This window comes from Halomonas sp. PR-M31 (assembly GCF_001039575.1).
Lineage (GTDB): Bacteria > Pseudomonadota > Gammaproteobacteria > Pseudomonadales > Halomonadaceae > Modicisalibacter.
The window spans coordinates 1-56,948 of the sequence record NZ_JIBT01000035.1; the positions used below are offsets into that span (position 1 = coordinate 1).

A 56,948-nucleotide genomic window follows, 5' to 3' on the forward strand; every position below is an offset into this window, starting at 1 on the left:
GCCTTTACGCTGGCTGCACGGCGAGAACACAGAGCGTCGTTGACACAGCCTGTCTCGTTACAGCAAACCGCTGACCGTCAGGACCATGAACTGGCTTGATAATTAACATTTGATAAACCACGCGGCCCGGGTAATTGCTCGGGCCGTTGACGTTTATAAAGAGAGCGATGAAGTGGCATTCCCTCCAAATCTTGATTCAAGCGTTTCAGATTGAGAGCCGATAGTACATTCAAGCGCCGCCTATTCAGAGGTGGCGTTTTCGACTTTCAACAACATAAACGATCGAGTGAACGCCATGCTGTCCTCCTTGAAACGCCGCATACAAGTCGCCTGTGTGACGATTATCGCTTTGGCCATGGTATTGGTGGCCGGCGTAAGTTATTTCACCGTCAAGACTCATTACGAAAACACCATTGAAAAAAATCTGCAAGCCGTCGCCGAGGGCAGTGCCTCGACCATCGAGGAGTGGGTTGCAGGACGCAGAAGTATCATTGAGGCAACGAGTGACTCTTTGGATGCAGACACTCCAGACAACGCACTGAAGCAGCTGGCGAATACGGGGGACTTTCTCACCTCGTTCCTAGGGCGGGCTGATGGCAGCTTCATTTCTTCCGACGGTTGGCAGGCCCCGGCCGATTATGATCCACGCAAGCGTGGCTGGTACCAAGAGGCGGTGCAACGCAATGAAACCATCGTATCGATGCCCTACGTGGAGGCCAATCAAGGTTTGACCGTAGTGACCTTTGCGACCCCTATCAAGCGTAATGGAAATCTGGTCGGTGTGATCGGCACTGATGTTGCCATTGATAATATCGTCGCTGACGTCGCTGCAATTCAGCCTACTCCGTCGAGTTTTGCCTTTTTGAGCACCGGAGGAAAAACATTGATCGCTCATCCCAACCCTGATCTAAGCTTAGAGCCGCTAACGCGCCTGGATGGCGGTTTGACCTCTGAGGTTGTGAATACGTTGATGAGCAATGGTGGCTGGCAGGCTTTCAATATTGACGGCGACAAATGGATCACTGTAGTCCCTATTGCCAGTAACGGTTGGGAACTAGGCGTAGCGCTCGACGAACAAGAAGCTACAGCTGGGTTAAATGCCATCATCAAGTCGTCGCTAATCACCATGCTTATGGTGGCAGTCGTAGCAGCTGCGTTGCTGGGATTGTGGCTCAAGCGCGCCTTGGGCGGATTGGTGCATGTGAGCGATGCGCTTGAGAACATTGCCAGTGGCGATGGCGATCTTTCCCGGCGCCTGCCGGTTGCGGGTCGTGACGAGGTAGCGAAGATCGCCGATGCTTTCAATCGCTTCGCCGATAAGATCAACGACGTATTGCTGGACGTGCGGGACAGTAGCGAATCCGTACGCACTGCCGCGTCTGAAATCGCCATGGGTGGGCAGGATCTGTCCAGCCGCACCGAGACCGCGGCCTCGAATATTCAGGAAACTTCCGCCTCCATGGAGCAGCTGACCAGCACCGTTGAGCACACCGCCCAGTCGTCCCGTCAGGCCAACAAGCTCTCCGAGTCCGCCTCGGAAGTGGCGACTCGCGGCGGCCAAGTGTTTCCGATGTCGTGAAGACCATGGACGACATTGACGCATCCTCAAAACAGATCGCGGAGATCGTCACGGTGATGGACGGTATTGCCTTCCAGACCAATCTGCTGGCGCTCAATGCCTCGGTGGAAGCCGCCCGGGCCGGTGAGCAGGGCCGAGGATTTGCGGTGGTGGCGTCTGAAGTACGCCAGCTGGCAGGACGCAGCGCCGATGCCGCCCAACAGATCAAGGAGCTGATCGACAACTCCTCGAACAAGACCCGAGTTGGCACGGAGCTGGTGCGTAACGCTGGCGCCACTATGGACGAGATCGTGGCAAGCGTTGCCCGAGTGACGGACGTGCTGGGCGAGATCAGTGCCGCCACCAACGAGCAGAGCCAGGGTATCGGCCAAGTCAACCAGGCGGTTGCTGAGCTTGATCGCATGACCCAGGAGAACGCCGCCATGGTGGAGGAATCCACCACCGCTGCGGGTCATCTGCAGGAACAGTCCCAGCGGCTGGCTCAGATCGTGGGGGCGTTTACGCTGGCTGCACGGCGAGAACACAGAGCGTCGTTGACACAGCCTGTCTCGTTACAGCAAACCGCTGACCGTCAGGACCATGAACTGGCTTGGTAATTAACATTTGATAAACCACGCGGCCCGGGTAATTGCTCGGGCCGTTGACGTTTAGAGAAGGGCACACGCTCAATATTGTTATTACTTTGCCGATAACTAATACAAGACCTTGCCACGGCTAATTACCTCGACTAGTGCGTCCCGCTAAGATAACGCCGGTTTCACTACCCTCATCGCGGTAACTCCGTACCAGGTCATCTCTTTATTTAAATTTTCATTTCGAGGCATCACTCCATGCACTTCAAATCTCTACGCTCGTTCGTAGTTATGCTTGTCGGCGCTTGTATCCTGACCGCTGTTGCAGCACTGGTCATCTATTCGGTTGTCTCGACCTCTCGCTCCCAGGCAACGGTGGAATCTCAGACTCGGGAGTTGATCAAGGGCAATGTCAAGGAGCGCCTGATGGTGCTGGCATCGTCTCAGGCCGAGACCGTGCAGCGCCAACTGGAAAAAGCCATGACCTTGGGACGCAATCTAGCGGATACCAACGCCCTGATGGGCAAGCGCGATGTCAATGGCGAGCCCTTGCTGGAGCTCAGCCGCGAGGAGCTGTCGAATCTTGCTCGGAACACCGTCATTGAAAACCCCTTGTTACTGGATGCCTTCATCGGCTGGGAACCCAATGCGTTCGGCGATGATTCGAATTTCCTCGACAGAACCGCCGAAGGGTTCGACGAAACCGGGCGCTTCATGCCCTGGTGGTACCGGGACGGGGACGGCAATATGCAGGTCTTTGCATTGGGCAAGGATCTTGAAAACGAGGCGCTCGATTCTCTCGGTTTTCGCAAGGGCGAGTACTATCTTTGCGTGAAGGAAAACAAGCGCGCTTGCATTACCGACCCACATTTTTACGATTACAACGGCGAAACATTGATGATCATGTCATTCAATGCGCCGATTTTGGTGGATGGTCAATTCCGCGGAATCGGCGGTGTCGACCTGTCCGTCGATTTCACTCAAGAACTACTCGGCGAAGCGAATCAGTCGCTCTACGAAGGTGCTGGAGAAATGCGCCTGATATCATCCAATGGCGTTATCGGCGCTGATACTGCCAGTGTGAAAAACCTCAGCACATTAGCCAAGAAGTCGCTGTCCGAAAAAGCATTAGCGGGGTTTACCAAAGCTCAAAGCGGTAAGCCGATTTACGGCTTGAACGAGGCCGATGGCCAGTTCGAACTCTACTGGCCCTTCACCGTAGGTGAAAACCCCAAGCCCTGGGTACTGTCGATTCGCTTGCCTGAAAGCGCCGTTCTGGCGGATCTGCACGTTCTTCAAGCAGACATGAAAGCGCAGCGCAGTGCCGATATTATAGGCATGAGCTTGATGGGATTGCTGATTGCCGCCCTGGGTCTGGGAGCCAGCTGGTTCATGGGCTCCAGCATCGCCCGGCCACTGCGCCGATTGGCGGATCGCATGCGCGATATTGCCTCTGGAAACGGTGACCTGACCCAGCGTTTGCCGGTGAAAGGGCGCAACGAGACCGCGGAGCTTGCCACGCAGTTCAATGCCTTCGCCGACAAGATCAACAACGTATTGCTGGACGTGCGGGAAAGCAGCGAATCCGTGCGGGTCGCTGCCACGGAAATCGCCATGGGCGGACAAGATCTCTCGAGTCGCTCCGAGACAGCAGCGTCGAATATTCAGGAAACCTCCGCCTCCATGGAGCAGTTGACCAGCACCGTCGAGCACACCGCCCAGTCGTCCCGCCAGGCCAACAAGCTCTCCGAGTCCGCCTCGGAAGTGGCGACTCGCGGCGGCCAGGTAGTCTCCGACGTAGTACAGACCATGGACGAGATCGATGCTTCCTCGAAACAGATTGCAGAGATCGTCACGGTGATGGACGGTATTGCCTTCCAGACCAACCTGCTGGCGCTTAACGCTTCCGTAGAGGCTGCTCGAGCCGGTGAGCAGGGCCGAGGGTTTGCGGTGGTGGCGTCTGAAGTACGCCAGCTGGCAGGCCGCAGTGCCGACGCTGCCCAGCAGATCAAAGGGCTGATCGACAATTCCTCGAACAAGACCCGGGCCGGTGCGGAACAAGTGCGTCTTGCAGGCGCCACCATGGACGAGATCGTGGCAAGCGTTGCCCGAGTGACAGACGTGCTGGGCGAGATCAGCGCCGCCACCAACGAGCAGAGCCAGGGTATCGGCCAGGTCAACCAGGCGGTTGCTGAGCTTGATCGCATGACCCAGGAGAACGCCGCCATGGTGGAAGAATCCACCACTGCTGCGGGTCATTTGCAGGAGCAGTCCCAGCGGCTGGCTCAGATCGTTGGGGCCTTTACCCTGGCATCAAGAAACGGTGACAAGGCGCTATTGACGCCGCCCCCGGCAGTACGGAAAACGACTGAACATCCGGAGAGCGAACTGGCCTGACATTGCATGTAGAAACTAAACCGGCCCGAGCTACTGCTCGGGCCGGTTTTTTATAGGACGCGAGGCAGCTCGATCTCATCGATACGCTGGATATCCTCGGTCATCTGCTGGCAAAGACGTAGAAATTCACGAATGCCGGTGGTGAGGTATTTATGACGATGCCAGATAAAGGTGAACTGGCGACGTAGGTCGAGCTCCGGCGTTGCTATGGGCACCAGGCTGCCTCGGCGAAAGGCGTCGCGCAGGGCCAGGCGCGAGACGCAGCCGATACCAAGCCCGGATTCCACCGCACGTTTGATGCCCTCGGTGTGCTCGAGCTCCAGCAGGATATCGAAGCGCCCGCGCCGATGGCGTGCGGCCTGCTCCAGCGTCAGGCGCGTGCCCGAGCCCTGTTCTCGCATGATCCAGGTCTCTCGCAGCAGTCTGTCCAGGCTTGCCTTTTTCACCTTGGCCAGCGGATGGCTGGGGGCGCAGAAAACCGTCAGGGCATCTTCCACCCAGGGCTGCATGACGACGTCCTGATGCTGACAATCCCCTTCGATCAGGCCCAGATCCAGCTCATGATGCGCGATCTGCTCGATGATCGTCGTGGTATTGCGTACCTGCAGGCGTACCCGGCTGCCCGGGTGGCGCTTCAAGAAGTCACTGATGAGCAGGGTTGCGAGGTAGTTGCCGATGGTCAGGGTGGCACCGATATCCAGCAGGCCAATGCCGCGCTGACCACTGAGCAATTCTTCGATCTCCTCGGCTCGATCGAGCAGTGCCACCGCCTTGGGCAATACTTGGAAGCCTAGTGCGTTGAGCTTCAAGCGCTTGCCGATACGGTCAAGCAACTGGCAGTCGAACTGCCGCTCGAATTCCGCCAAGGCCGTGCTGGCGGCGGATTGGGAAAGCGCCAGGGTTTGAGCCGCTTGGGAAACGCTTTCATGCTGGGCGATAGCAACGAAGACTTCGAGTTGGCGCAAGGTATAGCGCATAGGAGGCGTCCTGGGTGCGGCGTTATCTACATTGTAGATAATCGTTATTCAAATAAACCATTTAACAGATATTCTATCGCAGCATATAATTGCAAAATAACATCGAGGCCCTTTATAGAATTAAAGGTTATATATACTGGAGATATTATGAGCAAGTTCGCTCTGGAAGACGTGCTTAGTGTTCATCACTGGAATGACTCATTGTTCAGCTTTCGCACCACTCGGGAACGCAGTCTGCGTTTCAAGAACGGCCAGTTCGTGATGATCGGTCTGGAAGTCCAGGGCAAGCCGCTGATGCGGGCCTATTCGATCGCTAGCCCCAACTATGAGGATCACCTCGAATTCTTCAGTATCAAGGTGCAGGATGGCCCGCTGACCTCGCGGCTGCAGCACTTGAAGGTCGGCGATCAGATCATGGTTAGCCGCAAGCCTACCGGCACCCTGGTGACCGATGATCTACTGCCCGGGCGCAATCTTTATATGCTCTCCACCGGTACCGGCCTGGCCCCGTTCCTGAGCCTGATTCAGGACCCGGAAGTGTATGAGCGATTCGAGAAGGTCGTGCTGGTGCACGGCGTGCGCCATGTCAATGAGCTGGCCTATGCGGACTTCATCAGCAAGACCCTGCCGGCCCATGAGTATCTGGGCGACGAGATTCGCGACAAGCTGATCTATTACCCCACCGTGACCCGGGAAGCGTTTCATACCACGGGGCGCCTTACCCACCATATCGAAAGCGGCAAGCTGTTCGAGGACACGGGTATCCCCGCCCTCGATCCGCGTCAGGATCGCGCCATGATCTGCGGCAGCCCGGCCATGCTGGTGGATACCAGTGCGCTGCTTGACAGCTTGGGCTTCAAGATTTCGCCCCGCATGGGCGAACCCGGTGATTATGTCATCGAACGTGCGTTCGTGGAGAAGTAAAGCAGCACGGTAAGAATACCTATTGAACAAACCACAAAGGGCCAAACCGCTATCGGATCGGCCCTTTCTTCATGCGAATATGGCAAGACGCCAATTACTGCTCGTGACGTACCCGAGCAACATCGTCCGGGGTGGTATCCGCTTCCAGCTGATTGCCAAAACTGGTACGTAAATAGCCCACCACATCGGCGATCTGCTCGTTGGAAAGCATATCGCCGAAGCCCGGCATGCCACGCAGGCCGTTGACGATCACGTCAATGGGGTAGTAAGGCGAGCGCAGGCGCTCGTTGCCGACAAAGGAGGGATAGATGCCGGCACCCTCAGCACCCTGCCCGTTTGGCATGTGACAGGCCTGACAAAGAGAATGGTAAAGCTCTTTGCCGCTAGTGGTAGAAAAACTATTTGAGTCTTGGAAATACTTTTTCCACTCGTCTTTTATTATGAAGTCTTTTTGACTGTAGGGCTTGGCTTGGTCCTTGTTTGGCGACGTACGCGGCTGCTTCAAGTTGACGTTGGCGCTATCATTAGTCCAGGGCGGTGTGCCGCGCTCACCGGCGTCTCTAGCACGATTGGAGTTGGCCTGTTCATCGCTCTTGCCTGCCTCGTTATCTTTGACAGATGGCGCCGTTTTGGCCGAGCCGTTGCTCTGCGCCGATTCATCCGTCATCGACTTGAGTTCTTCTGGAGTCACGCGATGCTGCGTTGCAGTCTGATCATCCTGGGCGCCGGCCATGGTGCTAAGACCCGCAACGCCCAGCAGCAAAAGCGTAAATAGTGTGTTTTTCATGATGACCTCAAGCGCTAGCCATGGTGGTGGCTTTCTCGTGCAGGCGTTTGCTGGCATCCATGCCAGAGAGAATCGCCCCTTCTTGCCAACCAGGAATATAGGAGCAATGTTCGCCGGCTAATACCAAACGGTTGTCGATCTCGCATAAGGTGTCATAGTAGGCGGCACGCAGTTCTTCCGTCCAAGCGCCGTAGCAGCCCAAGGTCCAAGGACACTGATGCCAAGACCAAGACACGCCGGAAAGAAATTCCTCTTCATACTGCGGATGAATTTTCTTGCCATAGGCCACGGCGGCGGCAACCCGTTCTCGGGCGCTCATCGCCGCCATAGTATAGGTCGTTGAATTCCTGACCGTATAATCAATGGTATAAGCTCCAAGTAACACCCCCGGTCTGTCGCTAAAATAGTCGTAGGCCGGGTAGGAAATAACGCTGTTAGGTAAATCCGTGTAGGTGACGCCGCCAAAGATATTCTCATCCTGTTCCCAGAAGCGGCGCTTGAACTCAAGCCCGGTCTTGACGGAATTGGCATAGGGCACTGCGGCAATCGCCTGATGCAAGGCAGGGGAGACGTCCATCGGAATTTGGCTGAGGATGGACAGCGGGATGTTGCACACACACCAGTCCGCAGTGCGGGTCATGACATTATCCGGGTGATCCGGATCAATGTAGTGCACCTTGACCCCTTGATCGGACTGCTCGATGCGAGTCACCTTGCGACGATACTCGATCATGTCGCCGACTTCCTTGGCAAAGCCTCGGGCGATTTCTTCCATGCCGCCCACGGGCTCGAAGATGGTGTGCTGGAACTCACTGTTGAAATTAGTAAGTAACTGTCCCCAGATCCCGGAGTGCAGCAGTTCCTTAAAATCCATAGGCATGCTGGGAGCGGGCTTAGGCATCAGGCCGCCGGCGGGCCAGTCATCATAACCCCGAAAGCGGCTAGCCTTGAGGCTCCTCTGGTACTGATGGTTGCCGGTCAGGCGGCCCCAACTGTCGAGCTGATCTAGCAGCGCCTCCTTGTCTTCCTGGGTCAGCAGCTCATCAAGCGCCCCTTGATCCGTGACCTTGGCCAGCAGCTCAGAGGTGTAGCCGTGCACATCCGTAAGCGCTTCTCGCACCCGCTTGGGCTTGCCGTCGAAGGCGTTTTGAGCGTGCACGTAGGCGTTGAAGTTGAGCTGAATAAAGGGTTCGAGCTTGACACCGAACTTCTTGCAGTAGTGCAGCACCCCGTAATGATGATAGGGAATACGCCAAGGACCCGGGTTAATGTAGTTGCCTTCGGCAAAGGTGCAATGCTGAGTCTCGCCGGAAAGCTCCGTGACGGTATCGCCGCTGTGAATGGTGAAACAGCGCCCGCCGGGACGCTCGTTATACTCGAGGATGCTGACGTCGTAGCCGGCCTTGCGCAGCTCATAGGCGGCGGTCATACCGCCGAGACCTGCGCCCAGCACCAGTACGCTAGCGCCCTTGGGCGCATTGGACAGATCAAGTTCGCCGGTAAAGGTCGAAGGCTTGGCAAAGCCCAGGGACGTCATGGCGGAATACATGGCCCCGGCGCCTGCGGTCTTGCCGATCAGGGCCAGCAGATCGCGCCGGGTCAGAAAAGGACTTGCATTCATGAAACGGGCCTCATCCATTAGTGCGAGCTTCATTGCGGTTGGCATCATTACTGCGAGTGTCGTTGTCGTGATGCGCGTCGCGATCGTTTCGATTGCGTCGACGCCACCACCACCAGACACCGCCCGCGATCAGTAGCACCAGGACAGCGATCCCTAGCCAGGCCAGCAGCGGCGCGTAGCGAATCAGCGTCGGCACGGGCTGCTTGCCGGAAGCGATATGATCGACCTGGTCCGCATCGAGGGCGCTGTCCGCGTGTCCGCCGAACTCCGTACGCACGTAGTTGGCCACTGACGCAATCTGGCCGTTGTCGAGCTTGCCTTCAAAGCCAGGCATCAAGGCACCGGGCGTTGCCCCGTGATAGGCCACGCCGTTCAAAAGTACACCAACCAGATTGCGTGGATCGGCGCTGCGCAGGGTGGTGTTACCTACAAGACTGGCATAGTGAGATACCGGCTGGCCGTAGCCTTCCTGACCGTGGCAAGAGGCACAGTGCTGGACATAAAGCCCGGACGGAGAGTCCGGATCCTCGATGGCACTTGTCTTGAGCCCGCGCTCTTCGAGCTCATCTTGGGAGTAGTTCGTCGCCGGCGTGATGCGTGGTTCGAGGTTCAGAAGTCGCTGATTGATCTCGGGATCGAACACCGGCTGCTGCTGATCTTCATTGGCTAAGGCCGGCACGGTCTTGAGATAGGCCGCTATCGCCAGGCGATCGTCCTTGCTCATGTATTGCAGGCTGTCGTGCACCGCTTCGCCCATGGGACCGGCGGCCTGGGCGGCATAGCTCATTTGGCCGTTCTGAAAGTACTCGGCAAGTTGCTCATTGCTCCACAGGCCGATACCCGAGGTCTCGTTGCTGGTGATATTCGGGGCCTGCCAGGGCCCTAAAGGGCCGCCTCCCAGATACTGATCGTAATCGCTACCCATCAAGTCGTTGCGTGGGGTATGGCAGGTGCCGCAGTGACCCAGGTGATCGACGAAATACTGTCCCCGAGCCGCCTGGTCATCAAGACCCTTGGGAGGCTCATAGCGATCCAGGTTCTGAGCGTTCCAGAAGCTCATCAGCAGGCGGATATTGAAAGGAAAGTCGAGATCGGTCTCTGCCTTTGGTTTGCGATCCACCGCCGGCACCGTCTGCAAATAGGCATACAGCGCCTTGATGTCCTCGTCGGTCATGCCGCGATAAGACGGATAGGGCATGGCGGGATACAGATGGGTGCCGGAAGGCGTCTTGCCGTTGCGTAGCACGCCGGTAAGATCCTCGAGGGAATAATTACCGATGCCATACTCTCCCGAGGAAGAGATGTTTGGCGCGATGATATCTCCCATCGGCGTAGAGATCGGCTTGCCGCCAGCGAATTCGGTGCCATCCGGGCCGACGTGACAGGCCATGCAATCGGTGGCTCGAGCAATGTACTGGCCCTGCTCGATCAGCGACGAATCCTTGTCAGCGGCTGAGGCGGTGGCGACACTCGCAAGGCCGCCGGCGAGCAGTAGACCGCTCGCGAGCAACAGGTGATGCCTCATAATAACGTCCAGTTATGTAAGCGATTACGACCGTTATAATCTAAAATCTATGTGTGCTAATGGCAAGCCGTTTACTTATTTGCCAGAGAAGAATTCTCAATGACGCTATTAGCATCTAATAGATTAGTCGACCCTTGAAGAGTCGGGATGGAAAGAAAATAAAAATTACAAAATTCAATATTAATTTTCACTCAAACGACAGGGCCCTACCGGATGGCAGGGCCCTGTCGTTGACTCGACGCGATGCTGAAATGACTACACCGCATCCTTGCCGGTTTCGCCGGTGCGGATGCGAATGACCTGATCCAGGGTCGAGATGAAAATCTTGCCGTCGCCGATTTTGCCTGTGTTAGCTACATGAGTAATGGCATCGATAACCTGTTCCGCCATACTGTCATCCACGGCGACTTCCAGCTTGACCTTGGGCAGAAAGTCGACGACATATTCCGCCCCCCGATACAGCTCCGTGTGGCCCTTTTGTCGGCCAAACCCCTTGACTTCCGTCACGGTGATGCCTTGAACGCCGATCTCGGAAAGCGATTCGCGCACGTCGTCGAGTTTGAAGGGCTTGATGATAGCGGTCACCAGTTTCATGAAAGATAGTCCTTGCGGCCAGGGATCGAGTTTGCAGTCGTAATGGGCCTAAAGCATACACCGCCAACCCTGCGAATAAAAAAGACCCTCCGAAGAGGGCCAGTAGGAGCACGCCAGCTCACCGGTTGGGTCGGGGCTTACCGATTGCCGCCGACCATGAATTCGGGATAGGCCTCCAGGCCACATTCGACCAGATCGACCCCTTCGTACTCTTCCTCTTCGCTGACGCGAATGCCCATGACTACCTTGAGAATCAGCCACACCACCAGACTGGCGATGAACACCCAGGCAAAGATGGCAACGGTACCGATCAGCTGAGCGATAAAGCCTGCGCCATCGTTGGTCAAGGGCACCACCATCACGCCCCAGATTCCGGCGATGCCGTGGGCCGAGATGGCGCCCACCGGATCATCGATTCTGAGCTTGTCCAGTGCCACGATACCTGCCAGCACGATGGCACCGCCCGCCGCACCGATGAAGGTTGCCCCAAGCCCCGAAGGAGAAAGAGGGTCCGCGGTGATCGAGACCAGACCGCCGATGGCGCCATTGAGGATCATGGTCAGGTCCGCCTTGCGAAACCACAGCTTGGCCAGAATCAAGGCGCCGATCACGCCCCCGGCGGCAGCCGCGTTGGTATTGAGCAGTACCTGGGCAACGTTATTGGCAGAGCTGACATCGGACACCTTGAGCTCCGAGCCGCCGTTGAAGCCGAACCAGCCCATCCACAAGATGAAAGTGCCCAGGGTAGCCAAAGGCATGTTGGCGCCGGGGATGGCGTAGATGGCACCATTCTTGCCATATTTTCCTCGACGCGGACCCAGCACCAGCACCCCGGCAAGGGCGGCGGAGGCGCCGGCCAGATGCACGATGCCGGAGCCGGCATAATCCGAATAACCAAGCTCTGAAAGCCAGCCCCCGCCCCAGGTCCAAAAGCCGGACACCGGATAGATGAAGGCGGTCATGACCACGGCAAAGGCCAGAAACGCCCAGAGCTTCATGCGCTCCGCCACGGCACCTGACACGATGGACATGGCGGTGGCGACAAAGACCACCTGAAAGAAGAAATCCGCCCTGGCGGAGTAGTAGGGCGCATCGTCGCCGCCGGCGAGCACCGCATCGACGCTGTTTTCATCACCGATCAGAAAACCCAGGCTGGGGAGAATGCCACCAGCGCTACTGGCGTACATTAGGGTGTAGCCGATCAGCAGATACATGGTGCAGGCGATGGCGAACAAGACGATGTTCTTGGTCAGGATTTCTGCGGTGTTCTTCGAGCGCACCAGGCCCGCTTCCAGCATGGAGAAACCGGCGGCCATCCACATGACCAGCACGCCACACATGAGAAAGTAAAAGGTATCGAGCGCATAATTGAGTTCTGGCATTGTTGTTGTCTCCTAGACTGCGTCTGATCCGCGTTCGCCGGTGCGAATGCGGATGACATCTTCCAAGGGGGTGACGAAAAGCTTGCCGTCACCAATGCGTCCGCTGTTGGCGGATTGCACGATGGCGTCGAGTACGCTTTCGACCCGGTCATCATCCACGGCGATTTCGATCTTTACCTTGGGTAGAAAATCCACGACATATTCTGCCCCGCGGTAAAGCTCGGTATGACCCTTCTGACGACCGAACCCCTTGACCTCGGTGACGGTGATGCCTTGCACGCCGCTGCCGGCTAGCGCTTCGCGAACATCATCGAGCTTGAAGGGCTTGATGATGGCGGTGATGAGTTTCATTGTTGGTGACTCCTGGTGGCGTTCCAGGTGTTGTAGTGCGCGCGGCGTGCCGACTTTGAACCCTTTCTTTAAGATCAAGGACTAAAATGTATTTATGGAAGGGCTAAGATAGCCGAGCACCTGAATGGAAGGTGATTGATGCACTGCAAGGCGTCAGGTCTTTTGCAGGCTGCACCAATTTGGCGCATGCGCGTCAGATCATCCTTGCGTATGCTTTTAGATAGAGTGGGTATAGTTCATCGATCAAAGGAGCGTCACATGACAGGCAACGATCCGTTCAGCCGACTGGCACAGCAGTTTGGTGAGCGTTTACAAGATGCATCCCGTGCCCCGGAAGAACTTCAACGCACCGTGCAAGGCGCCATGCGCAGTGCCTTCGAGCGTATGGAGCTGGTGACCCGAGAGGATTTCGACATTCTCATGGACGTGCTTCAGCGTACCCGTAGCCGGGTCGAGGCCCTTGAAAAGCAGGTAGGTGCGCTTGAAGCTGCCTTGGACGACAAGAACGCCATGGCAGCATCGCCGGCGCTCGTAGCCGCCGATAGCGTTGCACCCCCGGCGCCGGACTCGGAAACGCATAGCAGCACATTCAAGAAAGAAGACCCTAGTGCTTCGATCACGAATACTTCCGACAAGGGGTCTTCAAACAAGAGCTCTTCAAACAAAGGTGCGTCAACAAAAGGCGCCACGAAAAAAGAGGGTGCGAGTACGACGACAACCCCAAAAGGTACTAGCGGTCCTGACGCTGATTCCAGCGGTTCTATTCCACCTAAAAAGTAACCACTCTTAGCGAGGCGATACCGATACTGTCACGACATTTGACATTCTTTCTTCTCTAGTTCCTTCGACGCTTTTCTAGCGTCGAAGGGCCATAACCTGAATTAATAATATTAAAGCTTCAGGCCCAGCCGCCGATTTATGTGACACTCGGACAAAAAGATTCTCTGCCAATTATCCTTAGTAGTCAGTGTTGTCCAGGGTGTTATTTAGCCTTTTATCGTCGAGTCGAATGCTTGCCGGTTTTCTTAGTGACTGCGACGTTGGCCGTAATCGATGGGTATCACCAATATGAATAAATTTAAAGTCGTATGGAAAGTACTCCTTTTGCTTATGGTTGTTCCTGCTTCTCAAGCAGCGGCAACAACCCAGCTAGTGTTCTTCACCTGGCCGGATTACATAGACCCAGAAATCCTAATGGAATTCGAACAGCGCACCGGCATCAAAGTGAAACAGAGCTATTTCGATTCCGATACGGCTCGGGATGAGTTGCTGCTCGAGACCGAGGGCAAGGGATTCGATGTGGCGCTCATCAATGGAGCCTCGATTCGAATTCTGGCCAAACGCGGCTGGCTCGAGCCTTTGGATGAAACGGCGATTCCCAACCTGAAGCATGTCGACCCGCGCTGGCGTACCGAGCATGAAAAAGCAGAAGACTTTGGCGTGCCTTATTTCTGGGGCACGGTGGGGATCATTTATCGCAAGGATCTCGTTCCTTTCACCGTTTCAAGCTGGATGGACCTGCTGCGACCCATTGAGGCGCTAAAGGGCAAGATCAGCATGATCGGCGACAGCGCAGACATGATCGGTGCAGCATTGAAGGCGCTGGGATACTCCCTGAACAGTACTGACCCAGAAGAGCTCGAGGAGGCGGAAGCCCTGCTTCATGCCCAGGCGCCTGCGGTCAAAACCTATCGCTATCTCTCCTTGAACGAAGATTCCGCCCTGGTAACCGGTGAGGTGGCCATGGGCATGATGTATAACGGCGATACCCTGATGCTGCAGGAGTACAACGACGATATTGCCTTCGTGCTTCCCGAGGAGGGCGGCAACATTTGGACCGATTATCTGAGCGTGCTCAGCGCCTCTACCAAAAAGGATGCCGCCAAGGCGTTCATCAATTTCCTCAACGAGCCTGAGATCGCTGCACGACTCGCGCAATACGTCTATTATGCAACGCCCAATTTGGCCGCAGAAAAACTCCTGCCTGAAGATTTCAAGCGCGATCCTGTCGTCTATCCAAGTAAAAAGGCATTGGATAGATCGGAAACCTATCGCCGCCTGCCGCCCCGAGCGCAAAAAAATCGCTCGGCGATCTTTTCCCGCATTGTTTACTAAGTACTGAAAATCGCCAGCCCATAACGCGAAAGGCAACCTTCGATCGCCGAAGGTTGCCGTTTTCCCTTATCGATGCCATTCAAGCTTTATTCTTGTTCGCCGATCTATTTGATATTCGCGCAAACAACTGCGTGCTTCATGACCATGCATAAGTACAAAACCGGTACGAACATGAATAAAGCTTCATGGGTGGCGCTTTCTCTGCTGATTGCTGGATCGCCTGTACAGGCGAATTCAACGGAGCTGTTGTTTTTCAACTGGCCGGATTACATGGACCCGGCAATCCTAACCGAATTCGAACAGCGCACCGGCATCAGGGTGAAACCAAGCTATTTCGATTCCGATAGCGCCCGCAATGAACTCCTGCTCGAGACCAAGGGCAAGGGCTTCGATGTGGTACTCATCAGCGGCGCCTCGATTCGTGTTATGGCCAAGCGCGGCTGGCTCGAGCCGCTGGATGCAACCGATGTTCCCAACCTGAAGCATATCGCTCCAAGCTGGCGCACGGCCTATGAAGAAGCCAATACCTATGGCGTGCCTTATTCCTGGGGCTCAGTGGGGATCATTTATCGTAAGGATCTCGTTCCCTTCACCGTCACCAGTTGGATGGACCTGATGCGACCCATTGAGGCGCTCAAAGGCAAGATAACCATGATTGGCGATAGCTCGGAGCTCATCGGCGCGGCGCTCAAGGCGCTTGGGTACTCGCTCAACAGTACCGACGTGCAAGAACTCAATGAAGCTGAGGCGCTGCTCCAGGCTCAGGCACCCGCAGTCAAGACCTACCGCTATCTATCCATAGGCGACGACTCCGCGCTAGTGTCCGGTGAAGTGGCCATGAGCATGATGTACAGCGGCGATACCCGGATGTTGCAACAGTACAACGACAATATTGTCTTCGCGCTTCCCAAGGAGGGGGGAAATGTCTGGGCTGACTATTTGGGCGTTCTCAATGCCTCGACGGAAAAAGCCGCCGCCAAACGGTTCATCAATTTTCTCAATGAGCCGGAAATTGCGGCACGAAACGCGCAATATATTTATTACGCGACGCCCAATCGAGCCGCGGAAGAACTCTTGTCGACAGAGTTCAAGCAGGATCCGATCATCTACCCAAGCGCTGAGGCATTGGAAAATTCAGAGACCTATCATCGCCTGCCCGCCAGAACACAGAAACGGCGCTCTGCGATCTTCTCCCGCATCGTCTACTAAGCTGGGAATCAAGCGTTCTAGTGTTCTTCGACTGAACGCCGGATCTGAAAAAACAGCGAACTTGCTCATCGGTGCCACTAAAGCTTTATCCCGATAGGCCGATTCATCTGATATTCCGACAAATAAACGAGTATTAGATCTCAGAGGCATTCGCTATCGTTTCAGGGCTTGTTCGACTCAACTGATCAGCACCGGTTTCTTGATGAGCTTCATGCTAAAAAGACTGAATAGATTCTAGCGCCGAGGGACGAGCTAGAGCATGCGACTTTCGCGGATGAGCGACAGGTGCTAACACGATGAACAAATACAACATCACATGGATGGCGCCTTCTCTGTTTGCGGTCGCGCTTTCCGCCCAGGCGTCGGAGCCAACGGAGCTGGTATTCCTCAACTGGGGGGATTACATGGATCCGGAGATTCTCGAGGAGTTCGAACGGCGTACCGGCATCAGGGTGAAGCAAACCCATTTTGTGTCCGATGCCGCTCGGGACGAGATTTTAATCGAGACCGAGGGTAGAGGCTTCGATATAACGACTGTCGACGGCACGTCAATTCAGATTCTGGCCAAACGCGGCTGGCTCGAGCCCATTGATGAAACGACGATTCCCAACCTGAAGCATATCGCTCCACGCTGGCGTACAACCCATGAGGAAGCCGAGACGTATAGCGTGCCTTATTTCTGGGGCACCCTCGGTATCGCCTACCGTCAGGATCTGGTTCCCTTCACCGTTTCGAGCTGGATGGATCTGTTACAACCCTCGGAGGCGCTGTACGGCAAGGTGAGCATGATCAATGATCCCAGAGATCTGATCGGGGCGGCACTCAAGGCGCTGGGGTACTCCCTCAACAGCACCGAGCCGAAAGAGCTTGCAGAGGCGGAGGCATTGCTGCAAGCCCAGACGCCCGCAGTCACCACTTACCAATACGTTTCCTTCAATGAAAACTCTGCCTTGGTGAACGGTCAGGTGGTCATGAGCATGATGTACAACGGTGATGCCATGGCGGTGCAGGAGTACAACGACAACATCGCCTTCGTGCTCCCCAAAGAGGGCAGCAACATCTGGGTCGACTATTTGAGTATTCTCAGTGCTTCCACGGAGAAGGCTGCCGCCAAGGAGTTCATCAATTTTCTCAACGAGCCTGAGATCGCCGCACGCCTTGCGCAGTATCTCTATTACGCCACGCCCAACCGGGCCGCTGAAGAACTGTTGCCGGCAGCGTTCAAAAATGATCCGGTCATCTATCCGAGCGAAAAGGCGTTGGAAAAGTCGGAAACCTATCGACATCTGCCTGCTCGAACGCAAAAAAACCGAGCAGCGATTTTTTCGCGGCTCGTTTACTGAGTCTGGACTCAATTCATGCGCTTACATGCCAAGGTCCTGATGGTCGTCGTCCCGCTAGCCGTCATCCCGCTGCTGGTGCTGGGATGGCTTGCCTATGATCAACTGCGCTCCTCGGGGATCGAGCGCAGTTCGAGCCAGATGACGACGGTGATGGATCAGCTGGCACGCAGCTTCCAGATGCATCAGGACGTTGCCGAGGCCAACATCCAGCTGTTTGCCGATGCTTCTCTGATGCGCTCCTATGCCCTGACGAAGGACGAGGAGGAGCGTTATGTATTGATGCTTCCCTCACTGTTGAAGCTTTTTACCAGCTATCTACGAGCGTACCCGGATTACACGGAAATTCGTTTTTTGCTGCCAGACGGGTACGAGGATGCCCGCGCCACCCTGAAGCCAATACCCAACGCCATGGAGGAGGAGGGTGAGACACCTTTCTTCAAGGCCCTTTCTCGATTTGAAGGCACGACGATGAGCCGCGTTTCCATTCGGCCTGATGTCGATGGGGCGTCAATGCAGGTTGCACGGCCGATCAGGCTGATCAACCTAGCGATGGAAGATCCTCTGAGTGCCAGACCTACGCTTCGTGGTTATCTAATCGTCACCATGACCCTGGACTTCATGACGGAACAGATGACGGCCAGTCGGATCGGTGAAAACGGTCATACGCTCATCGTCAACAAGCAAGGCGAGATCCTGTTCCATCAAGATCCTTCTCAGATAGGCAAGCAGCTTGCGGCGCAACTGTTGGAGAAAGCCTGGAGCGCGGATGGCAGTAAGCGGCTGTTGAATGCCGCCTATCAAGACGAGCCGGGTCTGGTGGCTACCCGTCGATTGCATGAGGATCTGCTGCTGATCGGTGTACTGCCGGAATCGGAACTGCTAGGGGAGAGCCAGCGTCTGGAGAAGGTCATCGTCTGGATCGTCTTTGGTACCGTCGTGCTAATGATTGTCGCCCTGCTGATCGCCATGAACCTGCTCATGGTGCGACCCTTGAAACAGCTGATGCGCGCGGTTCGCGAAATTGGTAGCGGCAACCTGACGCCGAGAATTGCCTTGTCTTCCAACGACGAGCTGGGCCAGCTGGCGTTGAGCTTTCAGGAAATGGGACGACATCTACAAACGTCACGGCACAAGATCGAGCGTCTGGCGTACCATGACAGCCTGACCGGCCTGCCCAATCGGCTCATGTTTCATGAGTATCTGCAGCACATGGTCGCCCTTGCCCGCCGCGAAGATACACAAATGGCGATCCTGTTTCTCGATCTGGACAACTTCAAGCGCATCAACGATACCTTGGGGCATCAGGTAGGCGATCAGCTGCTGAAGGAGATGGCGGCGCGGCTATCGATGGTGCTTCGCCTGGAAGACTTCATCTACCATGAGGCGTATCCGAATACCTCCGAGGTGATCGCTCGCCTAGGGGGCGATGAATTCATCATCCTGTTACCCAACATCAAGAGCCCGAAAGACGCAGCAAAGACCGCGACTCGTATACTCAAGGCGATAAAGGATCCGGTCTATCTGGATGGTCATGAGCTATGTATCGGTACCAGCATCGGTATTTCGCTATTCCCAAGCGACGGCGCAGAGGTGAATGACCTGGTCAAGTACGCGGACGCCGCCATGTACCATGCCAAGGAACAAGGGCGTCACAACTTCCAGTTCTATTCCGCTTCCCAGAACCTGGTGACCACAGAGCTCTTGTCCCTGGAGAGCCGCTTGCGACGAGCGCTTTCGAACAACGAATTCGAGCTCTATTACCAGCCCCAGATACAAACCGGAACCGGTGATATAACCGGGGTCGAAGCCCTGCTGCGCTGGAACGATCCCGATCACGGCATCATTGCACCGGATCAGTTCATTCCCGTGGCCGAAGATTGTGGTCTGATCCTGCCGATCGGGGAGTGGGTGCTGCACGAGGCCTGTCGCCAGATCAGCGCCTGGACGGCGGCAGGGCTTCCTCAAATAACCGTTTCGGTAAACGTTTCTGGTATTCAACTGCAGCGTCAGGAGCTTCCCTTTATCGTTGACCGGGTGCTGGCCAATACCCGGCTCAAGGCGGAATTCCTTGAATTGGAAATCACCGAAACCACCTTGATGAAGGTCAATGCTGATGTCATCGAGCACTTGAGTGCAATGCAGCGTAAAAGCATTACCATCTCTTTGGACGATTTCGGCACCGGCTACTCATCGCTGAGCCTTCTACGCGGGCTACCCATCGGTAAACTCAAGATCGACAAGAGTTTCGTGCAGGGCATGCTGACGGACCCGCAGGATGCGGCAATCGTATCGGCCATTTTGTTCATCGCCAGAAGTCTGGGGCTCAAGGCGACCGCAGAGGGCGTCGAAACTCGGGAGCAGGCAATACGGCTTACCCAGGAAGGGTGCGATCAGCTTCAAGGCTATCTATTGAGTCGACCCCTACCCGCATCCGAAATGGCCAGGCTGTTGAAAAATGGCATCGCCAATGAAACGTTTGCTGCATCGATGGGAATGTCATCGGACGTTCTATAACGTCACTCATCCAATAAAACAAGATTAGGGAATGCATATGGCGTTAGCATCGTTACCACGCGCGCAGGATTGGGCCTCGAAGCGCCGGAAGTACTGGTCGAAGTGCATCTCTCAAATGGGTTGCCCGGCCTGACCCTGGTAGGGCTGCCGGAAACCGCGGTGCGGGAAAGCCGTGAGCGGGTGCGCAGCGCCCTGCTCAATGCCGGATTCGATTTTCCCACCACCCGGCGCATCACTGTCAATCTGGCCCCGGCGGATCTACCTAAGGAGGGCGGGCGCTTCGATCTGCCCATCGCTCTGGGGATTCTGGTGGCCTCCGAACAGATACCCGTATCCGCGCTGGAAGGACTCGAATGCCTGGGCGAATTGGCTTTGGACGGGCGGCTGCGATCGATCAACGGCGCCTTGCCCGTTGCGCTGGCTACTCAGAAAGCCGGACGGCGATTGCTGCTGCCAGGGAGCAATGCCAATGAGGCCGCCCTGGCCGGCGATCTTGCGGTACTGCCCGCGGAGCACTTGGGTCAGGTGGTGGCGCATTTGCTCGGACACGACGTCATCCCACCTCACCGACTCGCTATACCGGCGTTACCGGATAGCACAAGCGAAGATCTTGCCGACGTGCGCGGTCAGTATCAGGCGCGCCGTGCGCTGGAAGTCGCGGCGGCAGGCGGGCACAATCTGCTGTTTGCTGGCCCACCCGGCACCGGCAAGACCATGCTGGCCAGCCGCTTGCCAGGCATTCTGCCGCCGCTCTCACATGAGGAGGCGCTCGAGGTTGCAGCAATCCGTTCGGTCTGTGGGCTGGGGTTGCTCGAACGTTGGGGAGAAAGACCCTTCCGTTCCCCGCATCATACTGCCAGCGGCGTGGCTTTGGTGGGCGGTGGCTCAAAACCAAGGCCCGGCGAGATTTCGCTGGCTCACCAGGGTGTACTTTTTCTTGATGAACTGCCCCAGTTCGATCGCAGCGTGCTGGAAGTGATGCGGGAACCGCTGGAATCCGGGCGCATTCATATTGCCCGAGCCAGCCACCAGCGCTGCTTTCCCGCAAACTTTCAACTGGTTGCGGCCATGAACCCCTGCCCTTGTGGTCATCTTGGCGATCCGCGCCAGGACTGCGTCTGTACCCAGACGCAGATACAGCGCTATCAGTCCCGACTATCCGGCCCCTTGCTCGATCGTATCGACCTGCAGGTGGAAGTGCCGGCGCTTCCGGCGGATCAGTTGACAGCGCCCACGACCGGCGAAAGCTCGGCGGTGGTGCGCGAACGCGTACTTGCCGCACGCCAGCGCCAACAAGCTCGAGGTGCGCTCAATGCACGCTTGCCAGGGCGGGAGCTGGAAGCGGTCTGCGCTCTTGGCAGTGACGAGCGCCTCTGGTTGGCGGATGTTCTGACCCGGCTCAAGCTTTCGGCCCGGGCCTATCACCGCGTGCTGCGGGTTGCACTGACCCTGGCGGACCTGGCGGACGAGTCGCGTCCCACTCGAGCACATCTGATGGAAGCCATAGGTTATCGACAGCTGGATCGTTTACGCGGTATTAGTGCAGCCTCAAAAACCCAAGAGAGTATTTGATGCTGTCACTGCTGAATGAAATGTCTCTGACGTTTGCTATTGGCCTGTTCCTGGTGTTTGCCGCCGTGATCGGCGTGGTCGGTACCCGTCTGGCGCATATCGTCGATGATCTGGCTGATCGTACCGGCCTCGGTGAGGCTATCGCTGGCGCCGTGTTGATGGGAATGGCAACCTCGCTTTCCGGCATCGTGCTGTCCGTGAGCGCGGCGCTGCGGGATCAGCCTGAGCTTGCCATGAGTAACGCCCTCGGCGGCATCGCGGTGCAGACCCTGTTTCTGACCGCGGCGGATATTGCCTACAAGCGCGCCAATCTTGAACATGCGGCGGCCTCTATCGGCAATCTCATGCAGGGGTCGCTGCTCTTGTGCATGCTGGCGCTGCTGCTGATTGGACGCTTCTCGCCGGAAGTCACGATCTGGAACGTTCATCCGATCACGCCGCTTCTGTTCATCGGCTATGTGTATGGGCTGCATCTGGTCGGCAAGGCCCAGGCCAATCCCATGTGGCGACCATCCCGCACTCGAGAAACCAAGGTCGACGAGCCGGATGAGCAGGCCCTGCAGCAGCCTTTGATCACGCTGTGGCTGATCTTCGCGCTATTGGCCGCGGTACTGGGGATTTCAGGCTTCGTGCTGGAGCGTAGCGCCTCGGTGATCGCCGAGCAGACAGGGCTCGGTCAGGCGGCGGTAGGGGTGTTGTTGACCTCCGTAGCCACTTCGCTACCCGAGCTTGTTACCACGATTGCCGCCGTGCGCCGTGGTGCCCTGACCCTGGCAGTGGCCGGTATCATTGGTGGCAACGCCTTCGATACGCTGTTTGCCGCGGCCTCGGACATCGCCTATCGTGGCGGTTCTATCTATCACGCGGTGCCGGACTCCGTCACCTTGTGGGTTGCCTTGTCGCTACTCATGACCGGGGTGTTGATCATGGGGCTGATACGCCGCGAGGAACAGGGGCCTGGACGTATCGGTTTCGAGAGTGTGGCGATCATCGCCTGCTATGTGGCCGGGGTGGTGATGGTGTTCTACAACGGCGGTTAGCAGGCAGGTGTTGCATGAAGCACCGCGAATTGGGCTCGCTCGGATCTTCAGAAAGCGCCTTGCAGGGCTTTTTCCAAGGCATTCAAGCGCTCCGGCTTCAGCGCATCTTCCAGAGTGCTGATGCGCAGCACATGGCCCAGCGCCGGGTGAGGCGGTCGATGAACCAGGGTGCCGGCGTCGAGCAGTTCGGCATGCACACAAGCGGCAAGATCCGCGCTTGGCATGCGCAGGGCGACAAAGTTGGTGGCGCTGTCCGGTACATCGCCGCCCAGCTCCCGTAGCCAGGCCGTCAGACGCTCTCGGCGATCGATGACGGCGGCAATATGGGCCTGAACCTCATCGGCATGGTCAAGCACCGTCTCCGCAGCCGCCTGGGCAAGGGACGATACGGCGTAGTGAATCCTTACTTTCTGCAGCATTTCAAGGCATTCAGGCGCGGCGATCGCGTAGCCGATACGCAGTCCGGCAAGGCCGTGGGCCTTGGAGAAGGTGCGTACTCGGATTACGCCGGGCCAGACCGCGGTGCTGCTGGGCGTCGAGGCGTCCGAACGAAAATCGAAATAGGCCTCGTCCAGCAGTAGCGTGCAATCTTCCGGCAGCGACTGGCGCAAGGCGGCAATGGCTTGATCCTCATGCAGATGACCGCCGGGATTATCCGGATTGGCCAGGTAAACCAGCCGAGCGTGATGGCGGTTGGCGGCTTTGGCCAAGGCGGCGAGATTCGGTGCCAGCACCCCTGGTCTGTTCTGATAAGGAACTTCCTGCAGGTCGCAGCCTTGGCCGACGGCAAAATAACCGAAGGTCGGGTAGGTGCCGGCACTGGCGATCACCACATTGTCTGGTTCGCATGTCGCCCTAAGCGCCAGAGCGATAAGGCTATCGGCGCCAGCATCCACCAGCAGCGTGTCTAGAGGAATATCCAGAAGCGTCGCCAGGCGTTGGCGTAGGCCAAACGCTTCCGCATCGCTGTAACTGCGTGCCAGCGTCGCCACTTCATCGCCAAAGCGCTGGGATAACGCCTGATGAGGCATGTCCAACCCTTCGTTGGACCCCAGTCGATGCGGTATTTCCCTGCCCAGTCGTCGTTCCAGCGCCTTGAGGCCGGGAAAAGGGTTGTGGGGCCCATCACGATAAAGGTGGCGTGCATAGCGGGGCATAATGACTCCTAAACGTGAAAGCTACAGCGCGCTGATATCCAGCGCACCATCGATGTCCCAGCGCCAGCGCGGTGTCGCACTACCGGGTCTGTATAGAGCCAGCTCCAGGCGATAGGGGCGTAGCTCGCGATCCGAGAGCGTCAGCACTGGCCCCTGGGCCAGCAAATGGGTTTTCAGCAGCCACTGGTTGTCCGGCGTCGAGGCATCCGCCATGGAAGGCACCCAGTTGAGCACCTGAGGCCCTTCATGCTGGGCCAGCAGAGCCCGGGTCAGGGTTTCACGAAAATATTCGGTGTCGACTTCCAGGCTCATGTCGATATCCGGTCGCGCCAAAAGCAGCACGATATCCTCCGCGGACCAGTCGGGTTTTTCGACGATGGTCTGGGCGGCACGCTCACCCAGGCCATATAGCGCCTGACGCTGGGGCGGGGTCTGGGGCGCGCTTGCGCAACCTGCAAGCATACCGATCAGTAATACACAGCATAGTGGTTTGGTCGTCATGGCGAGGCAGGGTGATGGGTTCCGGAAGAAGAGAAATGAGGTTCCTGTTCGATCCTGGTCAGGAAGTCGTTCAATTCAGCGAAAAGCGTTTCGCGAATGCTATCGGTTTCGTTGACCAGATGATGGCGTGCATCAGGGTGATAATGCACCTCTGCCGCGGGAAACTTGCCTTTCAGCACATCAAGATTCCATTGCCAGTCCACGGTCAGGTCCTGTTCTCCTTGCAGAATCAGTACCGGAACGTTGCTTGCGGGCAGCGCTAGCAGATGCGTCATCCAGCGGCGCATGGCACTGACCCAGCTCAAGGTGAGCCGATCCGTCTGAAGCGGATCGCTCTCTTTCAGGAATGCAACGAACTCCGTGTCCGTCGAGTTGGGCCGGTAGGTACGGGGGATGGAGCCGATGAAAGGACTTGCCAGCCAGTGCAGCCAGTTCGTTTGATTCCAGCCCCAAGGGCGCACGAGAGGCGCTAGCAGCACCAGCGCTTGCCAGGGCGCGTCCGTGCCTTGAGCCAGAGCATCCGTGGCTAGAATCGCAGCGCCAGTGCTTTGACCAATGCCGATCCAGGGCTTGGGTGCTAGATCCTCCAGCAGGAGATGGCGCTGCAAAGCCTGCAGACAAATGCCATACTCCTGAAAATCGTCGATGGTTGCCCGAGCGCCGCTGGACAGGCCATGGCCGGGAAGATCCCACAGCACGACCCGTAGGCCCCGGGCTAGCAGGCATTCCAGCAGGTGGCGATAAAGCCCCAGATGATCGAAATAGCCGTGCACGACGAAGGCCGTACCGTGAGGCTCCGGCGGCGACCATAGCTGCGTCCACAGGCGATACTGTTCAGTATCGACGAAGCCTGCATAAAAGCCCACACTGTCGCGCAGCAACGGTGTCAGCTGATAGTGATCAAGATAGTGAATCAATGACGAAGAGTGGGGTTCAGCAATGGAGGCCAAGGGGCCGAAGGCTTGCAATGGTGTGAAATCGATCATCGAGTGCTCCCTTTACGCCTCCATGCTAGCCTGAATTCATCACGAAAACGAAAGTCCTTCTACGTCATTGGTCAAGTGAAGCACACCTCAAGTTCGCTTTCAGGTAACATATGGGCGTCATTTTCATAGGCGTCTTTGTCATAACGAATTTGCCTATCGCTGGTTAGCAGGCGATAGCAGCGCAGCAGGAGTGTTTTTCATGTCTGACCGCATCTCCCGCCATCGTCTCCAGGTGGCCCCTGAACTCGATCGCTTCATCAGCGATGAAGCCCTGCCCGGTACCGGTGTGGACGCCGATACTTTCTGGACCGGCGTCGATGCTCTGATCCATGATTTGGCACCACGTAATCGTGAGCTCTTGGAAGAGCGCGAGCGTCTGCAGCAGGAGCTCGATACCTGGCATCGGGAAAATCCCGGTCCGGTTCGCGATCTGGCTGCCTATCGCGCCTTCCTAAAAAAGATCGGCTATCTGGTGGATGCCCCCGCCAAGGTCGAAGCAAGCACCGCCAACGTGGACGATGAGATCACGATTCAGGCGGGGCCGCAGCTCGTCGTTCCGGTCAGCAACGCCCGCTACGCGCTGAATGCCGCCAATGCCCGTTGGGGCAGCTTGTACGATGCTCTTTATGGCACCGATGCCATCAGCGAAGAAGACGGTGCGGAAATTGGCAGTGACTACAATCCCAAGCGGGGCGCCAAGGTCATCGCCTATGCCCGTAACGTGCTCGATCAGGCGGCGCCGCTTTCCAGCGCGTCTCATCGCGATGCGGTGCGCTACATGCTGCGCGATGGTCAGCTTGTCGTTACCCTGGAAGATGGCCGTGAAACCGGGCTCGAGCGCCCGGATCAGCTAATCGGCTATCAGGGGGATGCTGACAAGCCTGACGCGATCCTGCTGACCCAGCACGGTCTGCATCTGGAGCTTCAGTTCGATGCTGAGCATCCCATTGGCAAGACCGATGCGGCGCACCTCAAGGACATTCTAATCGAGGCCGCCATTACCACTATCATGGACTGCGAAGATTCCGTGGCAGCGGTAGACGCCGAAGACAAGGTGGGTGTGTATCGCAACTGGCTGGGGTTGATGCGAGGCGATCTGGAGCAAAAGATCGATAAGGGCGACAAGAGCCATACCCGCCGCCTGAATGAGGATCGTCACTACCTGCGCCCAGACGGCAGCGAGCTTGACTTGCCCGGGCGTTCGCTAATGTTCGTGCGTAACGTTGGTCATTTGATGACCAATCCTGCCATTCTCGACGAAGCGGGTAATGAAGTGCCGGAAGGGTTGCTCGACGGCATCCTTACCAGTCTGATCGCCATGCACGATCTGAAGAAGACGCGCATATTGGGAGGGGACGGTCAGGTCCAGGGCCAGACGCATAATAGCCGCACCGGCTCGGTCTATATCGTCAAGCCCAAGATGCATGGCCCCAAGGAAGTCGCCTTCTCCAACACGCTGTTCGAGGGGATCGAAGATCTGCTGAGTCTGCCGCGCAACACCCTCAAGATGGGCATCATGGACGAGGAGCGACGCACGTCCGTCAACCTCAAAGCGTGTATCAACGAGGCCGCGAGCCGGGTCGTATTCATCAATACCGGCTTCCTGGATCGCACCGGGGACGAAATGCACAGCACCATGGAAGCCGGTCCCATGCTGCGCAAGGGCGATATGAAAGGGGCAGCCTGGATCGGTGCCTATGAGCGTAACAACGTCCTGGTCGGTCTTGACTGTGGCCTGCGAGGCCGCGCTCAGATTGGCAAGGGCATGTGGGCGATGCCGGGTTTGATGGCCGCCATGCTCGAGCAGAAGATCGGTCATCCGAAGGCCGGGGCGAACACCGCCTGGGTACCGTCACCGACCGCAGCGGTGCTGCATGCCTTGCATTATCATCAGATCGATGTCAACGCCGTGCAGCATGAGCTGAAAGATCAGGGCGCGGTCGATCTGCTCGATGACCTGCTCACCATACCGGTGGTCGAGAAGGCCGACTGGTCCGCAGAAGAAATTCAACAGGAACTCGACAACAACTGCCAGGGTATCCTTGGCTATGTGGTGCGCTGGGTGGAGCACGGGGTAGGCTGTTCCAAGGTGCCGGACATTCACGACGTAGGCTTGATGGAAGACCGGGCTACGCTGCGTATTTCCAGCCAGCACATCGCCAACTGGCTCTATCATGGGGTGATCAGCGAAGATCAGGTCAGAAAGACGCTGGAGCGCATGGCCCAGGTGGTCGACAAGCAGAACGAAGGCGATCCGGCCTACACGCCGATGACGTCGCATCTGAAGGATTCAACCGCTTTCCAGGCGGCATCGGATCTGATCTTCAAGGGTCGCGAACAGCCTTCCGGCTATACCGAACCGCTACTGCACTATTGGCGAGCGGTGGAGAAGGCCAAGTAAACTCAGCGCATCGCATATTGCGTCGTATAAACAAAAGGCTTCGCCCAACTCGGCGAAGCCTTTTGCATGTAGATGACAACGTTTTGCAGGGTCAGGACGACGTCTTTTTGTCATCTCCCTTTTCTTTCTCGTCGGCATCATTTTGTCGGTCACAGGACTGCTCTTGTTTGTTTTCATCCGGATCGCAGCCAAACCAGTTCTCTTCCGGTTTGGCTTTGCCGCCCGGTGCCTGCTTGGCGCCGTCTTCCACCGGGGTCGGCTCTTCTAACGCCTGCTTCATCTTCTTGGTGTCTTCCGTGGGCGCTGGCTTTGACGTATTGGACGATGAATCTTCCTGGGCCTGAACTGACAGGCTCAGTAGTGAAACAAGAGCTAGGATGGCTATAGTGCTTGAAAATCGAATCATAAATTTCAGATGTCCGTGTTTTTTGTGAGGATAATTGAGTATAGCCGAGCTCGTGTGAACGAATGAACAAGGCATTGCGTTGATTCGAGGCAAGGTTGTTTCATGGCGCAAGGCTGTGCCGGGCCCACCGGTTACGCTATCGTGACGGCCTGAGTTCGTATTGCGTGGAGAGCGTTGATGACCGTGATGACCGCCGCCGCCATCGAGGATTTTCTGGATGAGGTCTTTCCTCATCGTCAGGGCACCATTGAAGGCGTGCATGAGATGCGGGCCACCATGAGCCTGGCCATCGAGGACGAGCATCTACGACCCGGTGCCTGTGTTTCCGGACCAAGCATGATGGGATTGGCGGATGTGTGCCTGTATGTGGCGATACTGGCTCAGATCGGCCCCGAGCCCATGGCGGTGACCACGGATCTCAACTGTCATTTTCTGCGCCGCGCTCGAGGCGATCGCGATTTGATCGCCAATGCGCGGGTAATCAAGCTAGGGCGGCGCTTGGCAGTAGGTGAGGTCGAGCTGTTTTCGGCAGGGGATGACGATCCGGTTGCCATCGTGACGGCGACCTATGTGCTACCTGATCAAGACGAAAATTAGCGCTCACCGCTTTGCTTATGCTGATTTCGCCAGGCAGTGATGGCAAGCATCAACCAGCCCGCCAGGAACAGGACGCCGCCGATGGGAGTGATCATGCCCAGCGCGCGAATGCCGGTCAAAGTCATCAGGTACAGCGAGCCGGAAAACAACAGTATGCCCGCCCCCCATAGCCCCATGATAAGTTTCTGGCCGCGTAACGGCTGCTGCTGACGCCAGATCAGCACTGCAAGAATCGCCAGGGTATGCCAGGCCTGATAGCGCACTCCTGTCTCGAAAGCTGCCAGCAAGCGTTCGCTCACATGCCCTTCCAGGCCGTGAGCGCCGAAGCGCCGGCCATCACCAAAATGAAACCACTTAGCGCGGTGATGACCCAGACAAGGCGCTCTTGCATAGCGTAATTCCTCCTTCTTTTTCCGTGAATGTCCATTCTGGGTTCATCAACCAAGCGCCCGTCAATAAAAACATTTTATTGACGGTGTTTCGCGCTGCCGTTCCCGCCGCTATCCTTTGGGCCGGGCCCAAGAAATAGTCAGGAGAATAATGCCATGGAAGCTCTTTTCTCATTCATCGAGCCATTGCGTGATGGTATCTATGCGGTCATGAACCCGGTGAGCGATTTCATCTGGAGCTACATCCTGGTGTATCTGCTGCTGGGTACCGGGCTTTTCTTCACTGTCATGACCCGAGGCATGCAGTTCAGGCTATTCGGACACATGGCCAAGGTGACCTTTACCGCTCGGGGAGCCGGTGAAGGGGTAAGCGGCTTTCAGGCCTTTGCCACGTCGCTTGCGGCACGCCTGGGCACCGGCAATCTGGCTGGGGTAGCTCTTGCACTATGGATCGGTGGGCCCGGGGCTATTTTCTGGATGTGGATTACGGCGCTGGTGGGGTTTGCCACCGCGTTCATCGAGTCGGCCCTGGCACAGCTTTATAAGCACGACAACGAAGACGGCGTATTTCGTGGCGGCCCAGCCTATTACATCGAGCGGGGCCTGGGCTGGCGCTGGCTGGGTGCGCTGTTTGCGGTCTTCTTGATCATCGCCTACGGGCTTGCCTTCAATGCGGCCCAGTCCAATACCATCGCCCAGGCGATGAACGGTGCCTTTGGCGTGCCCAACTGGATCACCGGATTGGTATTGGTGGTGCTGGTGGCGATCGTCATCTTCGGTGGCCTGAAATCCGTGGCGCGAGTCGCGGAAAAGATCGTGCCGGGTATGGCCATTGCCTATCTGCTGGTGGCACTGTGGATTCTGATCACCAACATCACCGCCGTGCCGGACATGCTGGCGTTGATCGTCAAAAGCGCCTTCGGCTACGGCCCGGCGGTCGGCGGCGCGGTGGGCTATTCGATCAAGGTGGCCATGGAGAACGGCATCAAGCGCGGTCTGTTCTCCAACGAGGCCGGCATGGGCTCGGCCCCCAACGCCGCCGCTCAGGCCAGCGTCAAGCATCCCGCCGCCCAGGGGCTGGTACAGTCCTTTGGGGTGTTCGTGGATACGCTCTTGATCTGCAGCTGCACCGCAGTGGTGATCCTGATGTCCGGGGTTTATGACACCCTGCTCAGCAATTCACCCGGCGCTTCCATTGAGGGTATCAAGCTGACCCAGGACGCCATGGTCGATCATCTTGGCTACTTTGGTGAAGTCTTCATTGCCATCATCATCTTGTTCTTTGCCTATACCTCGGTGCTGGCCAACTATTCCTTCTCCGCGGTCAACATCGAGTATCTGTTTCGCGGCCATGCGCGCAAAGCCGACTATACGCTGCGCTGTGTCGTTCTGATCATGGTGATGATCGGGGCGGTGGCACAGCTGACCTTCGTATGGAACTTTGCCGATCTTTCCATGGGATTGATGGCCACTACCAACCTGATCGCTATCTTGTTGCTCTCTTCAACCGGCCTGCGGTTGCTCAAAGACTATGAGCGCCAGCGCCGGGAAGGAAACGACGAGCCGGTCTTTGATCCCAAGGTGATGAAGAAACCCGAGCTGGTCGACTCGAACGTTTGGCCGCCGAACCAGAAAAGTGCCGACAGCAAGGTTTGACGCTACACTAGCGCCCGCAATTTAGCGGGCGCGTCTGGTGCAAATTCATCCATCTGCAGTCTGTGCGGAGGTCGTCATGCAAATTCAGCTCAACGGTGAGCCTCAAGCGTTCGAAGGCGGGTCCACGGTCAGCGAGCTGATCGAATCTCTTGGTCTTGCGGGTCGGCGCATTGCCGTCGAGGTCAATGAAGAGATCGTGCCCCGCAGTCAGCATGCCGCGCTCAACCTGAGCGACGGCGATCGTGTTGAAATCGTTCATGCTATTGGCGGCGGTTGAGCGCCGTCATATCACGGGGGGCATCATGTCCGTACAAACAATCGATCAGCCCTGGCATGTCGCCGGGCGCAAGTTCACCTCGCGTTTGCTGGTGGGGACCGGGCGCTACAAGGATTACGACGAGGCCAAGGCCGCCATCGCCGCCAGCGGCACCGAGGTGGTGACCTTTGCCGTACGTCGTACCAATCTTGGCCAGGACGCGAACGAGCCGAGTCTGCTCGAGGCCATCCCGCCGGAGCGTTATACCCTGCTGCCTAATACCGCCGGCTGCTACAACGCACGAGAAGCGGTGCGCACCTGCAAGTTGGCTCGTGAGCTGCTCGATGGTCACAATCTGGTCAAGCTCGAAGTGCTGGCCGAGGACAGCACCCTCTATCCTAACGTGGTGGAGACCTTGAAGGCCGCGGAAGAACTAATTCGCGATGGCTTCGATGTCATGGCCTATACCAGCGACGATCCGATCGTGGCCAAGGAGCTCGAGAAGATCGGCTGCTGCGCGGTCATGCCGCTGGGCTCCTTGATAGGCTCCGGCAATGGCCTGCTCAATCCGCACACCCTGGCCATCATTCTCGAGAATGCGGAGGTGCCGATTCTGGTGGATGCGGGTATCGGGACCGCCTCGGACGCGGCCCTGGCCATGGAAATGGGCTGCTCCGGCGTGCTGATGAATTCCGCAATCGCCCATTCTCGCCAGCCCATCGTCATGGCCGGGGCCATGAAGAAAGCCATCGAGGCGGGGCGAGAGGCGTTTCTCGCCGGTCGCATGCCACGCCGGCAGCGTGCCGAGGCGTCATCTCCTATGGCTGGGCGTATCAATGCTTGAGCCAGAAGAGCGTTCCATGAATGAAGAGGCGCAGGCCGCCGACGATCCGAACCCGCGACCGAAGCGGGGCGTAAAGAGCTATGTGTTGCGCGCCGGGCGCATGACCGCCGCCCAGACCCGCGGCCTGGAAGAGGCCTGGCCGCGTTGGGGGCTGAGCGTCGAGGAAGGGCGGCAGGATCTGGATAGACTCTTTGGTCGCTCAGGAAACCCACGGATCGTGGAGATTGGTTTCGGCATGGGAAGTTCCTTGATCGAACAGGCCGAAGCGCATCCCGACACGGATTTCATCGGTATCGAGGTGCATGCACCCGGGGTCGGCAAGCTGCTCGACGAGGCGGATAAGCGCGGCCTGACCAATCTTCGGGTATATCGCGACGATGCGCTGGAAGTGTTGTCCCGCTGCTTGCCAGAGACCAGCCTGGATGCGGTGCAACTGTTCTTCCCCGATCCCTGGCCGAAGAAGAAGCATCATAAGCGACGCATCGTTCAGCCGACCTTTACCGAGCTGGTGCGCACACGACTGAAAGTTGGCGGTGTGCTGCATATGGCAACGGACTGGGAAGCCTACGCGGAGTACATGGCGGAGGTAATGGAACGTGCCCCGAGCTATCGCAATACCGCCGAGGCACAGACGGCTCCTTATGTATCACGGCCCGAATTCCGCCCATTGACCAAGTTCGAAGCCCGAGGTGAGCGGCTTGGCCATGGCGTCTGGGATTTGATTTTCGCTCGAGCGACATAAGCCTCGGGTGCCGTGGCTTCGCGTCGAGGCGCACGAATGTTGGCGCCACTGCGGTTGTGTGGGCGAGCGCGCAGCGTCTGCAGCACGCCTAGGGCCACCACCGCCATACCCGCAAGCCCCAGCAGTCCGGGCAGCTCGCCGAACATCAGCGCCGCCCAGCCCATGGTCACTGCCGGCGTCAGGTAGATCAGCGTCGAGAGCCGTGTCACTCCGAAGTGCGAAAGCCCCTTCACGAAAAAGCCGTAACCGCCGAAACTCGCCAGAATCACCAGGAAAGCGATGATCAAGGCATTGTTCAGGGTCGGTGTCGGTGGCGCCAGATCACCGCCCTCGTAAAGCCCGGCGGCGACAAAGAACAGGACGGTGGTGGTGGCCAGCTGCACGGTCAGACGCGCCGGCAGGGACAGGCTGCGCTCGCCGGGCCTAGGCGTCATCAGACTGCCCAGGGTCACCGCGCCCACCGCCAATACCGGCAGTAGATAGGCCCAGGGCGTTGCGCCGCCCATGCCCTGGGCATCGTCCAGCACGCAAAGACCGGCGCCCAGGGTCGCCACCAACATGCCCAGCCACTGAGCGCGGGAGCTCATCTCGCGCAGCCACAGGGCGGCCAGCGCCGCTGCGAAAAGAGGCTGAAGGGCGCCGATCAGTGCTGCCACTCCTGCGCTCACACCCTGCTGAATGCCCAGTAACATGGCCAGCAGATAGACCCCCATGGTCAGGCTGCCGCACGTTGCTTCCCGAGTCAGGGCGCGCCAGCCGACGGTTTCGCCGCCATGACGCAGCGTGTTGAACAGCCACCACAGGCCTGCCAATACCGTCGCCAGGGCAAAACGCCAGGCATAGAGTGCCACCGGTGGCGTGTCCACTCCCACCGCCAGACGGCTACCGACAAAGCCACTGCTCCAGCACAGCACAAACCCGATGGCCACGACGGCACTGGTCAATGGCCACTTGATGGACGGTGTCGGCAAGGCGAGATGCCGCTCGCGCCGATAAGTGTCTGACATGAACAGCCTCCCTCGCTGATGAATGATGGCGAGGCAAGTCTGGACCTTATAAAGTGTTCAAGAAATCGACATTTATTAGAGGGAGCCTTCAATATGTCTGAAGTCTCGTTAGGCGCGTTGGATCTTGAGTCATTGCGCAGTTTCGTGATCGTGACCCAGCAAGGCACCTTGGCCGCAGCGGCGGATCAGCGCCACCGTACCGTCAGTGCCATCAGCATGCAGATCAAGCGTCTGGAAGAGCGCTTGGGCACGCGGTTATTGATTCGTGGTGCTCGTGGCGTCAGCCCCACTCCTACCGGGGAAACATTGCTGCGTGAGGCACGAGAGCTTTTGCGTCAGCATGACAATTTGCTTGCGCGTTTTACCGGACGTGGTCTAAGCGGCAAAGTGCGTTTCGGATTGCCGGAAGACTACGCCCGCGAACTGGTAGGACAGGTACTTCCGGAGTTTCTGGCAACCCACCCGGATGTATTGCTCGAGGCGGTCACCGCGACCAGCGGCGAGCTTACCCATCTGCTCGAGCGCGGCGAGCTGGCCTTGGCGGTATTGCTCGATCGCCAGAATCGCTTGCGGGGAGGCGAGCCCATGTGGCGTACCGCACCGGTATGGGCCGCCGCCCGGGAGGCGCGGATCGATGTCGAACAGCCCTTGCCGCTGGCCCTGCATCCGGTGAATTGCCCCTACCGCGCCCTTGGGCTCGAAGCGCTGGAAGCAGTGGGGCGCTCCTGGTATGCCGTGTTCACCTGTACCAGCATTCACGCCCTGGAGACGGCAGTGGAGGCCGGGCTTGCCATCGGTATTCTCGATCGTCAGCGTCTGACCCCGGCGATGCGGGTACTGGATGAAAGCGACAGCCTGCCACCATTGATCGGCGGCGAAGCCAAGCTCTATTTCGGGCGTCATATTGCTAAGGACTCGCGGCCCGCCGTCGAAGCTCTGGCGGCGCTGCTACGAGAGCGCTTTCACCAGCGCGCACCCTGGCCCGGTGAGCGGGCGGACAATAGCGCCTTTGCCATTCGGGGTGGCGCCTCAGGGGACCGGCGTAATTGATCCTTATCACTACACTGTGATCAAGAGCAGCCTGATGGCAGGATTCAGGTTTATAGGATAAAAAAGCATCCTGGCGGGCGACCATAAGACGGTGTGATCAAGAGCAGCTTGATGACAGGATTCAGGCTTATGGAATAAAAAAAGGTCGCCCGGGTGGGCGACCATAAGACCGTGACTAGCTTGATGAGGAGATAACCATGACAGGGAAATCGATACTTGATCAGCCTTCTCTGCTATGGAAAGTGGCGTCTGGCGAACGCCACACCGTCAAGATAATCATTCTCATTTGATGCGTCAAGAGAAATGCGAATCTTTTTTATTTACTTTGGAATTACCCCGCCAGGGTCAGCCATAGGGGCAGAGTAAGCATTGCCAGCAAGGTCTGACCGGTGATCAACGCCGCCATCAATTCCGCATCGCCGCCAAGCTGTCGCGCCAGGATGTAGGCCGAGGTTGCCGTAGGCAGGGCAGCGAACAGCAGGGCGATATCACGACTGACTGGATCGAGACCGAGTACCAGGGAGAGGGCCAGTACCAAGGCGGGCATCAACATCAATTTGGTCAGATTGGCGGTCCATACACCTGCATCCAGGCGCATCAGTGCCTGAGGACGAAGCGCTACGCCCACGGTCACAAGGCCCAATGGCAAGGCGGCACGCCCCAGTAGCGAGACGGTCTTTTCGCTCCAGCCAGGAAGGCCAATCCCGCTGAGGTTCAAGGCAATGCCCCCAAGACAGGCCAGTATCAACGGATTGCGTAAAAGCGCCGACAGACTCTTGGTAACACTCGACGGCCCGAGGGTACCTGCAGCGACGAAGCTTGCTACACAAAGCACATTGACCACCGGCACCATCAGAGCCACCGCAACCGCCGCTGTCGTTGCGCCGGCGTTGCCGTGCAGAGCGGCTGCCCCAGCGACGCCAACATAGGTATTGAAACGTAGCGCTCCTTGAAAAACCGAGGTGAAGGCGGCGGCATCGAGGTCGAGCCGAGCGCGCAAGATCCACAGCAGAGCGGCGAACATGGCCATGCTGCCCAGCAGCGTCACCCCTAAGCGCGCCGTGGGCACCTGGGACACATCCGTCGTCGCCAGGGTTGCCAACAGCATGGCGGGGAAGAGTACAAAATAGATCAGGCGTTCGAGGTGTGGCCAGAAGGCGTCGCCGGGCCAGCGGCGCCAGCCGAAAATCGCACCGAGCAGTATCAATAGAAACAGCGGGCCAAGGGCGTCGTCGATGGCGCTCATGATATCGCCTTGCTATCCATCGCTCTGTTATTCAGTGCGCTGACAGCACTGCCCTGCGACATCGGGGCATGCACTTCATGGCGACAAGGACTGATAAGATCGATTTTCATTCAATGATCCAGGATTCTTGTTATTACCATGCACCATCGTATCGATGATCGCGTGCACTTTCCGCTGCGGCAGGTGTTGATGATCGCCACGCTGATCATCATTGCCTTTGCCACCTGGTATGTTCTCGACGAGACGCTACGCAGCAGCGGCAAGGATATCGCATGGTACCCAGCCAAGACATCCTGTGACCTTCATCGCAGTGGTTGTGATGTTCAACTGGGCGAGCATGGTAAATTGCGTTTGGCACTGGAACGCAACAAGATTGTACCTCTGGAGCCGCTGGCCATCGATGTACGACTACAGGATATCGAGGCCGAGCGTGTCCTGGTGGAATTCGAGGGACGTGGTATGGACATGGGGCTCAATCGATTCGTGCTTGAAGCCATTGGCGACGGGCATTTTCGTGGGCTCGGTCAGTTTGGGGTCTGCACGCGTGAGGTCATGCCCTGGCGCATCAGAGTGCTGATCGAGGGTGCTAAGGGACGACGCCTGGGAAGCTGGTTCGATATCGAAATACAGCGGAGGTCGGGATGAGCAGGATGAGTCGAGGGCAGCGCCTGGGCATGGCACTGAGTGCCGTTGCACTGATCATCGCACTCACGCTGATCTGGTTACAGCGACTGAACGAAGACGGCTACGAAACGCCGAGCGGAGGGCCGATCACTCTGGCATCCACCCAAGGCGAGTTCTCATTAAGCGATCTCGAGGACGATCAGGTGGCAGTGCTGGCGTTTGGCTATACCCATTGCCCGGATGTCTGCCCATTGAGCCTTTCGGTCATGCGTCAAACCTTGGCGCGTCTTGATGAAAGCGAGCGCAAACGTGTGGTGCCGGTGATGATTTCGGTGGACCCGGAGCGGGACGATATCGAACGCCTGAAAGAGTACATGGGCTTTTTTGGATCAGACTTCATTGGCGCCACCGGCAACCAGGAGCAGCTAGAGGACATTGCCGAGCGCTACGGCGTGTTCTGGCGCAAGGTGGATGCCGGGGATTCGGCAATGGGGTATACCGTCGATCATAGTGCATCGCTGTTCATCATCGACAACGAGGGCGACATACTCAAGCAGGTCGTCTATTCACCGGTGCCCCAAGCGTTGACCAGTGCCCTGGAACAGGTATTCAGCGAAAGCTGACTGTACGACGTTGCCTAACTTGGTTATCAACTCAATTGACGCCAACGCCTGAGACATGATCCACCATTGCCTTTAGCGCCTGAACCTGCTGGCCCTGACGGCTGTCGTAGGGTGCATCGCGCTGCCAGCTGCTCTCGCCGTATCCCCACCAGTCCCAGCAGCCTTTCGGATTGGCCAGGCTGGGTTTCGCCTGGGGATAAAGCACGACGAGACGATTTTCCGCCGCCCACTCGTTGAGTCCGGAATGACGCACGAAGGTTTCACCGATCTGCTCTGCACTCATGGAGCACCCATGCAAGGCAACGGTCAGGGCACAGGGCGCACCCTCCTCGCAGGTCTTGGGAACGAATACATAGCCCGTGTCGGCTAATCCACCATCGTAGAATGTCGTCTGATCGAACCGCATCAGCATGCCGCGGCCATCGCCTTTGGGCGGTTGCACGCGCTCTTCATAGAGCCACTTCAGTGCCTGCCCGGCCCCATCGAAATCGCAGTTCAACAGATGCGGGCTGCCCCCTTCGGTGCAGGGCGCAGGATCGATGGTTTGTGCCGTGCTGGCCGAAACAGGCAAGCCATGGCCTGCCATCCCATCACTGACGCGCTTGAGCTGCGTGTCCGGCTCTGCAAGCCAGCTGCGATACTGATTCGCCAGCACCTCGACCAGTTGAGGGTCGACGACGCTATCCTGTTCGCCAGACCACAGATAAACGCGCTGTTTGGCAAGCGCGTCCATTGGACCCACCTGGTCGTCTTCCAGGTATGCATCATGGCGATCTTGCAGCTCATCCAGCTCAGGTAAGCCCAGGCGAGTGCTCATGCACTGCGTCAGCGCCAGTGCCAGTGCGCCTTGAGCGCAGCCCCAAGGACCGGCGGCAAACACCGCCAATCCCGAGAACTGCTCCGGCCAGGCCACTGCAAGCTGGGTGGCCATATAACCGCCGGAGGAAACCCCGATCACGCTGATGGCGTCGATATCGAACGCCGAAAGCGGTGAAGGCTCTTCCTCTGAGCCCTGCTCAAGGCTTTGCGCCAGTGCTGGCACCGTCGTCAGCGCCAGCACGAACGCTGCTAGTGCTTTCATCAACACTTATTCGCCGCTGTCTTGAGAGTCGGCCTCGTCATCGTTGTCGGCGTTATCGTTTTGCATGACGTCAAGCAGCTCGACCTTGAAGGTCAGGGTTTCGTTGGGTCCGATGGGACCACCGGTGCCTGCCTGTCCATAGGCCAGATCCGCAGGCAAATAGATCATCCAGGTATCGCCGGCATTCATCATTTGCAAGGCTTCCTGCCAGCCTTCGATGACCTGATCGACCTGGAATTCGACCGGCTCGCCGCGCTGATAGGAGCTGTCGAAAACGGTACCGTCGAGCAGTTTGCCTTCGTAGTTCACCTTGACGGTGTCCTTGGCATTCGGTGTCGCGCCATCGCCGGATTCAAGCTCCTTGTACTGCAGACCCGAATCAGTGACCTTGACGCCTTCCTTTTCGGCATTCTCAGCGAGGAACGCTTCACCCTCGACGCGATTGGCTTCGGCGGCTTTCTGTGCCTCTTCCTGCTGCTGCGCCATTTTCTGCTGCTGGAATTGAGTAAGCGCTTCGGCCATTTCCTCGTCGCTCATCTGAAGCTCATCACCCGCGTAAATATCTTTGATTGCCTGAGAAAAGGCGTCGACATCGAGATCTTCGATGTCTTGAGAAAGACTCTGGCCCAGGGTTACGCCGATGCTGTAGCTGAGTTTTTCCTGCTCGCTCTCAGGCGCTGCGAGCACCAGCGGCGCGGCGCCAAGAGCAACGGTTAAGGCAGCGGCGGTCACCAATGTTTTCATGAAGGCTCCTTGGAATTCTTGAGTAATATGCAATGAGATGTGCGATGAATGAGAGTGTATCGACACTTCAAGGTATAACAATCAGTCCACTGCGACTCTAACAGGGCGGCCGGAGTTCCGCATCCAGGCAATTGGCACGCCCATTTCGATAAGTGTGTCGCAACGAGTAGGCGAGCATCGTTCTTGTTGCAAACGGTGGCTTGCTTGACATCAGGCACGCTTTGCTCTTCTCTGAAAATACCTCAACAAAAAAGGGAACTGCGATGAAATTACGTAATCTTGTCTTCAGCATCACGGCGATTAGTCTTGCAGGCGTGGCCTCTTCGGCCAATGCCGACACCTGGCGTTTTGGCCTCGAAGAGATCGAAGGTAGCGTACAGCACGGCTACGCCGAAGAGTTCAAGAAGAGGATCGAAGAGAAGAGCGACGGCGATGTCACCGTCGAGATATTGCCTTACGGCAAATGGGGATCGGATTACTCGACGCTCTACGATGCGATTCAAAGTGGTTCCATTCCCTTGAGCTTTGGCTCGGGTTTTCTCGGCGGCACCGTACCGGAAAGTCAGTTGATGAGCCTGAACTTCATCATGCCGGCAGATGAGCTCGAAACCGCCAAGATCTTGAACTCCGATGCCTTCATGAAAAGCGATGGGTGGCAGCAGGCATATCGCAATCGTGGCCTGGTGCCCCTGGCCGCTGTGCCGGAGGGTTATCAGGTATGGACCGCCAATCGTGAAATTCATACCCCGGATGACATGGAGAATTTACAGATCCGTGTAATGGACAACAGCCTGCTGCGCAAGACCTATCAGGCCTACGGGGCGTCGCCCATCACCATCTCTTATGGCGAGCTTTACAGCGCGCTTCAGCAGGGTCAGGCGGATGGCAACATCCAGCCGGTGTTCGCTCATGAGGAGATGGGATTCTACGAAGTTCAGGATTACATGATCTTCGCCAAGCAGGCGCAGTTCGTGGGTAATGTCATCGCCAATCAGGATTGGTACGAGGATCTGTCGGACGAGCAGCGCCAGATGATCGATGAAACTACCGACGAAATGGTTCAGGTCGGTCACGATATCCAGTCCGAACTCAACGAAACGCGTCTGGACACGATCAAGGAAAAAGGCAACATCGAGATCATCGAGCTCAGCGAAGAAGAGCGTGATCAGTTCCGTAAGCTGGCCGAGCCGGTGCGTCAGACCTTTATCGACGATGTTGGTGACCTTGGCGAGCAGGCGCTCAATGCCTTGCTCGAACAGGTGGAGTCCAGCAAATCACAATAACCTAGCCTGATTTTTCAAAGATGAACAAATGGGCCGACGAATGTCGGCCCATTTGTTTTTGCGTGGGCGGATTTTAGTCACCGCCCAAGGAGGGAAGCAGCAGCGAAATCTGCGGGAAGAGAATGAGAATGACCGTGGCCAACAACAGGATGGCGATGAAGGGCGGCGTGCCGCGAATCACGTCCATGTAGGGCCGACGAAAGACCGCGATGGCGGTGAAGATATCGCAGCCAAAGGGCGGCGTGGCGGAGCCGATGGCGGCCTGCAGGGTCACGATGACGCCAACATGGACGGGGTCTAGCCCCGCGGACTGTACCAAGGGCTTGAAGATCGGCACCAGGATCAGGATCACCACGATCGGATCGACGAACATGCAGCCAATGAAAAAGGACACGGCGATAAGCGCCAGGGCCAGAAGCTGATTGTCGCCGATACCATCGATGATGGGACCAAGCACCTGCTCCGGTACGCCTGCAGTACCAAGGGTCTGGGAGAACGCAGCCCCAATCGCCACGAGAATGAATACCACCGCCGTGATCATGCCCGTGGACAGCGCCAGACCGCCAAGATCGCGAATCGAGACCTGGCGATAGATCACGACTTCCAGAATCAGGGCATAGGCAACCGCAACGGCGGAGGCCTCCACCGCGCTGAAAAAGCCGCCATAGATGCCGCCGACGACCAGTATGGGAAAGCCCAGAGGCAGGATGACCCGGCGTATGGTGCGTAACCGCTCGCTCCAGGACGTCTTGGGCTCCGCCTCGATGCCCTTCATTCGGGCGTCGATATAGCAATAGAGTGCAAACATCATCAGGATCAGCAGGCCGGGCAGGATGCCGGCGAGAAACAGATCGCCGATGGAGGTCTTCATCACCACGCCGTAGATGATGAAGCCGATGCTGGGCGGAATCAGCAGGGCGATGTCGCTTGCGTTGATGATCAGCGCCAACGTGAACTTGTCGGAGTACCCTTTGGCCAGCAAACGCGGCCGCATCGGTCCGCCCATGGCGACCACCGTGGCCTGAGTCGAGCCTGAGACGGCGCCGAACAAGGCGCAGGAGGCAGCGGTCGTGATGGGCAGGCCACCGCGAATGTGTCGAGTAAAGGCGTCCACCACATCGAGCAGGCGGTTGGCTGTATGGCCCTTGGTCAGAATATCCGCGGCAAAGATGAACATCGGCACCGCCGCCAGGACCCAGCTGCCTACTCCGCTGATCATCCAGCTCACGGCCTGGTCCGGGCCAAAGAAGGTCATGCCGGTGAACATCATGTACAGCATGCCCACAGCCAAAGGCACCATCATCGGGAACCCGAGCAGCAGCAGTACGAGCATGATCACGCCCAGTAAGATCAGCATTCGATTGTCCTTGTGTTCATTATTATCGTTCTTGCCATCCCGGAATCAGACGCCGCGGTGCTCGTTGGCGTCCTGAGTTTGGCCTGAATCATCCATGGGAACATCGGAATACTCTTCTTTTTCGGTAAAAGAGCGATAGATATCGTCACTGAATAGATTTCGGATGGTGGTCAGCACGTACTGAATACCGGCTAACGTGAAGCCGAAGGGAAGCGCCAGATAGATCAGCCACATCGGAATCCCTAGTGCTGCGCTGGTGCGGCCACGTTCTTGCAACGTCAGCACGTAGTCCACCGACTTGTAGGCGAAATAGAACATCAGCACGGCAGTCCCCAGACATAGAACGATCAGCAGTGCCTTGCGTAGCCGGCCGCCGAGCTGGTCGTAAATGGCGCTCATGCTGATATGGCGCGCATGACGCGCCGCGTAGCTGACGCCGATGAAAGTGATCACGACGATCAGCATCTCGGTGACTTCGTAGGTGCCGGGAATACCCTGTTGAAACAGGAGATTGCTTACCACGTGGGCGCTCATCAGCGCGGCCATGGCGAGTACGCAGCCGGCGATCACCACCGCCTCGAACACGCCCAGCCCATGATCGATCGCACCAAGTGCCTTCAAAAAACCGTTTTGCCGAGCAGGCGCCGTGTTGTTGTTGGATTCTTGCTGTTGCGTCATATCGTCGGTCCACCTAATGGCTGGCCGGTCGCAGGCGAACGGCAGTTGTCTTGAATCAAAGGCCAACGCCTATCAGGCAACGAGGCTTTATCATTGAGTTCGCAAGGGGATAAGTTCGCCTGATACCTTTTTATTCGAACCTATAGAGTTTGCTAAAACATCGTCCTTCGTCAAGGTCTAGGTTCAAGTGGCCCTGCACCGCTGTGCTCGATCGAGTCTGTATGACTCTGCGCCACCAAAACACGTAGATGACCGCTGATCGTTGAGTCATGGCAGCCTAGGTGCCCAACGAGGCGAGTGATCAATGGGGCATCATTGTGGCGCAAGGAACGAACCCCCCGACCGTGTTCTGCCAACGCCTGTAGCTGCATAAGCGTGCCTTGCTCTGCGGCAAGCTCCGCATTCTTGATCGTCTTGCGCCATTGAGCGAGAGATGAGTCGGGCTGGGCGTGAGGTTTGAGTTCGCGGCGGCGCTCCCGCAATAGACGGGTCAGCGCGGCCTGTTGATGACGTATTGGCGCAAGAGTGGCAGCGGCGTTGGCGTCCGTGGTTAGATCAAGACGATTCAACCAGCACAGCCACAAGAGTTCACACACGTCCGCTCCATGATCGTCCTGCAGCGCCAGGCACGCCTTCGCAACGCCGGGGCGCGCGTAGAGAATCAGCGCGTAGTCCCATAATGATAGGGAAAATTGGGTAGAATGATCGTCCATTTTTGCTTGGCTGCGCCATCCAATCCATGCCCGGGAGCTTTCATGATCGCACTGCGTCAACTGGCCTTGCAACGCGGAACGCAACCCCTGTTCGAGGACGCGGAACTAACCCTGCACTCCGGCCACAAGGCGGGCATCGTAGGTCCCAACGGTGCCGGCAAGTCGAGCCTGTTCAAGCTGCTATTGGGGGAGTTGACCCCGGACAAGGGCCAGGTGGAGCTCTCCGGTGGCCAGCGTATCGCCCATATGGCCCAGGAGATCGAGGCACTGGAGCGCTCGATCCATGACTATGTGCTCGATGGCGACATCGAGCTGCGTGCCACCCAGTCGGCTCTGGATGCCACTCAGAAAAGTGGCGACGTGCACCGCGAAGCGGAGCTGCACGGCAAACTCGAGGCGCTGGATGGCTACAGCGCCCCGGCGCGAGCGGCGCAGCTGCTGGTAGGACTGGGTTTCAGCCAGGCCCAGCTCGATCAGCCCTTGGCGTCGTTTTCCGGGGGCTGGCGCATGCGGGTCAATCTGGCACGCACCCTGTTCATGCCCTCTGATTTGCTGTTACTCGACGAGCCCACCAACCACTTGGATCTCGATGCGCTCCTGTGGCTCGAGCAGTGGCTGATCCGCTATCCCGGCACCCTGCTGCTGATCTCCCACGACCGTGATTTTCTCGATGCAGTGTGCGATCACATCGTTCATTTCGATCGTCATCGGCTGGTGCTCTATCGCGGCAACTACAGCCTTTTTGAACGTACCCGGGCGGAAAAGCTCGCCCAGCAGCAGGCCGAAGCCGTCAAGCAGCAGGCGCGACGCGAAGAGATCGAGCGCTTCGTAGCGCGTTTTCGTGCCCAGGCCACCAAAGCGCGTCAGGCCCAGAGCCGGCTGAAGATGCTTGAGCGCATGGGCACCATTGCGGTAGCCCATGTCGATTCGCCGTTTCATTTTACGCTGCCTTCCGCGGACAAGACCTCTCACCCGCTGCTGGTACTGGATCAGGCGGCGCTGGGTTACGCCGCGCCTTTATTGAGCGACGTGAAATTGACCCTGCTGCCGGGAAGCCGCATCGGCTTGCTGGGGCCCAATGGCGCCGGTAAGTCGACCTTGATCAAGTCCCTGACCGGTGAGCTGCCTTTACTTGCAGGCAAGCGCGTCGCCGGCGAGCACTTGGCCATTGGCTACTTCGCCCAGCACCAGCTTGAAGGTCTTGATCTCAAGGCGACTCCCTTTCTGCACGTGCAGCGCCTCTCGCCCGCGGCCAGCGAGCAGACCATTCGTAACTTCCTGGGCGGCTTCGGGTTTCGAGGTGACGACATATTCAGCGAGGTCGGACGTTTCTCCGGAGGCGAAAAAGCGCGTCTGGCACTTTCTCTGGTTGCCTGGCAAAAACCCAATCTGCTGCTGCTTGATGAGCCCACCAACCATCTTGATCTGGAAATGCGCGAGGCCTTGACCGAAGCGCTGGCTGCTTTCGAGGGCACGGTGATTATCGTCTCCCACGATCGTCATCTGCTGCGAGCCACGGTGGATGAATTCTGGTGCGTGGCGGATGGCAGGGTCGAGCCGTTCAATGGCGACATGGAGGATTATCGGGCCTGGCTCAAGACTCGGCTTGAAGATGAACGTCGTGATGCGCGCGCGGAAAAGACAGTAAGCGACGAGTCCGCCATTGATCGCAAGACAGCGCGACGGGCGGCCGCAGAGCTGCGAGAAAAGCTTCGCCCACTCAAGCGCGAACGGGATCGAGTCGAGGGTGAAATGGCGAAAACCAACGACGCTCTGGCTCAGGTGGAAACCAGGCTTGCAGATACCGAGCTCTATACCGATACCGCACGCAAGGAGGAGTTGACGAAGCTGTTGGCAAGCCAAGGGGAGCTCAAGAATCGCCTGGAGGAGCTTGAGCATGCCTGGTTGGAGGCGGAAGAGGCGTTGGAGCAGCATCAGGCCGCGCTCGAATCCTAGAGTCTTGGTCGTCGTCTTGAAGCTTGGTTAGACTTACTAGTGCATTATTCATTTTGTGTCAGACAGGAGGTCGACATGCCCTATGACAAGCGCGATGAGCTGCCCGACAGCGTACAGAATGTCTTGCCATCCAAGGCGCAGACCATCTACAAGGAGGCCTTCAATAGCGCCTGGGACGAGTACAAGAAGCCCGAGGATCGGCGAGGCGACGCCTCTCGCGAAGAAACTGCCCACCGGGTTGCCTGGGCTGCGGTCAAGGAAAAGTATGAAAAGGGTGACGACGACAAATGGCATCCCAAGAAGTAGTCAGGTTTCCAGCAGGAAGGTAACCGGGCCGTCGTTGATCAAGCCGATCTGCATATTGGCGCCGAATTCGCCCGTGGCAACCTTTGACCACCGTTTCTGGGCCTGTTCGAGCAAATAATGATAGAGGCGCTGGCCATCTTCCGGTGCCGCGGCGCTGGAGAAACTTGGCCTCAGTCCTTTTCGGGTGTCCGCCGCCAGGGTGAACTGGGAGACCAGCAGCAGCCCGCCTTCGATCTGCTGTAGATCCAGATTCATCTTGCCGGCGTCGTCGCCGAATATCCGGTAATGCAGAAGCTTGTGCAGTAGCTTGTCGGCGCGGGCTTCATCGTCGTGTTTTTCCACGCCGATCAGTGCCAGTATGCCCTGATCGATGGCGCCCAGGCGGCGTCCTTCAACCTCGACGCTGGCACCCTTGACCCGCTGAATCAATGCTTTCATGGCTTGCCTGCCTTAATGTCATCGTCATGTCTAAACATCCGGAGTAGAGAGAATAACAACATGTTCAGGAAAATCGTCACGGCGGCAGTAATAGCGGCTATCGGAATTTTTTCATCCAGCGCTGCTGTTGCGGAGAAATGGCGCTTCGCCTTGGAAGAAGGTGAAGGCAGCGTTCAGGAAGCTTATGCACAAGAGTTCAAGAAGCGCATCGAAAAGCGCTCCGACGGTGACATCAGTATCGATATCTATCCCTATGGAGCATTGGGAACTTCACCACAGCTGACCGAACTGGTTCGCCAGAACGCCATCCAGCTGGCCTTTGCCTCGCCGGATCACCTGGCATCAGTGATTCCCGAGGTCGGTGTATTCTCATTGCACTACCTGTTCTCCGACGAGGAGGAGTTCAACGAGCAGGTGTTGGCCAGCACCAAGGCTCAACCATTGCTTCAGGAGGCTTATGGTGAGCAAAGGCTGCAGTTGCTGAGCATCATTTCCGAAGGCTGGACGGCATGGACTGCCAATCGCGCCATCAAGACACCCGGGGACATGGAAGATCTCAAGATGCGTACCATGACCTCGCCGGTCGTTCAGGAGACCTATCGCGCTTATGGCGCCATGCCCGAGCCGGTGATCCATGCTGAGCTTCGTTCCGCGCTGCAATCGGGGCAGCTCGAGGGTCAGACCAATACGATTTCCGCCATTGAAGAAATGAGCCTCTATGAGGTGCAGAATCATCTGATTCAAGCCAAGCCGCTACCATTTATCACCACCCTCGTTGCGGCTCAGGACTTCTTCGAGCAGTTGCCCGAAGAACAGCAGGCCATGCTCAATGACGTCACTGACGAAATGCGCCGCTATATCTTTGATAGGCAAGAAGAGCTCAACCAGCAGCGCTTGGAGGCCATCGAGGAAAATAGCGATATCGAGATGATCACGCTTACCCAAGAGCAGCGCCAGGCGTTTCGCGAAAAAAGCCTGCCGGTGCGCGATGTCTATGTCGAGCAGGCTGGGGAACGGGGCAAGAAGATTCTCGAGACGTTGAGCGAGGAGCTAGGAGTCGCGCAAAAGAAGGAAAGCGATAGTAGCAGTGGCAACAACAAAGACTGATGCTTTATGTCACGGTTTTTGCAGGGGGCGTTGTACCCATAAGTGAACCAATGTGCCAATCGATGTTCACAACCCTGTTTACCCCAAAAAGCAAAGGAGCGCTCCGTGACCGATGTAATACTGTTCGATCTGGATGGTACCTTGAGCGATACCCATGGATTGGCTCGCGCTACCTGGCTCGAGGCGCTTCGCCCTCATGGCATTGACGTCGATTTTGAATTTTACCAGAAGAACATACGCGGCCAGTCCCGTGAAGAAGCTCTCGATAACATTTTGCCTAACCTGGAAAAAGAAGAGAGTCAGCAGTTGCTCGACACACAGGATGGTTATTATCGCAATCGGTTGAGCACCACTGGTCCCTTACCGGGATTATTTCCGTTCTTGAACCGTGCAAACGAGAAAGGCTATCGGCTCGCATTGGTTTCAAACGCGCCTCAGGAAATCGCCGACAAAATTCTTCATTCCTTGGGACTCGAAGACACATTCGATGTTAAGACATTCGCCGAGGAAGTAGAGGCTGCCAAGCCCGATCCAGCCGTTTACCACTTGGCCCTTGAACGACTCGGTGTGGGGCCCGATCGCTGCCTGGCCTTCGAGGACTCTCCAAAGGGTGTCACCGCAGCAATCAATGCCGGGCTCAAGGTGATCGGCATGGCGGCCACCCATTCCCCCGCCGAATTGCGCGATGCCGGCGCCTCGCTCGTGGTGGGAGACTTCGTCGATGTTGCCCTAGACGACATTCTTGAACATCCAGACTCGTCGAAGGAGTACGAGTATCTGCAGCACGGGGAAGATAAGTAGGATTAGAAGCATTTCTTGCTTTGGTATCTTACCTTCAGGGTAAAACGACGCCGAGGCGGATGCCATGTCTCGGCGTCGGGTCGGTGGCTAGTTTCTTTACCACCAGGCATGAAAGTGATGTACCGGCCCGTGTCCTTTACCTACCCCGAGCTTTCCGCTGGCATCCAAGGCCTGGCTCAGCCAGGCCTTTGCTCGTTGTGCCGCGTCTTTCAGCTCATGACCGCGTGCAAGATATGCCGTGATGGCCGATGAAAGCGTACAGCCGGTGCCATGCAGATTGGCGGTGTCGACTCGAAAAGCGTCCAGCCAGTCTATCGTCTCATCCGAGATCAATAGATCGGGGCAACGTTCACCGCGCAGATGCCCGCCCTTGAGCAGGATATTTGCCGTGCCTAGTGTCATCAAATTGGGGGCGAGCGCTTCCATCTCGGTAAGATTCTGAGCAGTCTTGCCGCCGAGCAGCACGGCAGCTTCCGGCAAATTGGGAGTGATCAGGTCCGCCAAGGGCACCAAGATCTCACGCACGGCGCGGATGCCAGCATCGTCGACCAGTATGTCACCGCTCTTGGCCACCATGACCGGGTCCAGCACGATCCAGCGTGGGCGCCGATGTGCGAACGCATCCCGGATGGCAAAGGCGATCTCCTCGCTTGCGACCATGCCGATCTTCACCGCCTCGATATGCACGTCATTCAGCAAGGTATCCAGCTGCGCGGCAATGAAGTCCGTCGGCACTACGTGCACGCCGGTGACCCCTTGGGTGTTTTGTGCAGTCAAGGCGGTAATCACACTGGTGCCATAGACACCCAAGGCCGAGAAGGTCTTGAGATCCGCTTGAATGCCGGCGCCTCCTGAAGGGTCCGAGCCGGCGATGGTCAAGGCATTGGGAATGAAGGCAGACGTGATCATCATGAAGCTCTTGTCTTGTAGAGAGACTCATAGCCTAAAACAATCCGTTACGCTCAGGCTATGGCGAAATGTTCGAAGGGTCGGAGCAAGTCCGGCGGACGCTATTGGACTAATTGCAGAAGGTTAGGTCCCTAGTAAATCTCTTGCATTCCTTTATACTTGTGCCTCAGCAAATAAGTGCTATTTCTTATGTTGCAACCCGAATGTTGCAAAGCAGCGCAATTGACGCAACAAGTCATTCAGGCATCATAGAGAAAGAGTTTGATTTAGCGAGGGCATGTTCATGGATCAGAGCATTGCAGTGATCGCCGAGTACTGGGGTGTCGGGTTTTTCATCTTTGCGGTGATTGCCCTGTGCATATTCATGCTTGGCGCCTCCATGCTACTTGGCGGTCGCAGTCAAGGACGCAGCAAGACCATTCCCTTCGAAGGCGGCATTCTTGGTGCCGGAAGCGCTCGTCAACCTTTCTCAGTCAAGTTCTACCTGGTCGCCATGCTCTTTGTCATTTTCGACATCGAGGCGGTCTTTCTTTTTGCCTGGGCCATATCGGTACGTGAAGTTGGCTGGCCCGGTTTCATCGGCGCATCGATATTCATTCTGATATTGCTGGCAGGCTTGGTCTATGACAGTCGCGTAGGGGCCCTTGACTGGGCGCCGGCGGGGCGAGGCGGCAAATAGCGTTGTAGTGGCAACGGCGCCGTATAATAACACCATCATCGTGCGCTTCGGGTTTATTACACGCCCGCTCATGTACCCGTGCTGGATTTTCGCTGGAGGAGTCTCATGGCTTATACCTTGACCCGCGCAACCGATGCGATTGCCACGGAAGATTCCCGCTACCCCCTGAACGAGCGCCGCCGGGTCGAAGACCCGGTCAAGCAGCAGATTCATCGTAATGTATTTACCGGGAAGCTTGAGGAAGTATTGCATTCGGCGGTCAATTGGGGGCGCAAGAATTCTCTATGGCCCTACAACTTCGGGCTTTCCTGTTGTTACGTGGAAATGACCACGGCGTTTACCGCGCCCCACGATATCGCTCGTTTTGGCGCCGAAGTCATTCGCGCTTCCCCGAGGCAGGCGGATTTCATGGTCATTGCCGGCACCTGCTTTCTCAAGATGGCACCGGTCATCCAGCAGCTCTACGACCAGATGCTCGAGCCCAAGTGGGTTATCTCGATGGGTTCCTGCGCAAACTCCGGTGGCATGTACGATATCTATTCCGTGGTGCAGGGCGTCGACAAGTTCCTGCCGGTGGATGTTTACATACCCGGCTGCCCGCCTCGTCCCGAGGCGTTCCTGCACGGCTTGCAGCTATTGCAAGATTCGATTCAGGAAGAGCGCAGGCCGCTTTCCTGGGTGGTAGGAGATCAGGGGGTCTATCGTGCCGAGATGCCCTCGCAGCGGGAAAAGAATCGGGACTGGCGTATCCAGACGACCGAACTGCGCACGCCTGATAGCATCTAATCCGGATTCGATGCCACTTTCTCAACGCTAGGCAAGGGAAGCATTCATCCTAATGAGCGTCGCGTCACCATCATCCGACACCCTCAAGACCGGCCCCGATACTGTTGTAGAAGCGCTTAGACAGCGCTTCCAAGAGCAGATTGTGCTGGAACAGGCCACTTTGACCGGCTGGCCGGTGATTTGGGTGGCCCGCGGCGCACTGATTGAAGTGCTTGGCTTCTTGCGGGACAAGTCCCAGGCTTTCGAGATGCTTTATGATCTCTCTGCGGTCGACGAGCGTCTGCGCAGCCATCGGCGGGGGCTGCCGGTCTCGGACTTTACGGTGTTTTATCATCTGCTCTCGGCGTCGCGTAACCGGGATATCATTCTCAAGGTGGCACTCAGCGAAGATGACCTGATGCTTCCCAGCGCCGTGTCGCTCTATCCCAATGCCAACTGGTACGAGCGGGAAGTGTGGGACATGTTCGGTGTCACTTTCCAAGGGCATCCGCATCTGACCCGCATTCTCATGCCGCCGACCTGGAACGGGCACCCGCTGCGCAAGGATCACCACGCCCGGGCCACGGAATTCGACCCCTTTACAATGACGGTCGAAGGGCAGAACAAAGAGCAACAGGCGCTCAAGTTCGATCCGGAAGCCTGGGGCATGCGACGCCGGCATGACGACAGCGAGTTCATGTTCCTGAACCTCGGCCCCAACCACCCCTCCGCCCACGGTGCCTTTCGCATCGTGCTGCAGCTCGATGGCGAAGAGATCATCGACTGCGTGCCGGACATCGGCTATCACCATCGCGGCGCCGAGAAGATGGCGGAGCGTCAGTCCTGGCATAGCTTCATCTCCTACACCGACCGTATCGACTATACCGGCGGGGTGATGAACAATCTGCCCTACATACTGGCGGTGGAAAAGCTTGCGGGCATCGAGGTGACGGACCGGGCCAAGACCATCCGCGTGATGATGGCGGAGATGTTTCGCATCAACAGCCATCTGCTGTTCCTTGGTACCTATCTGCAGGATCTCGGGGCCATGACTCCGGTGTTCTTCACCTTTACCGATCGGCAAAAGGCCTACGAGGTGATCGAGGCCATCACCGGCTTTCGCATGCACCCGGCCTGGTATCGTATCGGCGGAGTCGCCCATGACCTGCCCAAAGGCTGGGAAGGCCTGGTCAAGAAGTTCCTGGACTGGATGCCCAAGCGCCTGCGGGAATACGAGCGGGTGATGATGGAGAATGCCATCGTGCGCGAGCGTACGCGGCACATTGCGGCTCACGACACGACGGAAGCCTTGGCTTGGGGCATCACCGGCCCTAATCTGCGTGCCACCGGACTCGACTTCGATCTGCGCAAGAAGCGCCCCTACTCCGGGTATGAGAACTTCGAGTTCGAGATTCCGATTGGCCACAACGGCGATGCCTTCGACCGCGGTCAGGTACGCATCGACGAGATGCGCCAGAGCCTGCGCATCATCCAGCAGTGTCTCGATCACATGCCGGCGGGGGATTACAAGGCGGATCATCCTTTGACCACGCCGCCACCTCGAGAGCGCATGTTGCAGCACATCGAAACACTGATCACCCATTTCCTGCAGGTTTCCTGGGGGCCGGTCTTAAAGCCCAACGAATCGATGCAGATGATCGAGGCGACCAAGGGCATCAACAGTTACTACCTGACCAGTGACGGCAATACCATGAGTTATCGTACCCGGATCCGCACGCCAAGCTTCCCTCACCTGCAGCACATTCCTGCGCTGATGCGGGGTGGTTTCGTACCGGATCTGATTGCCCATCTGGGCAGTATCGATTTCGTCATGGCCGACGTGGATCGCTGAACATGAACGACACTGCTTCCCCCACTATCCATTCTCCCATCGCCAGCGATGGTGATGGTTTCGTCCTGCATGACGAGGATCGTGCTGCCATCGTCAAGGAGCGCGACCACTACGAGCAGCCCCAGGCGGCCTGCATCGAGGCGCTGAAGGTCGTCCAGCGCCGACACGGCTGGGTGCCGGACGGGGCGATTCCCGCCATTGCCGAGGTGCTCGGGGTAGGGCCCGCTTCCGTTGAGGGCGTGGCCACTTTCTATAGCCTGATCTTCCGACAGCCGGTGGGGCGACACGTCATCCTGATCTGCGACAGCAGCTCCTGTTTTCTGACCGGTTTTGATGAGCTGCGCGAGGCCATTACCGCGGAACTGGGCATCGATTTCGGCCAGACTACCCCGGATGGTCGTTTTACCCTGCTGCCGGTATGTTGTCTTGGCGCCTGTGATCGCGGTCCGGCCATGATGATTGGCGATGAGACCTTTGGCCCCGTGCCACCCGAAGGCGTAGCTAAGCTTTTGAAGGAGTATGCATGAGCACAGGTCGCAACGAATTTCGCTATCACAGCCAGCTACGCCAAAGCACCGCCGAGCGCCGTGCCGAAACCCATCCGCTGACCTGGCGTCTGCGGGAAGATGGTGCGCTGATTGGCCTTGAGGAATACGTCGATAAGCAGGGTTACGCCGCGGTCAAGAAAGTGCTCGGTGAGCAGTCGGGCCAGGACGTGATCGGCATCATGAAAGAAGCCAACGTGCGCGGACGCGGGGGTGCGGGTTTCTCTGCCGGGGTGAAGTGGAGCCTGACCATGCAAGGCGGCGATCTGCCCCGGGGTTATATCGTCTGCAATGCGGACGAGATGGAGCCGGGCACCTTCAAGGACCGCTTGCTACTCGAACAGCAGCCCCATCTGTTGATCGAGGGGATGATTCTGGGTGGCTATGCCAACAATTCATGCTACGGCTATATTTTCCTGCGGGGTGAGTATGTCGAAGCCGCTCGTGCCATTTCCATCGCGCTGGACGAAGCGCGGGCCGCGGGCTGGCTAGGCAAGAACATCGCCTGCAGCGGCTTCGATTTCGACATCGCCCTGCATACCGGTGCCGGTCGTTACATCTGTGGCGAAGAGACGGCACTGATCAATTCTCTGGAAGGCAAGCGCGCCAACCCGCGCAACAAGCCGCCTTTTCCCGGTCAATCCGGGGCCTGGGGCAAGCCGACGGTGGTTAACAACGTCGAGACCCTGTGCAACGTGCCGGCGGTCATGCAGCACGGCGCCAAATGGTATCAGGAACTCTCCGGTGGCTTGAGCGACGATGGTGGCACCAAGCTTTACGGCGTTTCCGGGCGGGTCAATCGTACCGGCCTGTGGGAGCTGCCGATCGGCACCAGCGCGGCGGAACTGATGGATCGGGCCGGCGGCGTGCGGGATGGCCGTGCGCTCAAGACCTGGTTGCCCGGCGGCGGCAGTACGGGCTTTTTGCTACCGGAGCATCTCGAACTGGCGCTGGATTTCGATACCATCGGCCAATACGGCAGCCGTCTGGGCACCGGCCTTCTGACCGTGGTGACCGAGGACCAGAGCGTGGTTTCCCTGGTTCGCAATCTGGAGGCGTTCTTTGCCCGGGAATCCTGCGGCTGGTGTACCCCCTGTCGAGATGGCCTACCCTGGACGTTGAAGATTCTGCAGTCGTTGGAGCGGGGCGAAGGCGAGCAGGGCGATATCGAACTGCTCGAGAGCCTGGCCACGGATCTGGGGCCGGGACGCACTTTCTGTGCCCATGCGCCCGGTGCATCGATGCCGCTGGAGTCGTCGATCAGACATTTTCGTCATGAGTTCGAGGCGGGTATCACTCACCGTCGCCATGCTGCCCATGAGGATCCGATTCCGGTGGGTGAGGTATGAAGAACAGTCAGGGAGCATCGTAGATGGCAACGATTCATGTAGACGGCCAAGCGTTTGATGTCGAAGGGTCGGACAATTTGCTTCATGCCTGCCTGTCATTGGGGCTGGACGTGCCCTATTTCTGCTGGCATCCGGCCCTTGGCAGCGTCGGTGCCTGTCGTCAGTGCGCGGTCAAGCAGTATAAGGACAAGGACGATGACAAGGGCATGCTGGTGATGTCCTGCATGACCCCGGCCACGGATGACACCTGGATTTCCATCGATGACGAGGAAGCCAAGGCGTTTCGTCAGAATGTCATCGAATGGCTGATGATCAACCATCCCCACGACTGTCCGGTATGTGAGGAAGGCGGCCATTGCCATTTGCAGGACATGACCGTGATGACCGGCCATGACCGGCGCCGCTATCGTTTTCGCAAGCGCACCCACCGCAATCAGTATCTAGGGCCCTTTATTGCCCACGAGATGAACCGCTGCATCACCTGTTACCGCTGCGTGCGTTTTTATGACGATTACGCTGGCGGTGACGATCTGGGTGCTTTCGGTGCCAATGACAACGTCTACTTCGGGCGTTATCAGGAAGGCGTGCTGGAAAGTCCGTTTTCCGGCAATTTGACCGAGGTGTGTCCTACCGGCGTCTTCACCGACCAGACCCATTCGGATCATTACACTCGCAAGTGGGATCTCCAGTTCGCGCCGAGTGTCTGTCATCAGTGTTCCGTGGGCTGCAATATCAGCCCTGGAGAGCGCTATGGCGATATCCGCCGTATCGAGAATCGCTACCACGGTGATCTCAACCGCTATTTTCTGTGCGACCGGGGCCGCTTCGGCTATGGCTATGTCAATCGCAAGGATCGCCCGCGGGTGCCGGAATGGCGCAGTGACAGGGCGGATGAGAGTGTCACCCTGGATGTGGATGCGGCCTTGGATCGGGGCGCGGATCTCTTGCGCAGCGCCCGCCGTGTGATCGGCATCGGCTCGCCTCGTGCAAGTCTCGAGAGTAACCATCAGCTGCGCGAACTGGTAGGGGAAGGCAATTTCTCGACGGGTATCGTCGCTCATGAGCAGGCATGCCTGGAAACCATGACTCGGCTCAATCGGGAGTCTGGATTGCCCACGCCGACACTGCGCGAGATCGAGGAGCACGATGCGGTATTGATACTGGGCGAAGATCTGATCCAAAGCGCCGCCCGGGTAGGGTTGGCAGTGCGTCAGGCGGTGCTCGGACGCCGCGATGAGCTGGCCGAGGCACGCAGCATTCCGGCCTGGAATGCCGAAGCCGTCAAGACCCTGGGTCAGGACGAGCGTCATCCGCTTTTCATCGCCTATCCAACCCGTACCGGGCTCGATCAGATCAGCCAGTCGAGCTGGGCCCTGGCGATGGACGACATCGCTCGGCTCGGTTTCGCGGTGGCCCACGCCATCGATGACTCTGCGCCGGTCGTCGAAAATCTCGACGAGGCGATGCAGGGTGAAGCCCAGCGCATCGCGAAAGCCTTGATGGCGGCTCAACGCCCGCTGGTCATCAGCGGTGGCTCACTGGGATCGCTTGCCATTCTCGAAGCGGCAGGCAACGTGGCCCGCGCGTTGTCACGTCGCGCCCGTCGCGCCGGCTTGTCATTGATCCGTAGTGAAGCCAACAGCACGGGGCTATCGCTGCTGGGCGGTCAGACGCTCGAGTGGGCGCTAGAGGAGTTGACGGCAAAGAACGCCGACGCCGTGGTGGTGCTCGAAAACGATCTTTATCAACGCCTGCCCCAGGCTCAAGTCGATGCGGCGTTGGAAAGCGCCGAGAGTGTCATCGCCCTCGACCATCAGCGCACGTCGACTTGGGCACGAGCCCATCTGGGGCTGCCGGCCTCGAGCTTCGCCGAAGCAGACGGTACTCTGATCAATTTCGAGGGTCGTGCCCAGCGCTTCTTCCAGGTGTTCGATCCACGCTACATTCGTCCTGAAACCCGTATCCACGAGAGCTGGCGCTGGCTGTACACCCTTGGGGCTAGCCTCAATCGCTACGAATCCGCAAGGGTCATTCTCGATGACGTTACACAAGCCTGCGCCCGGCAGCATCCGGCGCTAGCGGGTATCGTCGAAGCGTCTCACGACTCGGACTACCGCGTACAAGGGCTCAAATTGGCTCGGGAGCCTCATCGCTACAGTGGGCGTACCGCAATGCGTGCCGACCTGAGTGTCAGCGAACCCCGTGCGCCTCAGGACCCCGACACGCCCTTCGCCTTTTCCATGGAGGGTTACAGCGGCTTCGACCGACCGCGTAAGGACGTTGCCTTTGCCTGGGCGCCAGGCTGGAACTCGCCTCAAGCCTGGAACAAGTTCACCGACGAGGTGGGTGGCCATCTACGCGCCGGCGATCCGGGGGTGCGGCTGCTGCATTCCCAGGCCGGCCACTATGACTATGTTCGAGAGATCCCCCAGGGGTTCAGTGCTCGTGACGACGAATGGCAGGTGGTGTGTCTACCGCGCCTGTTTGGCGGTGACGAAACCTCTTCCCGGGCCGAGCCGATCATCGAGCGTACGTCGCCCGCGATGCTCACGCTCTCGGCGGATGACGCACAGCGTCTCGGGGTCGGCGAAGGCGACACCGTGGCAGTAGAAACGTCGACGGGACGCCTTGTTTTGCCGCTACACCTTGATGCAGCACTGCCTGCCGGTGTTCTGGGTGTGCCAGTAGGGGTGAGCAGCGCCCTACATAGCGGAGACTGGGCGCATGTATCCAAAGAACAGCGCCATCAAGCCGGCAACAGCGGGGACCCGCGTCAAAGTGAAGGGCAAGTAGATCGCCCGGGGGATCGCCAATGAGTTGGTTGACGCCTCAAGTCGTTGCGGTCTTTGTGGCCATGGCCCAAGCCCTGGGCATTTTGCTCGGTGCAGTGCTGCTTGGTGCGGTGATGACGGTGGTTGAACGACGCATGCTGGGGCTGTGGCAGGATCGCTATGGGCCCAACCGGGTAGGGCCTTTTGGCTCGTTGCAGCTGATCGCCGACATGCTCAAGATCTTCTTCAAGGAAGACTGGGTGCCTCCCTTTGCCGATCGCACCCTGTTCATGCTGGCGCCGGCCATTGCCATGGCATCCTTGCTGCTGTCCTTTATCGTCATTCCATTCACGCCGGCCTTGCATGTGGCGGATTGGAACATCGGCCTGCTGTTCTTTCTCGCCATGGGGGGCATCAACGTCTATTCGGTTCTACTGGGCGGCTGGTCCAGCGGCAACAAGTATGCCCTGATCGGTGCGATGCGCTCCTCCGCCCAGACGATTTCCTATGAAGTGTTCATGGGGCTGGCCTTGATGGGCGTGGTGGCCATGGCCGGCTCCTTCAATCTGCGCGATATCGTCAATGCCCAGGAAGGTCTCTGGTTCATCATTCCGCAATTCCTCGGAT

The 56,948-nt window shown here is 57.7% G+C and carries 52 protein-coding genes and 1 pseudogene (1 of these 53 running past the window's edge); 32 read left to right on the forward strand and 21 right to left on the reverse strand.

What is annotated here, in order from left to right; genetic code table 11:
* Nucleotides 1-295: 295 nt before the first annotated feature.
* The 3 genes from CH74_RS10550 to CH74_RS10555 all read left to right on the forward strand — a co-directional run bounded on the left by CH74_RS10550 (nt 296) and on the right by CH74_RS10555 (nt 4,548).
* Nucleotides 296-1,579, forward strand: coding sequence for a methyl-accepting chemotaxis protein (locus CH74_RS10550; RefSeq protein ID WP_367379110.1), 1,284 nt, complete (start codon nt 296-298; stop codon nt 1,577-1,579).
* A 5-nt stretch (nt 1,580-1,584) separates the two neighbouring features.
* A complete protein-coding gene (locus tag CH74_RS20005; protein ID WP_367379111.1) occupies nt 1,585-2,175 on the forward strand; it encodes a methyl-accepting chemotaxis protein in 591 nt (196 codons plus the stop codon).
* A gap of 234 nt (nt 2,176-2,409) precedes the next feature.
* Nucleotides 2,410-4,548, forward strand: a complete 2,139-nt coding sequence (locus tag CH74_RS10555) for a methyl-accepting chemotaxis protein (RefSeq protein WP_048307423.1) — start codon at nt 2,410-2,412, stop codon at nt 4,546-4,548.
* Between the two features lie 50 nt (nt 4,549-4,598).
* Here the strand turns inward: CH74_RS10555 and CH74_RS10560 are convergent, their stop codons facing one another.
* Nucleotides 4,599-5,525 (reverse strand): LysR family transcriptional regulator, encoded by a 927-nt coding sequence (locus CH74_RS10560; RefSeq protein WP_048307424.1) that lies wholly within the window; start codon nt 5,523-5,525, stop codon nt 4,599-4,601.
* 147 nt (nt 5,526-5,672) lie between these two features.
* Between CH74_RS10560 and CH74_RS10565 the strand changes: the two genes are divergently transcribed.
* Nucleotides 5,673-6,449, forward strand: coding sequence for a ferredoxin--NADP reductase (locus CH74_RS10565; RefSeq protein WP_048307425.1), 777 nt, complete (start codon nt 5,673-5,675; stop codon nt 6,447-6,449).
* Between the two features lie 94 nt (nt 6,450-6,543).
* Here CH74_RS10565 and CH74_RS17775 read toward each other — a convergent pair whose 3' ends face one another.
* From CH74_RS17775 to CH74_RS10595, 6 genes are all read right to left on the reverse strand, one after another.
* Nucleotides 6,544-7,236: a cytochrome c gene (locus tag CH74_RS17775; protein WP_053070718.1), complete on the reverse strand. Its 693-nt coding sequence runs from the start codon at nt 7,234-7,236 to the stop codon at nt 6,544-6,546.
* A 7-nt stretch (nt 7,237-7,243) separates the two neighbouring features.
* Nucleotides 7,244-8,857, reverse strand: coding sequence for a flavin monoamine oxidase family protein (locus tag CH74_RS10575; RefSeq protein WP_048307497.1), 1,614 nt, complete (start codon nt 8,855-8,857; stop codon nt 7,244-7,246).
* A gap of 10 nt (nt 8,858-8,867) precedes the next feature.
* Nucleotides 8,868-10,382 (reverse strand): cytochrome c, encoded by a 1,515-nt coding sequence (locus CH74_RS10580; protein WP_053070719.1) that lies wholly within the window; start codon nt 10,380-10,382, stop codon nt 8,868-8,870.
* Nucleotides 10,383-10,637: 255 nt separating this feature from the next.
* The gene (glnK, locus tag CH74_RS10585; RefSeq protein ID WP_048307426.1) at nt 10,638-10,976 is read right to left on the reverse strand and encodes a P-II family nitrogen regulator; all 339 of its coding nucleotides are present in this window, start codon (nt 10,974-10,976) and stop codon (nt 10,638-10,640) included.
* Nucleotides 10,977-11,113: 137 nt separating this feature from the next.
* On the reverse strand, nt 11,114-12,358 hold the full coding sequence (locus CH74_RS10590) for an ammonium transporter (protein WP_048307427.1): 1,245 nt from the start codon (nt 12,356-12,358) through the stop codon (nt 11,114-11,116).
* Between the two features lie 12 nt (nt 12,359-12,370).
* The gene (locus tag CH74_RS10595; protein WP_048307428.1) at nt 12,371-12,709 is read right to left on the reverse strand and encodes a P-II family nitrogen regulator; all 339 of its coding nucleotides are present in this window, start codon (nt 12,707-12,709) and stop codon (nt 12,371-12,373) included.
* A gap of 258 nt (nt 12,710-12,967) precedes the next feature.
* Here CH74_RS10595 and CH74_RS19545 point away from each other — a divergent pair.
* The 7 genes and pseudogenes from CH74_RS19545 to CH74_RS10630 all read left to right on the forward strand — a co-directional run.
* Nucleotides 12,968-13,207: pseudogene (locus CH74_RS19545) on the forward strand (accessory factor UbiK family protein); the annotation flags it as partial.
* A 696-nt stretch (nt 13,208-13,903) separates the two neighbouring features.
* Nucleotides 13,904-14,824: a spermidine/putrescine ABC transporter substrate-binding protein gene (locus CH74_RS10605; RefSeq protein ID WP_216594750.1), complete on the forward strand. Its 921-nt coding sequence runs from the start codon at nt 13,904-13,906 to the stop codon at nt 14,822-14,824.
* A 171-nt stretch (nt 14,825-14,995) separates the two neighbouring features.
* Complete coding sequence (locus CH74_RS10610; protein WP_216594751.1) at nt 14,996-16,033, forward strand: spermidine/putrescine ABC transporter substrate-binding protein; 1,038 nt, start codon at nt 14,996-14,998, stop codon at nt 16,031-16,033.
* Between the two features lie 296 nt (nt 16,034-16,329).
* Nucleotides 16,330-17,376 carry a spermidine/putrescine ABC transporter substrate-binding protein gene (locus tag CH74_RS10615; RefSeq protein WP_048307429.1) on the forward strand — a complete coding sequence of 349 codons (1,047 nt, stop codon included), beginning with the start codon at nt 16,330-16,332 and terminating at the stop codon, nt 17,374-17,376.
* 15 nt (nt 17,377-17,391) lie between these two features.
* Nucleotides 17,392-19,890, forward strand: a complete 2,499-nt coding sequence (locus CH74_RS17780) for a bifunctional diguanylate cyclase/phosphodiesterase (protein ID WP_053070720.1) — start codon at nt 17,392-17,394, stop codon at nt 19,888-19,890.
* A gap of 48 nt (nt 19,891-19,938) precedes the next feature.
* Nucleotides 19,939-21,462: a YifB family Mg chelatase-like AAA ATPase gene (locus tag CH74_RS10625; protein ID WP_048307430.1), complete on the forward strand. Its 1,524-nt coding sequence runs from the start codon at nt 19,939-19,941 to the stop codon at nt 21,460-21,462.
* Entirely contained in the window at nt 21,462-22,502 is a 1,041-nt protein-coding gene (locus CH74_RS10630; RefSeq protein ID WP_048307431.1) for a sodium:calcium antiporter, read from the forward strand. The genes CH74_RS10625 and CH74_RS10630 overlap by 1 nt, the downstream gene beginning before the upstream one ends.
* A 47-nt stretch (nt 22,503-22,549) precedes the next feature.
* Here CH74_RS10630 and CH74_RS10635 read toward each other — a convergent pair whose 3' ends face one another.
* The 3 genes from CH74_RS10635 to CH74_RS10645 are packed head-to-tail and all read right to left on the reverse strand — an operon-like array spanning nt 22,550 to nt 25,146.
* Entirely contained in the window at nt 22,550-23,659 is a 1,110-nt protein-coding gene (locus CH74_RS10635) for a histidinol-phosphate transaminase (RefSeq protein ID WP_048307432.1), read from the reverse strand.
* Nucleotides 23,660-23,680: 21 nt separating this feature from the next.
* Nucleotides 23,681-24,160, reverse strand: a complete 480-nt coding sequence (locus tag CH74_RS10640) for a hypothetical protein (protein WP_048307433.1) — start codon at nt 24,158-24,160, stop codon at nt 23,681-23,683.
* Entirely contained in the window at nt 24,157-25,146 is a 990-nt protein-coding gene (locus CH74_RS10645) for an alpha/beta hydrolase (protein WP_048307434.1), read from the reverse strand. The genes CH74_RS10640 and CH74_RS10645 overlap by 4 nt, the downstream gene beginning before the upstream one ends.
* 199 nt (nt 25,147-25,345) lie before the next feature.
* On the opposite strand from CH74_RS10645, the gene CH74_RS10650 reads away from it, so the two are divergent.
* A complete protein-coding gene (locus tag CH74_RS10650; protein ID WP_048307435.1) occupies nt 25,346-27,547 on the forward strand; it encodes a malate synthase G in 2,202 nt (733 codons plus the stop codon).
* 91 nt (nt 27,548-27,638) lie between these two features.
* On the opposite strand, the gene CH74_RS18655 is transcribed toward CH74_RS10650, so the two are convergent.
* A complete protein-coding gene (locus CH74_RS18655; RefSeq protein WP_172656329.1) occupies nt 27,639-27,953 on the reverse strand; it encodes a hypothetical protein in 315 nt (104 codons plus the stop codon).
* 177 nt (nt 27,954-28,130) lie between these two features.
* Between CH74_RS18655 and CH74_RS10660 the strand changes: the two genes are divergently transcribed.
* The gene (locus tag CH74_RS10660; protein WP_048307437.1) at nt 28,131-28,550 is read left to right on the forward strand and encodes a PaaI family thioesterase; all 420 of its coding nucleotides are present in this window, start codon (nt 28,131-28,133) and stop codon (nt 28,548-28,550) included.
* Here the strand turns inward: CH74_RS10660 and CH74_RS10665 are convergent.
* On the reverse strand, nt 28,547-28,849 hold the full coding sequence (locus tag CH74_RS10665; RefSeq protein WP_367379112.1) for a DUF423 domain-containing protein: 303 nt from the start codon (nt 28,847-28,849) through the stop codon (nt 28,547-28,549). The two genes, CH74_RS10660 and CH74_RS10665, sit on opposite strands and share 4 nt — an antisense overlap.
* Before the next feature lie 246 nt (nt 28,850-29,095).
* Between CH74_RS10665 and CH74_RS10670 the strand changes: the two genes are divergently transcribed.
* From CH74_RS10670 to trmB, 4 genes are all read left to right on the forward strand, one after another.
* Nucleotides 29,096-30,595, forward strand: a complete 1,500-nt coding sequence (locus tag CH74_RS10670) for a sodium:alanine symporter family protein (protein WP_048307438.1) — start codon at nt 29,096-29,098, stop codon at nt 30,593-30,595.
* A gap of 76 nt (nt 30,596-30,671) precedes the next feature.
* A complete protein-coding gene (gene thiS / locus CH74_RS10675) occupies nt 30,672-30,872 on the forward strand; it encodes a sulfur carrier protein ThiS (RefSeq protein WP_048307439.1) in 201 nt (66 codons plus the stop codon).
* 25 nt (nt 30,873-30,897) lie between these two features.
* Nucleotides 30,898-31,695 carry a thiazole synthase gene (locus tag CH74_RS10680; protein ID WP_048307503.1) on the forward strand — a complete coding sequence of 266 codons (798 nt, stop codon included), beginning with the start codon at nt 30,898-30,900 and terminating at the stop codon, nt 31,693-31,695.
* A gap of 16 nt (nt 31,696-31,711) precedes the next feature.
* Nucleotides 31,712-32,437 (forward strand): tRNA (guanosine(46)-N7)-methyltransferase TrmB, encoded by a 726-nt coding sequence (gene trmB, locus CH74_RS10685; protein ID WP_048307504.1) that lies wholly within the window; start codon nt 31,712-31,714, stop codon nt 32,435-32,437.
* On the opposite strand, the gene CH74_RS10690 is transcribed toward trmB, so the two are convergent.
* Nucleotides 32,335-33,444, reverse strand: coding sequence for a DMT family transporter (locus CH74_RS10690; protein WP_053070721.1), 1,110 nt, complete (start codon nt 33,442-33,444; stop codon nt 32,335-32,337). The genes trmB and CH74_RS10690 overlap by 103 nt on opposite strands.
* Before the next feature lie 93 nt (nt 33,445-33,537).
* On the opposite strand from CH74_RS10690, the gene CH74_RS10695 reads away from it, so the two are divergent.
* Nucleotides 33,538-34,494 carry a LysR family transcriptional regulator gene (locus CH74_RS10695; protein ID WP_082140388.1) on the forward strand — a complete coding sequence of 319 codons (957 nt, stop codon included), beginning with the start codon at nt 33,538-33,540 and terminating at the stop codon, nt 34,492-34,494.
* A 331-nt stretch (nt 34,495-34,825) separates the two neighbouring features.
* On the opposite strand, the gene CH74_RS10700 is transcribed toward CH74_RS10695, so the two are convergent.
* Nucleotides 34,826-35,740, reverse strand: coding sequence for an AEC family transporter (locus tag CH74_RS10700; protein ID WP_048307440.1), 915 nt, complete (start codon nt 35,738-35,740; stop codon nt 34,826-34,828).
* Between the two features lie 138 nt (nt 35,741-35,878).
* Between CH74_RS10700 and CH74_RS10705 the strand changes: the two genes are divergently transcribed.
* Nucleotides 35,879-36,385 (forward strand): hypothetical protein, encoded by a 507-nt coding sequence (locus CH74_RS10705; protein ID WP_048307441.1) that lies wholly within the window; start codon nt 35,879-35,881, stop codon nt 36,383-36,385.
* A gap of 5 nt (nt 36,386-36,390) precedes the next feature.
* Complete coding sequence (locus tag CH74_RS10710; protein ID WP_156181483.1) at nt 36,391-36,987, forward strand: SCO family protein; 597 nt, start codon at nt 36,391-36,393, stop codon at nt 36,985-36,987.
* A 31-nt stretch (nt 36,988-37,018) separates the two neighbouring features.
* Here CH74_RS10710 and CH74_RS10715 read toward each other — a convergent pair whose 3' ends face one another.
* Both CH74_RS10715 and CH74_RS10720 read right to left on the reverse strand, forming a co-directional pair.
* A complete protein-coding gene (locus tag CH74_RS10715) occupies nt 37,019-38,068 on the reverse strand; it encodes a PHB depolymerase family esterase (RefSeq protein WP_048307507.1) in 1,050 nt (349 codons plus the stop codon).
* 6 nt (nt 38,069-38,074) lie between these two features.
* Complete coding sequence (locus CH74_RS10720) at nt 38,075-38,812, reverse strand: FKBP-type peptidyl-prolyl cis-trans isomerase (protein WP_048307443.1); 738 nt, start codon at nt 38,810-38,812, stop codon at nt 38,075-38,077.
* A gap of 263 nt (nt 38,813-39,075) precedes the next feature.
* Between CH74_RS10720 and dctP (CH74_RS10725) the strand changes: the two genes are divergently transcribed.
* Nucleotides 39,076-40,095 (forward strand): TRAP transporter substrate-binding protein DctP, encoded by a 1,020-nt coding sequence (gene dctP / locus CH74_RS10725; protein WP_048307444.1) that lies wholly within the window; start codon nt 39,076-39,078, stop codon nt 40,093-40,095.
* A 73-nt stretch (nt 40,096-40,168) separates the two neighbouring features.
* On the opposite strand, the gene CH74_RS10730 is transcribed toward dctP (CH74_RS10725), so the two are convergent.
* The 3 genes from CH74_RS10730 to CH74_RS10740 all read right to left on the reverse strand — a co-directional run bounded on the left by CH74_RS10730 (nt 40,169) and on the right by CH74_RS10740 (nt 42,843).
* Nucleotides 40,169-41,452 carry a TRAP transporter large permease gene (locus tag CH74_RS10730; protein ID WP_048307445.1) on the reverse strand — a complete coding sequence of 428 codons (1,284 nt, stop codon included), beginning with the start codon at nt 41,450-41,452 and terminating at the stop codon, nt 40,169-40,171.
* Between the two features lie 45 nt (nt 41,453-41,497).
* Nucleotides 41,498-42,130, reverse strand: coding sequence for a TRAP transporter small permease (locus CH74_RS10735; protein WP_048307446.1), 633 nt, complete (start codon nt 42,128-42,130; stop codon nt 41,498-41,500).
* Nucleotides 42,131-42,300: 170 nt separating this feature from the next.
* Nucleotides 42,301-42,843, reverse strand: a complete 543-nt coding sequence (locus CH74_RS10740) for a TIGR02444 family protein (RefSeq protein ID WP_053070722.1) — start codon at nt 42,841-42,843, stop codon at nt 42,301-42,303.
* Between the two features lie 42 nt (nt 42,844-42,885).
* Here CH74_RS10740 and CH74_RS19830 point away from each other — a divergent pair, with 42 nt between their 5' ends.
* The gene (locus CH74_RS19830) at nt 42,886-44,799 is read left to right on the forward strand and encodes an ATP-binding cassette domain-containing protein (protein ID WP_048307447.1); all 1,914 of its coding nucleotides are present in this window, start codon (nt 42,886-42,888) and stop codon (nt 44,797-44,799) included.
* A gap of 75 nt (nt 44,800-44,874) precedes the next feature.
* Nucleotides 44,875-45,105 carry a putative cation transport regulator ChaB gene (gene chaB, locus CH74_RS10750; protein ID WP_048307448.1) on the forward strand — a complete coding sequence of 77 codons (231 nt, stop codon included), beginning with the start codon at nt 44,875-44,877 and terminating at the stop codon, nt 45,103-45,105.
* Here the strand turns inward: chaB and dtd are convergent, their stop codons facing one another.
* A complete protein-coding gene (gene dtd, locus CH74_RS10755; RefSeq protein ID WP_048307449.1) occupies nt 45,106-45,543 on the reverse strand; it encodes a D-aminoacyl-tRNA deacylase in 438 nt (145 codons plus the stop codon).
* Nucleotides 45,544-45,603: 60 nt separating this feature from the next.
* Between dtd and dctP (CH74_RS10760) the strand changes: the two genes are divergently transcribed.
* Complete coding sequence (gene dctP / locus CH74_RS10760) at nt 45,604-46,650, forward strand: TRAP transporter substrate-binding protein DctP (RefSeq protein WP_048307450.1); 1,047 nt, start codon at nt 45,604-45,606, stop codon at nt 46,648-46,650.
* 105 nt (nt 46,651-46,755) lie between these two features.
* Complete coding sequence (locus tag CH74_RS10765) at nt 46,756-47,451, forward strand: HAD family phosphatase (RefSeq protein ID WP_048307451.1); 696 nt, start codon at nt 46,756-46,758, stop codon at nt 47,449-47,451.
* A gap of 96 nt (nt 47,452-47,547) precedes the next feature.
* Here the strand turns inward: CH74_RS10765 and thiD are convergent, their stop codons facing one another.
* Nucleotides 47,548-48,360, reverse strand: a complete 813-nt coding sequence (gene thiD, locus CH74_RS10770) for a bifunctional hydroxymethylpyrimidine kinase/phosphomethylpyrimidine kinase (protein WP_048307452.1) — start codon at nt 48,358-48,360, stop codon at nt 47,548-47,550.
* 283 nt (nt 48,361-48,643) lie between these two features.
* On the opposite strand from thiD, the gene ndhC reads away from it, so the two are divergent.
* From ndhC to nuoH, 7 genes are all read left to right on the forward strand, one after another.
* A complete protein-coding gene (gene ndhC, locus CH74_RS10775) occupies nt 48,644-49,039 on the forward strand; it encodes an NADH-quinone oxidoreductase subunit A (RefSeq protein WP_048307510.1) in 396 nt (131 codons plus the stop codon).
* Nucleotides 49,040-49,144: 105 nt separating this feature from the next.
* A complete protein-coding gene (locus tag CH74_RS10780) occupies nt 49,145-49,825 on the forward strand; it encodes an NADH-quinone oxidoreductase subunit B family protein (RefSeq protein WP_048307453.1) in 681 nt (226 codons plus the stop codon).
* Between the two features lie 52 nt (nt 49,826-49,877).
* Nucleotides 49,878-51,656: an NADH-quinone oxidoreductase subunit C/D gene (gene nuoC / locus CH74_RS10785; RefSeq protein WP_048307454.1), complete on the forward strand. Its 1,779-nt coding sequence runs from the start codon at nt 49,878-49,880 to the stop codon at nt 51,654-51,656.
* Nucleotides 51,657-51,658: 2 nt separating this feature from the next.
* Nucleotides 51,659-52,183, forward strand: a complete 525-nt coding sequence (gene nuoE, locus CH74_RS10790; protein ID WP_048307455.1) for an NADH-quinone oxidoreductase subunit NuoE — start codon at nt 51,659-51,661, stop codon at nt 52,181-52,183.
* Nucleotides 52,180-53,550: an NADH-quinone oxidoreductase subunit NuoF gene (gene nuoF / locus CH74_RS10795; protein WP_048307456.1), complete on the forward strand. Its 1,371-nt coding sequence runs from the start codon at nt 52,180-52,182 to the stop codon at nt 53,548-53,550. Before nuoE ends, nuoF begins: the two co-directional genes overlap by 4 nt.
* 23 nt (nt 53,551-53,573) lie before the next feature.
* On the forward strand, nt 53,574-56,366 hold the full coding sequence (gene nuoG, locus CH74_RS10800) for an NADH-quinone oxidoreductase subunit NuoG (protein WP_082140390.1): 2,793 nt from the start codon (nt 53,574-53,576) through the stop codon (nt 56,364-56,366).
* Nucleotides 56,363-56,948 carry the 5' portion of an NADH-quinone oxidoreductase subunit NuoH gene (nuoH, locus tag CH74_RS10805; RefSeq protein WP_048307457.1) on the forward strand. 395 nt of this gene lie beyond the right edge of the window, so 586 of the gene's 981 nt are visible here — the first part of the coding sequence; the start codon lies at nt 56,363-56,365; its stop codon lies off the right edge, out of view. Before nuoG ends, nuoH begins: the two co-directional genes overlap by 4 nt.

What these genes read in the sequence shown, in the direction of transcription:
- CH74_RS10550 (WP_367379110.1), top strand. Translation starts at nt 296, where the DNA reads ATGCTGTCCTCCTTGAAACGCCGCATACAAGTCGCCTGTGTGACGATT.
- CH74_RS20005 (WP_367379111.1), top strand. Translation starts at nt 1,585, where the DNA reads ATGGACGACATTGACGCATCCTCAAAACAGATCGCGGAGATCGTCACG.
- CH74_RS10555 (WP_048307423.1), top strand. Translation starts at nt 2,410, where the DNA reads ATGCACTTCAAATCTCTACGCTCGTTCGTAGTTATGCTTGTCGGCGCT.
- CH74_RS10560 (WP_048307424.1), bottom strand. Translation starts at nt 5,525, where the DNA reads ATGCGCTATACCTTGCGCCAACTCGAAGTCTTCGTTGCTATCGCCCAG.
- CH74_RS10565 (WP_048307425.1), top strand. Translation starts at nt 5,673, where the DNA reads ATGAGCAAGTTCGCTCTGGAAGACGTGCTTAGTGTTCATCACTGGAAT.
- CH74_RS17775 (WP_053070718.1), bottom strand. Translation starts at nt 7,236, where the DNA reads ATGAAAAACACACTATTTACGCTTTTGCTGCTGGGCGTTGCGGGTCTT.
- CH74_RS10575 (WP_048307497.1), bottom strand. Translation starts at nt 8,857, where the DNA reads ATGAATGCAAGTCCTTTTCTGACCCGGCGCGATCTGCTGGCCCTGATC.
- CH74_RS10580 (WP_053070719.1), bottom strand. Translation starts at nt 10,382, where the DNA reads ATGAGGCATCACCTGTTGCTCGCGAGCGGTCTACTGCTCGCCGGCGGC.
- glnK (WP_048307426.1), bottom strand. Translation starts at nt 10,976, where the DNA reads ATGAAACTGGTGACCGCTATCATCAAGCCCTTCAAACTCGACGACGTG.
- CH74_RS10590 (WP_048307427.1), bottom strand. Translation starts at nt 12,358, where the DNA reads ATGCCAGAACTCAATTATGCGCTCGATACCTTTTACTTTCTCATGTGT.
- CH74_RS10595 (WP_048307428.1), bottom strand. Translation starts at nt 12,709, where the DNA reads ATGAAACTCATCACCGCCATCATCAAGCCCTTCAAGCTCGATGATGTT.
- CH74_RS10605 (WP_216594750.1), top strand. Translation starts at nt 13,904, where the DNA reads ATGGAATTCGAACAGCGCACCGGCATCAAAGTGAAACAGAGCTATTTC.
- CH74_RS10610 (WP_216594751.1), top strand. Translation starts at nt 14,996, where the DNA reads ATGAATAAAGCTTCATGGGTGGCGCTTTCTCTGCTGATTGCTGGATCG.
- CH74_RS10615 (WP_048307429.1), top strand. Translation starts at nt 16,330, where the DNA reads ATGAACAAATACAACATCACATGGATGGCGCCTTCTCTGTTTGCGGTC.
- CH74_RS17780 (WP_053070720.1), top strand. Translation starts at nt 17,392, where the DNA reads ATGCGCTTACATGCCAAGGTCCTGATGGTCGTCGTCCCGCTAGCCGTC.
- CH74_RS10630 (WP_048307431.1), top strand. Translation starts at nt 21,462, where the DNA reads ATGCTGTCACTGCTGAATGAAATGTCTCTGACGTTTGCTATTGGCCTG.
- CH74_RS10635 (WP_048307432.1), bottom strand. Translation starts at nt 23,659, where the DNA reads ATGCCCCGCTATGCACGCCACCTTTATCGTGATGGGCCCCACAACCCT.
- CH74_RS10640 (WP_048307433.1), bottom strand. Translation starts at nt 24,160, where the DNA reads ATGACGACCAAACCACTATGCTGTGTATTACTGATCGGTATGCTTGCA.
- CH74_RS10645 (WP_048307434.1), bottom strand. Translation starts at nt 25,146, where the DNA reads ATGATCGATTTCACACCATTGCAAGCCTTCGGCCCCTTGGCCTCCATT.
- CH74_RS10650 (WP_048307435.1), top strand. Translation starts at nt 25,346, where the DNA reads ATGTCTGACCGCATCTCCCGCCATCGTCTCCAGGTGGCCCCTGAACTC.
- CH74_RS18655 (WP_172656329.1), bottom strand. Translation starts at nt 27,953, where the DNA reads ATGATTCGATTTTCAAGCACTATAGCCATCCTAGCTCTTGTTTCACTA.
- CH74_RS10660 (WP_048307437.1), top strand. Translation starts at nt 28,131, where the DNA reads ATGACCGTGATGACCGCCGCCGCCATCGAGGATTTTCTGGATGAGGTC.
- CH74_RS10670 (WP_048307438.1), top strand. Translation starts at nt 29,096, where the DNA reads ATGGAAGCTCTTTTCTCATTCATCGAGCCATTGCGTGATGGTATCTAT.
- thiS (WP_048307439.1), top strand. Translation starts at nt 30,672, where the DNA reads ATGCAAATTCAGCTCAACGGTGAGCCTCAAGCGTTCGAAGGCGGGTCC.
- CH74_RS10680 (WP_048307503.1), top strand. Translation starts at nt 30,898, where the DNA reads ATGTCCGTACAAACAATCGATCAGCCCTGGCATGTCGCCGGGCGCAAG.
- trmB (WP_048307504.1), top strand. Translation starts at nt 31,712, where the DNA reads ATGAATGAAGAGGCGCAGGCCGCCGACGATCCGAACCCGCGACCGAAG.
- CH74_RS10690 (WP_053070721.1), bottom strand. Translation starts at nt 33,444, where the DNA reads ATGTCAGACACTTATCGGCGCGAGCGGCATCTCGCCTTGCCGACACCG.
- CH74_RS10695 (WP_082140388.1), top strand. Translation starts at nt 33,538, where the DNA reads ATGTCTGAAGTCTCGTTAGGCGCGTTGGATCTTGAGTCATTGCGCAGT.
- CH74_RS10700 (WP_048307440.1), bottom strand. Translation starts at nt 35,740, where the DNA reads ATGAGCGCCATCGACGACGCCCTTGGCCCGCTGTTTCTATTGATACTG.
- CH74_RS10705 (WP_048307441.1), top strand. Translation starts at nt 35,879, where the DNA reads ATGCACCATCGTATCGATGATCGCGTGCACTTTCCGCTGCGGCAGGTG.
- CH74_RS10710 (WP_156181483.1), top strand. Translation starts at nt 36,391, where the DNA reads ATGAGTCGAGGGCAGCGCCTGGGCATGGCACTGAGTGCCGTTGCACTG.
- CH74_RS10715 (WP_048307507.1), bottom strand. Translation starts at nt 38,068, where the DNA reads ATGAAAGCACTAGCAGCGTTCGTGCTGGCGCTGACGACGGTGCCAGCA.
- CH74_RS10720 (WP_048307443.1), bottom strand. Translation starts at nt 38,812, where the DNA reads ATGAAAACATTGGTGACCGCCGCTGCCTTAACCGTTGCTCTTGGCGCC.
- dctP (WP_048307444.1), top strand. Translation starts at nt 39,076, where the DNA reads ATGAAATTACGTAATCTTGTCTTCAGCATCACGGCGATTAGTCTTGCA.
- CH74_RS10730 (WP_048307445.1), bottom strand. Translation starts at nt 41,452, where the DNA reads ATGCTGATCTTACTGGGCGTGATCATGCTCGTACTGCTGCTGCTCGGG.
- CH74_RS10735 (WP_048307446.1), bottom strand. Translation starts at nt 42,130, where the DNA reads ATGACGCAACAGCAAGAATCCAACAACAACACGGCGCCTGCTCGGCAA.
- CH74_RS10740 (WP_053070722.1), bottom strand. Translation starts at nt 42,843, where the DNA reads ATGGACGATCATTCTACCCAATTTTCCCTATCATTATGGGACTACGCG.
- CH74_RS19830 (WP_048307447.1), top strand. Translation starts at nt 42,886, where the DNA reads ATGATCGCACTGCGTCAACTGGCCTTGCAACGCGGAACGCAACCCCTG.
- chaB (WP_048307448.1), top strand. Translation starts at nt 44,875, where the DNA reads ATGCCCTATGACAAGCGCGATGAGCTGCCCGACAGCGTACAGAATGTC.
- dtd (WP_048307449.1), bottom strand. Translation starts at nt 45,543, where the DNA reads ATGAAAGCATTGATTCAGCGGGTCAAGGGTGCCAGCGTCGAGGTTGAA.
- dctP (WP_048307450.1), top strand. Translation starts at nt 45,604, where the DNA reads ATGTTCAGGAAAATCGTCACGGCGGCAGTAATAGCGGCTATCGGAATT.
- thiD (WP_048307452.1), bottom strand. Translation starts at nt 48,360, where the DNA reads ATGATCACGTCTGCCTTCATTCCCAATGCCTTGACCATCGCCGGCTCG.
- ndhC (WP_048307510.1), top strand. Translation starts at nt 48,644, where the DNA reads ATGGATCAGAGCATTGCAGTGATCGCCGAGTACTGGGGTGTCGGGTTT.
- CH74_RS10780 (WP_048307453.1), top strand. Translation starts at nt 49,145, where the DNA reads ATGGCTTATACCTTGACCCGCGCAACCGATGCGATTGCCACGGAAGAT.
- nuoC (WP_048307454.1), top strand. Translation starts at nt 49,878, where the DNA reads ATGAGCGTCGCGTCACCATCATCCGACACCCTCAAGACCGGCCCCGAT.
- nuoE (WP_048307455.1), top strand. Translation starts at nt 51,659, where the DNA reads ATGAACGACACTGCTTCCCCCACTATCCATTCTCCCATCGCCAGCGAT.
- nuoF (WP_048307456.1), top strand. Translation starts at nt 52,180, where the DNA reads ATGAGCACAGGTCGCAACGAATTTCGCTATCACAGCCAGCTACGCCAA.
- nuoG (WP_082140390.1), top strand. Translation starts at nt 53,574, where the DNA reads ATGGCAACGATTCATGTAGACGGCCAAGCGTTTGATGTCGAAGGGTCG.